Origin of the sequence: Methanolobus mangrovi, from assembly GCF_031312535.1 — an archaeon.
Lineage (GTDB): Archaea > Halobacteriota > Methanosarcinia > Methanosarcinales > Methanosarcinaceae > Methanolobus > Methanolobus mangrovi.
Map to the genome: position 1 here is coordinate 2535004 of NZ_CP133594.1, position 56731 is coordinate 2591734.

Consider the following 56731-nt stretch of genomic DNA (forward strand, 5'->3'; position numbering starts at 1 on the left):
TTAGCGGTGTAAATGGTAATAAAAAGAAAAGCCAGCAGAACTATCAGGTAGTTCTACATTAATTCAAATTGTTCATGTATGAGTCGGGATAGATCTCGGCTTATGTCCACTGACTTCATCAATGTATCTGCCTTCGATACACTGCAACCAGTTACTTCAAACCTTTTCTCTTCGATCGGGTCACGCTCATCGAGTATGATGTGGTCGAGAAAATCAGAATAGTAGGAGGCAACGCCATAGGATGAAACTTCTATTCCTCTTGCAGCCATAAGTTTACCAGCCGGTCCGCTCACAGGTTCGTTTCCAATTATAGGACTTACTGCAATGACATTTTTATCACAGAGTATGTCACGCATTCCCGGAAGTTCAATGATAGGGCCGATACTTGTTATGGGGTTACTTGGGCCGATAAGCACTTCATCCTCATTCTCAAGTGCAGCCAGAACAGCAGGAGATATAGATGCTTTTTCTATGCCTTCCTGACATACTCCAAGAACCTCCGGTTCGCCATGTTTTCCAACCCAGAAATCCTGGAAATGCATTTTTCCTTCTGGTGTGCTTATCATGGAGGATACCGGGTCATCGGACATGGGCAGAACATTTGCTTTCACTCCGAATGACTTGCAAAGTTGAGTGATGGCTTCTGTAAGTGTCATTCCACTACGGAGGAGGTCAGATCGCATGATATGGGTTGCGCGGTCAAGGTCTCCCAGCATCATAACCTCATTGTGTCCAAGAGCTTTCATGGCTTCATGGGTTCTGTAAGTGTCACCTTTGATCCCCCACCAGCGGGAGCTGTCTATCTTGCCCGAGAACAGGTATAGTACAGTGTCAATGTCGGGGGTGATCAGGTTTCCTGATATCCATACATCCTCTGCCGTATTGACCACGACAGTGATCTCTTCTTCCGGTATAACTTCACGAAGGCCGTTCAATAGTTTGGGAGTGCCTGTGCCACCTGAGAAAATTATCATATTATTGCTCTCTTCCTGTTTATCGGAACGTCATTATAAGATGACGCATATTTAAAATATATGAAAGTCATCCGTGATCCGATTCATGGTTATATTGAGCTTGACACTCTCACGTTATCACTTATAGATTCACCGCAGATACAACGGCTGAGACGAATAAGCCAGCTTGGGCTGTCAAATCTCGTGTATCCCGGAGCAAACCATACTCGTTTTGAACATTCCCTTGGCGTGATGCATCTTGCCAGCATGCTGACAGAAAAGATCGATTCTGTGACAGATGAGGAAAAAGAGGAGCTTAGGGTTGCGGCTCTTCTTCACGATGTGGGACATGGTCCTTTTTCGCACGTTACTGAAAATATTACCAAATACTATACGAGGCAACGGCATGAGGACGTCAGGGATATACTGAAAAAAGGTGAACTCGGGGAGATCTTAAAAGAACATGGTTTGAATCCTGCAACCATCGAGGACCACATTCAGGGAAAGACCGATCTCGGTAAGATACTCAACAGTGAGATAGATGTGGACAGGATGGACTATCTGGTGCGGGATTCGCATTATACGGGTGTTGCCTTCGGTCTTGTGGACCATGTCAGACTCATCAATGAGATGAAGTTCTATGAAAACAAACTCGTTGTCACCGCAGGCGGTGTCAAGGCCGCGGAATCACTTCTTGTATCAAGGTTCCTGATGCATCCTTCAGTATATTACCATCACGTTTCAAGGATAGCTGAAACCATGTTCACAAGGGCAGTGGATGATCTAATCCAGAAGAAGTCATTAAATGCTTTTGACCTGCGAAAAATGGATGATTCCAGACTTTTTGAAATGATACGTAATGATGATGGTTATGCAGGGGAACTGGCAGAGAGGCTGGATAACAGAAAACTCTACAAGAGGGCATTGTATGTAGGCTTTGATGAAGTTGGTGAAGGCGTTTTGAAACATCGGAAAAACATAGAACGGGTGGAAGCCGAGATTGCGGAAGATGTTGGCATTGAACCGGAAAGCGTTCTCATAGATATTCCAAAGGATCCGGAAATAGCTGAAATGAAGGCACTGGTGAAGGTAAATGGCAGAATGTTACGCCTGGATGAAGTTTCACATGTGGTTGCAACACTTGAGCAGGCTCACCGTGATAACTGGAAGATGGGAGTTTACACTCCGAAGGAGTACAGGGAAGAAGTATCCAAAGCTGCAAGGACCTTCTTTGATGTAAAAAGAACAACAAAACAATTCCGTCTGAGTGAAATAGAAGGGTAATAGGGGTAGTATGCAGGAGATAAGGAAGATAGCGGGCAGAATAAGTCTCATTCTGGATTGGAAAAAGGCAGGAAATGACTATGTCATTACTCTTACAGGCGGGGAAGCGCATGTGGGGGCGGTAGGTGTGGGATTCTATGATAAATCCTCGGGCAGGGCCTCCTCTTCGGTGATCACAAGTCCTGGGCACAGGGAAACGGATATCGCGTTACTTGGGGCAAAGGTCTTCAGTGAGGCCAGCAAGTCTGCAGCGGTTTTTATGGTAGGCATTCATCTGGATAATATTACAAAAAAAGAAATAGAAGAAATTGTATCTGTTTCAGAGGAAATGATCGATGAATTATCGGTCATTATTCAGGAGGGTTTTTAATGGAAATAGTTATAGGCATCAGCGGGGCTTCAGGCTCTGCATACGGTATCAGGCTACTGGAAATACTTTCAGGGACCGACATTATGACCCACCTGGTCATAACAAAGGCTGCGAGGCAGATAATAGGTATAGAAACTGACTATGAGATCAGTTATGTCGAAGGACTTGCAGACGCAGTATATGATGAAAGTGATTTTACAGCTCCAATTGCGAGTGGTTCTCACAGGTTCGATGGAATGATCGTTGCACCGTGCAGTATGAAGACGCTTGGTGAGATCGCCGGTGGCATGTCTGATAACCTGCTTGGCAGGGTTGCAGATGTCTGCCTGAAAGAGAGGCGAAAACTCATTCTGATGCCACGTGAAACACCACTGAACCAGATACACCTTGAGAATATGCTCAGGCTTGAAAGGGCTGGTGGAATAATTCTTCCCGCATCTCCTGGATTTTATTCAAGGCCGCAGACCATTGATGATCTGGTAAATTCAATGGCAGGGCGCGCACTTGACCTGATAGGCATTGACAACGAAGTATACGAACGCTGGGGATGATATGGGCCTTTCCGGGATGAAACTCTGCCTGAACACTGTATTCACTCTGTGGCTTCGGGAGATGTTGCGTTACAAGCGCTCACGCTCAAGGATAATAGGTTCCCTGGCTACTCCTCTTTTTTTCCTTGTTATCATGGGTTCTGCCCTGGGGAGCTCGATGACCCTGCGAAGCGGCAGGTATATCGATTATATGGCTCCCGGTATAATCGGCATGTCAATACTCTTTGCATCCCTCATGGGCGGTATCTCTATCATATGGGATCGGGAGTTCGGTTTTCTAAAAGAAATACTTGTAGCACCTGTCAGTCGTTTCTACACAGCCCTTGGAAAAGCTGCAGGTGGCGTGACAACTGCAATGGTGCAGGGAATATCCCTGATGGTCATCAGTGGGTTTATCGGAATAGAATACGTGTCTATCTGGAGGGAACTCCTTTGCATCCCGATAATGTTTATAATGGGACTCGGGTTCATAGGACTTGGCATAACACTTGCATCAAGAATAGAATCTCATGAAGGTTTTCAGATGATGATGACTTTCATCACATTTCCCACTATCATGACCAGCACAGCATTTTATCCAATGGATAATCTTCCCGGATGGCTGAGCATACCGGTTCATCTCAATCCTTTGACCTACGGGGTGGAAGCCCTCAGGTGGATGTTGCTTGACGCTTCTGATGTGCCGATCGAGCTATCAATGGCTGTGATAACGGCGTTTGCACTATTTACAATGGGAATTGGAAGCTGGGCTTTTGACAGGTCAGGGGATCAATGAGTAAAAAAGACCTTATTTTCATGATTTGTTCTGCATTTTTGTCCATGGTATCCTTATTCTCACGAAACCTATTTATACAATATATGCCATGTAAGGGCTACCCTTCTAAGCTGATTGGGATAGTAGGGTAGCTTGGTCCATCCTCGAGCGTTTGGGACGCTTGGACTGCGGTTCAAATCCGCGCTATCCCACCAGAACTTTTTTTTAATTGTTTATCAACTGTTTATTTTTAATATTCTATGTATTTCACATGGATTAGTTTTATAACATATCCGTAGTGAATAATGTCCCCATGGCAAACGTTAAGGTTAAACTTTTTGCAAACCTGAGGGAGATTGCGCAGGCATCCTCATTAACATTGGCAGGGGATACTGTAAAGGACGTTCTGCTTTCTCTGACGGAACAATATCCTCCTTTGAACGAACTCATATTTGAAGCCGGAGAAGACGTGAAACTTTGCGGTTACATCAATGTGTTCCTGAACGGGAATAATATCAAACATATGGAAGGACTGGCTACAATTCTCAATAACGATGATGAACTGGGAGTATTCCCGCCCGTATCAGGCGGCTGAGTTATCCTGGAGGGATCGGAATGATATTCAGAGAACGCACAGATGTGGGAAAAGCAAAGGAAATGTTCCTTGCACAGATAAAAGGCATGGAGAAAACCGAGCTTCTTCCGGCAACATCGTCTATTAGCAGGGTGCTTTCATCAAGTATACTCGCGCCCCGTAACGTACCACATTACCGCCGATCGGCTATGGATGGTTTTGCAGTCCGGTCTGTTGACCTGCTGGGTGCTTCACCCACGAATCCTGTGATGCTTCAAATATCCGATGATGTAATGGAAGGCACATGTGCTCCGGTAAATACGGGCGATTATGTTCCTGATGAAGCAGATGCTGTGCTAATGATGGAGGATACAATATCCATCGGAGATATGGTAGAGATCCGGGCACAGGTTCACCCTGGCAAGAATGTTGGTGAAATTGGCGAGGACGTAAGGAAAAATGAGATCATATTCAACAAGAGCCATCTTCTCAGGCCATGTGATATTGCTGTGCTTGCCTCTCTTGGGATAAATGATGTAAAGGTATATGCAAAACCTGTTGTTGCTATTATTCCCACAGGCAATGATCTCCTGCCGCTTCCCGGGGAAGGTATTCCTGCACCAGGGAAAACACTGGACATCAACAGCCTCATGATAGCTAAATATGTAGAGAAATGGGGTGGAATTGCACGATACTGTGATATTGTACCTGAGAATAAACAACTCATAGAAGATGCTATCTGCGCCAACCTCGACACTGACATGATAGTGGTATCCGGCGGAACCTCTGTCGGGGATAAGGATTATGTGCCGGAAGTTGTTGAAAAGCTGGGGAAGAAACTTGTTCATGGTGTAGGGCTTAGTCCCGGAAAACCTACGGCTCTTGGGGTTGCAGATGATGTGCCGATACTTTGTATGCCCGGGTATCCGGCAGCAGGTCTTGTGGCACTTTTTGCATTTGGAAAACCTGCACTTCGAAAAGCCGGCAATATTCCTGATGTACCTGAGACAAAAGTAAAAGCCCGTATGAGTGGGAAGATAATGTCAAGGGAAGGCTATCTCAGTTATGCAAGGGTAATACTTGAAGGGAATATCGCTCACCCACTCATGACTGCAGGTGCCGGGATATTGAGTTCCATTGCAAAGTCCGACGGATTTGTTATAATCCCAGAGAATGTTGAGGGATGCGAAGAAGGAAGCGAAGTGGAAGTTGTGTTGATTGAATGATAATTCTTCCATAGAACGGGCTCTTGAACTCCTGACAATAGGTGCAGGAGGATTCTTTGGGGCAATTTCACGATTTCTGATAGCAGGTCAATTAGGGCCTGCGTCAGGCACTTTATTTGTCAATGTTCTTGGAAGCATACTGCTTGGTTTTCTGATGTATAATTCCGAGTATTTGGGTTATGTGTCTCCAAGAACCCGAATGTTCTTCGGCATTGGATTTTTAGGTTCACTGACTACATTTTCCACATTTACGGTTCAGACATTCCAGATGCCCTTGATCGAAGCTGCATTCAATGTCATTGCAAATGTTCTCCTTACACTGGCGGGAGTATTCGCGGGAAGGGGATTTGTAGTGTACATTGTAAAAAGGAGGGAAGGGAGCAGTGGTCTCTGAAATTCTCCTTGTTGGTACAGGTGGATTCATCGGTGCAATACTCAGGTATCTTGTATCCGGTGCAATTCCTCGGATAAATGAAATCCCGTCCGGAACTCTCACTGTGAATGCAATAGGCAGTTTTGTGCTGGCAGCAATGACCTTTTCATCTGTAGAAGGGTCTCTGCGATTCTTTGTCAGCATTGGAATGCTGGGTTCTTTTACAACCTTCTCCACTTTTGCATACGAAAGTTTCAGGTTGCTGGGGGAAGGGGAAAGTAAGTATTTCCTGTTGAATATAGTTCTTAACTTAACAGTATGCTTAGTTGCAACGTCTCTTACATATCAAATAATTATTCAATAGGCTTATTCGGTTATCTGCAACCTCACTCATTTGTTCAGATTATATTAAAGTTCAGCATCAATGCCAGCAGTATAAGGATAATGCCTGTTACAAGGCGTATCTCGACACGTCTTTTTTCCCTGTACTCATTGACTTTTTCCGGATCAAGGCCAAAAGCCAGGAGAGCTCCAAGGATCAATATTGGAAGGATAACGCCTAGATTATAAAGTGCCATATACAGCGTTCCTTCTAGAATATTGTTTCCTGATATAAGCATCTCAAGGATCATCAGGTAGACTGCGCCCACGCAGGGTGCTTTGACCAGTGAAAAAATGCTGCCGCCGATAAATGATATTGCCAGGATGTTCCTGCCTTCTGCCTTTCCCATGAGGTCTATAAAGGAACGGGGTGTTTTGAAAGATGATTTTGAGTGTTTTTTGATATAATATGCATCATAAAGGTGCCACAGGCCAAGAAAAGCTACCAGTAGGACCATCAGGGTTGTTATCGTTTCCCTGATTCCGGGGAAGTAACTGATGGTGTTCAGTATGCCAAACCCAACGATCATGTAAGTGACAAATATGCCGGAGCAAAAACCTGTAACAAGAACAAGCATGTCTTTGCGTGAACCGCCTGATGAAACTATGACAGATGCCAGGAAAGCCATTACTGCAATGAGGCATGGATTGAATCCTGCAAGCAGTCCTGCGATAAATATAACGTAGGGTGTTTGTGTATCTGTGTTCCAGCTTTCAGGGGAGTTTGAAATGCCTATGTCTGATTCGGTTTTATCCGGAATAGGGGGTGCTGTTTCAATGGATTCGGAAAGCATTGTTTCAAGTAATTCAGTATCTCCTTTATAATCCTCATAATTTATGACTGTGCTCTTGTTAATGACGACTGCCGGAACTGTGTTTACTCCATATTGCTTTGCCAGACTGAAAGAAGCCGCGATTTCATATTCTGAGTAGTTTATATCAGGATTTTGGGTAACTATTTTTTCAATCACAGGCGAGGCCTGTGCGCACTTAAGGCATCCGCTCTCATAGAAGTATTCTACCGATACATTTCCAGCCTGAGCTATTCCTGTTGTAAGCACCAGCAACAATATCAAAATGCCAGCTGTTCTGCTCAAGGGCAGTTTAGTGGCAGGATGTTGATGCACAGGTCTTTTTCTCATATTGGCTTTCCAAGACGGATTTAGTGCTGACTTCCAGAAGCTCGCCGGTGCTGGATGATACATAGCCTTCTATTACATAGAGGTCCTTTATGCCTGAGCATGCGCAGCTACGTTCCATGATCTCAATCTTCCATATCTCTTCATCATCAGAAGCAGTACTATTCGGGGCACTCTCAACAAGTGATGTACTCGTGACCCTCCACTCTTCCACCTTGAAATGGGATGAATAGTATGCTGCCACATCAGAGTTGTTCTGAACAATTTCTATGGCTTGTGACTCATTTATGGTCTGGCTGCCAACTTCAGGCCCAAGTAGCATGTATGCACCCACAATACCTGCGCATGCTACAACAGCCAAGGCTATAATTACAATGGCTTTGCTTTTTTCCATATGTAATATGGTAATCACATTTAAGCTATAAATGTTACTAAATAGAAGGGGTGCTAAATACGTGATAATGGCTTTGCTATTTATGTTCAGGAAACAAAGACATTATTATTGAATTACAACTTATAATGCGGGTATCAGGGGAAAACAGTCATGAGGACATTGCTTTTGAGGATATATCTTAGTGAGAATGATAAGTACAAAGGGAAAACTGCACACCATGCTGTTATAGAATTCCTGAAGGAACAGGGGATAGCTGGTGCTACGGTTCATCATTGTATCGAAGGATATGGCATCCATCACAAAATACATACTGCAAGTGTGCTCAGGCTTGGAACGGATCTTCCGGTTATCGTGCAGGCAGTGGACAGGGAAGAAAAAATAAGAGACCTTATTCCGAAACTAAAGGAAATACTACCTACGGAACTTATGATCGTCCAGGAGGCAGAGGTAGTTTCGGGAGAAGGCTTTAAAGAAAATATTTAAGCTTGCTGATTACTTGTAGATCACTACTGTGCTTCCCCTTACATCTATAAGGGTTGCTTTGGTTGCCTCTGCAAGTTTTTCTGCAGATTGTTTTATGTCTTCGCCTTCAGCGCTGGTCTTCAGCATCTTTATCTTAAGCAGACGGTTTGCTTTCAGCTGTTTTTTAATTTCTTCCAGGACAGATTCTGTTATTCCGTTCTTTCCGATGTTGATGATTGGCTTTATCTTTGTAGCCTCGGTCCTTAATTGATATATTTTATCTTTTTCCATTATGATACACCTGATAAGTAGTTCAATATAAATGATTCAATCATAAGATAGTATAAAAAGAATGTCCATTCAAGAGATAAAGTGGGTGATATACCGGAAATATCTTGAGAATTCGGGCATATTGGGGAAAATTTCTATGTTTTCCTGAGAGATACTTTCGTTCCTTCAATGCTGTACTCGAACCATGGAGTAGGCTTTGATGTCATACCCACTACTCTTATGGCGTAGGCATCTCCTACTGCTTTGATCTCGATCATGCCATCGAAAAGTTGCTTCAGGGTGGCTATGGTCTGCACATCGTGCATTTGGTCTTCTACAACATAAAGTCCAAAACCATTAGCTGCTTTTACACGCCCTGTAAATACATGAAGGAATCTGAAAACAGTCTGTATGTTCGAATACATAAGAATGGTAGACAGCGAATTGATACACAAATGTATTTTCTTCTTCTGTTTTTTGACTAGCATCTCTTCAAAGAACTGGCTGATCTTGACTCCAATTCCTGTAAGGTCTACTGGACTAGATGCTCTTTTTATCTTTTCGGTATCTGCAGCACCGAGGCCAAGCGTTCTGGTTACGCAGTCGACAATTCCGATGTCAGTATTTTGGATGTCCATCCCATTATCTTCAAACCAGGCAAGTATACGTTCTCCTGGCTCGCGTGTGGAAACAATTATAGCTGAATTCTCTGAATTCTGGCTGTTAAAAACAATTGCGTTCAAAAGCTCATCTTTTCGGCTCATAGGCGGACCTATCATCATCAGATTGGTTCCTTCCCGGATGTTGCCAAGCAATTCATCCAGTTCCTTGATACCTAAAGAGTAGCCGGACATGTTTCCCTCTTCATTGGGATTGTATATAGGATTTGCCCTTTAATGCACTTGCTGCTTTTTATTAAAGGTGCTGTGGTAATATGTGAGCTATATAATATATAAATTTTAACATATATAAGTGTGCCTTTTGCACATTCTAATAAAATAATGCAGAATATATAAATCTTTTTTGGTTATTGATGTGCATGCTTTACAACGTGTCCTGTTTCAGGAAGGATTATTTCACTTAATGCAAGCTCAACTGCCGCCGGAGAGCCCGGAAGACAAAAGAGCACTTTGCTTTTTACTATTCCTGCAGCTGCTCGTGTAAGGATTACTGAGCTTCCTATCTGTTCTATACTTTTGTATCTGAAAAGTTCTCCAAAACCTGGCATTTCTTTTTCAAATAGGGGTACTAGAGATTCAATGGTAATGTCTTTTGAAGAAAGTCCAGTGCCACCACTTGTTATTATAATGTCTGCTTTTGAGTCAAGAGCGCGATTAACAGAATCTATGATCATGTCTGAATTATCGGAAATAAGCTCATATTTAGATACGTTATGACCTTTGGAAAGAACAAGATCAACCATCATTTTTCCTGAAAGGTCCTCTGCATCATCCGGGGATTGGACGTTGCCATATTTTTCGTACCTTGAAGTTGAGATGGTGATAAGGGAAAATGAGTATGATTTCTCAACATCTGTCTTATGTTCTCTTGTTGTTGGGCTGCTCATACGAAGTATTTATACATTAATAGGTATAAGAATCACGCGATATAAGCATGAAAATACTTGCAATCGATGTTGGAACCGGTACTCAGGATATACTCCTTTACGATGCGGAAAGGGAGGTGGAGAACAGCCTTGTAATGGTGATGCCATCACCCACTGTAATTATTGCTGACAGGATCAAAAGGGCAACCAAAGAAGGACTTGATATACTTCTTAAAGGGGATGTCATGGGTGGCGGACCTTCTGTAAGGGCCATCAAAGCTCACATTGAAATGGGATATAAAGTATATGCTACTGAAAATGCCGCTCTCACAATAAAGGATGATCTTGAACGGGTACGATCAATGGGTATCAATATTGTAGAAGATGGCAAAGACATTCCATCTGGTCTGGAATATATTACTTTAAAGGACATTGACCTGGATGCAATTGAGGCTGCACTTCGAAGTTTTGGAGTAGGTATGCCGGATAAAATTGCTGTTGCTGTGCAGGACCATGGTAACTCTCCCGATATCAGCAATCGTATTTGCAGATTCCAAATATTTGAGAAATTAATTGATGAAGGCGGTGATTTCAGCAAATTTGCTTATGAGGGTAACGCACTTCCGGGGGAATTTACCCGCATGGCATCGGTGTCACGCACAACTGGGAAAATGGATACTATTATTATGGATACCGGACCTGCGGCGATATTCGGTGCACTTCTTGATCCTCGTGCCATTCAACCTGCTATTGTTGTGAATATAGGGAATGGACACACCCTTGCAGCAATAGTGGATAATGACAGGATTGTAGCTCTTTTTGAACATCACACTTCTGCTCTTGATGGAATAAAACTACAGGGATATATCAATGAATTTGCATGTGGTAAACTTGGTTTTGATGATATTTTCAATGATGGTGGGCATGGTTGCTATATAAAAGAAAGCCATGGGCCTGATGCGATCATGTCTGTAATGATCACCGGTCCAAGACGTAACATTTTACAGAACCTGAAGCCCGAAGACAGGGATATCGCTATCTGGGAGAAACTTCATTTTGCAGCACCTTTTGGAAATATGATGCTTTCCGGTTGTTACGGATTGCTGATGCCTCAGTTGAAGCAGTACGTGTGAATCGGTGATAAGGCTTATAAACCCCAAGGTAGTATGAGGACAGCCATCGAGATTAATCTATTTTGTTGATAGGCAACATCAACAAATACAAATATATACATATCAATTAAGGTACAAATCCAGATGCGAAAACCAGTGGTACTATTTATAGTATCACGCTTTATTGCAATAATCAACTCAAGGAGATTTTAATTCATGGTAAGAAAACCAGCAAGTATGTACAGGAACGTAAGACAGCGTTCATTCACCAGAAGGAAGTATATGGGTGGTGTCCCGGGTAGTCAGGTCATTCACTACGACATGGGTAACAAGAGTGCCGATTTTCCGGTAAAGGTCACACTCATAGCTAAAGAGAGATGCCAACTCACACACAAGTCACTTGAAGCTGCACGTATCACTTCAAACCGTGCAATGACAAATGCTGCAGGACGTGCAGGGTTCCACATCAAACTGAGAGTTTACCCACACGAGGTCCTCAGGGAGAACAAGCAGGCTACCGGAGCAGGTGCAGACCGTGTGTCAAGTGGTATGCGTGGGGCATATGGAAAGAATGTTGGAACAGCAGCAAGAGTTTCAGCTGGTCAGAAGATATTTACTATCTCTGTAAACAAAGAGCACTTTGTAATGGCAAAGGATGCACTTAGGAAAGCAGGCCAGAAACTGCCAACCCCAGTCAGGATCGTAGTCGATCAAGGGCTGGAACTTGTTCAATAAATAACTAGAAAATAACGAGGGATCAAAGATGGAAGATTACGAAGCGCTTCTGGATCGTGCAATAGCAAACTTACCCGACATGGAGACTACGGATGCTCGTTTCGTAATCCCTGAACCTAAAATTATGGTAGAAGGTAAGACCACGATCCTTGATAATTTCAACAACATTGCAGATGTCCTGAACAGGGATCCTGACCACGTGATGAAATACCTTACACGTGAAATGGGTACTGCAGGTAAGATCGATGGTATGAGGGCGATATTCCAGGGTAGGTTCTCAAAGGACCAGATCAAAGCTAACATCGAAGCATATGTTGAAGAATTCGTCATGTGTTCAGAATGTGGAAGGCCTGATACCCAGCTTATGAAAATGGACCGTATCATGGTGTTGAAATGTGCCGCTTGTGGTGCACACAGACCTGTGAAGAAAAGACGTGCCAGTGCACCTGTCAAACAGGACGCCATTGAAGAAGGCAAAGAATACGATGTTCGTATCGATGCTGTTGGTTCCAAGGGTGACGGGATTGCTAAGATGGATAGGTTCACTATCTTCGTACCAGGTGCTGCAAAGGGTGAGACTCTCAAGATAAGAATCAAGAGAATCAGTGGAACCCTTGCGTTCGCCGAAAAAGTATGATGCCTGCTTAAACGGGTATCAATCATCTTTTTTTCTGCAAGAAATACCTATATATTAATAGTGTCATAAATACGGTGAATTACTTGCAAGTAATTACCCGAGGGAACATATGGCACGAGTACCAACCGGAATATCAGGATTTGATGAACTTATAGAAGGTGGGTTCATTGAAAATGACGTGATTCTCCTGACAGGGGGACCTGGTGCAGGTAAGTCTACTTTTGGTTCACAATATCTGTATGCAGGAATCATGAATTACAATGAACCGGGAGTTTACGTCACGTTTGAAGAGACTCCGGCACGCATCATGAGAAATATGTGGAGACATGGATGGGATATGGAACGTCTCATAAAGGAAAATAAACTCCGCATAATAAGGGTCGATCCCATTGCATATGATCGTTACATAATGAGATCAATGGAAACCGGTCAGCAAGGAGATCACGAAAATGCAACACTGGAAACCGTGCTGAAGCAGATATATGCAAGCGTCACGGAAATTGACGCAAAACGTCTTTTTATCGATTCGCTGACATCACTGAAGATATCGCCTGATCCTGTGCATGTAAGACATATCGTCCTTGAGTTCATCAAGAACATTGAGAGTTTTGATTGTACCACCCTTATAACGAGCGAGATAAATAAGGATCCTGAGAATTTCAGTGTTGAGGAATACCTTGCCGAAGGAGTTATCTGCCTTAAGGTCTTCAGAATTGATGGAGAAAGAATCAGATCCCTTGAGATATTGAAAATGCGCGGTGTCAAGCATGATGAAGTGCTTCGCCCGTATGTAATATCAGATAAAGGCATTATTGTTTATTCCGATCATTCCGTTATAGGCAAGGAAGCTGATGTATTCTCCCTTCAAAGATGTTCGATCTTAGGGGAAGAAGATTAAATGAAAGCCGACTCAAAAAATTCAGATAACAAAGATATTGTATTGGTTTCAATACCCGGACTTTCAATCAAAATGGACAAAAAAGCTGATTTTGTCCAGCTTAAGGCATCTGGGCCTTTGCGCAAAGCGTGTGGCCCGTTTTTGAAAAAGATCAATGAAAGACTGAAAGTAGAAAAACCTGCTTTTGTTGATGACGATAAGGTAATAGCTTCCACATGGCTGCCACCAATCCCCAGTAAAGCTTTTAATCGGTTGTTGCTGGCTGAGACCCAGATAGCACTTGGAAGGTATATTCCCGAAACCGTTTCTTTTGAGATTACACGCAATTGCAAATGTAATTGTGAGCATTGCGTGGTCAGCGGTGGGGAAGGTGACCTGGATATCGAAACTATAAAAAGGGCTATAGATGATGTGCTTGACATGGGTGCAATGGTCATTGTATTCACCGAAGGGGACCCAATGCTGCGTGAGGATATCTACGAACTCATCGATTATGTGGACAAGGAACGTGCCATTGTAAATATGTATACGCCCGGTACTGAGATGACACCTGAGAATGCAAGGCGCCTCAAGGAAGCAGGGCTTCATAACATGCTGGTCAGCATATATTCCACGGAACCTTCAAAACATGATTCAGTACGCCGCCTTGAAGGTGCGTTTGAAATGGCCACAAATGCTATGATGATGGGTCTTGATGCAGGATTACTTGTAACTATGGCAACACATGTCTCGCCAAAGAATATAGATGAACTTCCTGCAATGTATGAACTGGCAAGGGATATTGGAGTTCATGAATTCTCCCTGTGGGAATCTGTTCCTAAGAAAAAGGAAGATCCGATCATCAGCGATGCTGACAGAGAAAAAGTGCTTGAGATGTATCATCGTATCAATTCCACTAAAGGCGGGCCACGTATCTTTGCCAACTCGTATTTCGAGGGAGAAATGCTTGGCTGTATGGCAGGTCAGAGGTGGCTGCATGTCTGTGTTGACGGGTTGGTAAAGCCATGTCCTTACATTCCGTTCAGTTACGGTAACATACAGGACAGTTCAATTAAGGATGTCTGGAGTAAGATACGCAAGGACAAACAATTCAGGGGGCAGCGTGGCACATGCCTGATGCAGGAAAAAGAGTGTCTGGAACTGGTGGACAAGATACCTGAAGGTGCATCGAAGCCTTATGATATTGATAAACTGAACTTATAACTCAGTTCATCAATCTATTTTTTTAAATTAATTTCTTTCATTGCAAGGAATTTCTTGAAATATCCGTGCATATGGTAGTAGGATACAAATAGATATGTCGCAGAAAAACTGAGTATGAACGACATACCGGGTTTAATAGGGGTATCCATTGTACGTATAAAATATAATGCCAAAAATAGAGCTATTCCTATGTATAGTGAATATATCAATGCTGCCTTTTTAGCACCATATTTCAGAGCCAGTTTTCCCCACAGTTTATTACCAATGAATAGTTCTTTTATTTTTAGCTCTTTTGAATAGTCATTTTTATTAAAGCTATCAAGTATTCTTTTTTGCTGATATTGTTTTATGGCAGGCCATTTATAGCCAGCAAGCAATACAGAAAGGAAGAAACATAGCACACCTAATGGGGGATAGAAATACATTACCAGTAGAGAAATAATCATTAATAAGGAAACAAATACTGGAATATAGCTTTCCTTTTTCTTATGGGCCTTATATAGGTTATATAATCCAATTACTAAGAAGAAAATTGCAGCAGGCAATAGTAATATTTCATCCATTCAGACACACGCCCATAATGTAAAACACTCACAAAATACAAATATTTTTTGTTGATGCAATATATTTTATATATGTTTCCTGATAAGTCAAGTATACAAATGGAAGAAAAACTGCCCGAAAACAAAAAAACAGATCATCTGGGGAAATTGGATGAAATTATCAAAAATCCAAAGTATTCAATTGCTTTTATTTTGGGCATTCCACTGATAATTGCACTTGGAATGGTATTATTTGACCGCAATTTCTTCCCTTTCTTTCTCTTTTGCCCTCCTTTAGTAGTTGCATGTTATGCATACTATACTGGAAATAAGTCCTCTTCCGCATTGACAGGCCTTTTATTTTTTCCACTTATATTCTTTTATTTAGACGTACTGGAAACAATTTCCCAGCCACAATTTGAAAGACTTAGCAAATATCTTGACTGGTCATATCTATTTAGGGATTTTGAATATTTTTGGAAAATCTGGATTGCTTCTTCAATAGCCAGTTTTTTAGTTGCAAATAGGAAACCAATTTATCTAGTTATCGCAGTGATTACTTTCATATCAATGTTTTTGGAATTTATCAGATTCATTGACTGAGCTATTATTCTGATAAGAACCTTTACATATCACAAGGTATTTTTACTAACAATTTTAAGTGCCTGACACTAAGCGAAAAAGATATCCGAGAATCGGACAGACTAAGAGGACATATATGAACATGAAGATCGACCCCTGGAGCGCATTGAACATTGATGATTATTCCAAGTTATTCGACGAATTTGGAATACTGCCATTTGATGAAATGGTCCGGGAGATAGAGAATCCTCACAAGTTCATGAACCGTAAGATCATTTTCGGACATCGCAGTTATGATCTGATAACTGACGCAATGAAGCACAATAAACCATTCTCTGTAATGAGCGGATTCATGCCTTCCGGAAAGATACACCTTGGTCACAAAATGGTGATGGAAGAAATTATCTGGCACCAGCAACAGGGCGGAGATGCTTTTGTCGGTATCGCGGACCGCGAGGCACATTCAGTCAGGGGAATGTCCTGGGATAAATGTAAGGACATCGGCATAAACGAATATATTATCAGTCTTATTGCTCTTGGTTTTGAACCTGATGGGCATATATATTTCCAGTCGAAATCAGAACAGGTTAAAGACCTTGCATTCGAGCTAGGTTCAAAGGCAAATTTCTCGGAACTGAGTGCTATCTATGGGTTCACAGGCGAGACGAACGTTGCACACATGCTAAGTGCTGTTACCCAGAGCGCGGACATACTTCATCCTCAACTTGAAGAATACGGCGGACCAAAACCAACTGTCATCCCCGTCGGTGCAGATCAGGACCCACACATTCGTCTGACAAGGGGCTTGGGGCACAAAATGAACATGTTCAAGATCGAAGGCCGTGAAGATAAGAATGGAAATAAATATTTCAGCATCCGTAGCAAGGCCGCTCCTGAAGAAGCTCTTAAAGAGCTGAATGAGCGTATTCCCGGAAAGACAAAACTTTTCGAGGGGCATGTTGATATCTTTAATGCAGATGATTTCGAACTTCTTTTGAAGACTGTCAGGGAAGTAGAGCTTGAATTCGGAGGATATGCATTTGTACCTCCATCCTCAACATATCATCGTTTTATGTCCGGATTGCAGGGAGGGAAGATGTCAAGCAGTGTTCCTGATAGTTACCTTTCACTCACAGAAGATCCAAAAGGTGCGGCAAAGAAGGTCAAGAGAGCAAAGACCGGTGGCCGGATGACCCTTGAGGAACAGAAGAAACTTGGCGGTGAGCCTGATAAGTGCTCAGTCTACGAAATGTTCCTTTTCCACCTTGTAGATGACGATGAAGAACTTGCACAGATATACACGGAATGTCGCGAAGGAAGCCGTGTTTGTGGAAACTGCAAAGCACTTGCGGCTGAAAGGACAGAAAAGTTCCTTAAAGAGCATCAGGAACTGCGTGAAGTTGCAAAAGACAGACTTGATGAATACGGATTATCAATTTAACAGGTGTAATTATGAGTTCCCAGTACAACCTTACATCCAATGAGAAAAATGTATTGATCGCATTGGAATATCTAAAAGATGCAAGCCCCGATGAGCTGGCTGAAAAGGCAGAAATGAAAATGGAAACTGCAATGCAGGCTGCTTTTCTGCTTGAAGAGAAAGGGCTTGCCCAGGTAGAGGAAAGTGTTACCGAGATATTCGAACTTACCGGGGAAGGAAAGAAATATGCTGAAGAAGGCCTTCCTGAAAGGCAGATAATCAACACTATATCCGAACCTGTATCCATGGATGATCTTAAAGAGAAGTTCAATCCTGCTATTGTTGGTATTGCAACCGGATGGCTGCGCCGCAAAGGCTGGGCAGGAATAGAAAATGGAATGATCGTTCCGACAGGTAATGCTCAGACAAGTGCTGATGAGCATGCTTTGGCTGCATTTGCCGGTGAAGAGAAGACCTTTGGTGAGTTGGGGGCAGACAAGAATGTCATCAACGATCTCATCAAGCGCAAGCTTGTGTCAAAGATCGAGAACAAACAAAGGACCATCAAGCTCACAGCTGAAGGAAAGAAATTAACTGATGCAGGAATTGTTGTTGAGGAAGAACTTGCACAGATCACGTCCGAACTCCTGAAAAGCGGCGAGTGGATGAACAAGAAGTTCAGGCCATATAACATTCATACAGCTCCAAAGCCAATATACGGAGCGAAGATACACCCATACCAGCGCCTGATCGATCAGATGAGGCGTATTTTCCTTGACATGGGATTCACTGAGATAAAAGGTGAGGCAATACAGAGTTCTTTCTGGAACTTCGACTCACTTTTCCAGCCACAGGATCACCCAGCAAGAGAAATGCAGGATACATTCCATCTTTCCAGTACCTCAGAACTTCCTGAGGAGTACAAGGACAATGTATGTGCTATGCATGAACATGGTGGGGATACTGAATCAACTGGTTGGGGAAGCAAATGGAGCGAGGAAATCGCCTGCAAGAACGTTTTGAGGACTCATACGACAGCATTGACCATCAAGTACCTTGCAGACAACCCGGAACCACCCATTAAAGCATTCTCAATAGACAGGGCATATCGCAGGGAAACCATCGACCCGACACACACACCGGAATTCGAACAGCTTGAGGGTGTTGTAATGGACAAGGACATGTCATTCTCAAACTTACTGGGATGCCTTTCTGAGTTCTATCACAGAATGGGATTTGAGGATGTAAGATTCAGACCTGGTTATTTCCCATACACTGAACCAAGTGTTGAACCTGAGGTGTATGTAGATGGCCTTGGATGGGTTGAACTCGGAGGTGCAGGTGTTTTCAGGAAAGAGGTCACTCATCCTCTGGGAATCAAATACCCTGTTCTTGCATGGGGACTTGGAGTAAGCCGTCTTGCAATGCTTAAGCTAGGACTTAAGGACCTGCGTCAGTTATATCACTCCGATATCGACTGGCTCCGCAAGAGTGAGGTATGTCAGCTCTGAGCTGGCATCCTGTATTTATTTTGACTCCTAACCCTTTTTATCTTTTTGTGATTATCTTTGCCAGCAGGGATTTTTCAATATCCACGGCATTTACAGGACATAGTTCACGGCAACAATAACACAATATGCATTTTTCCCTGTTTACCTCAAGATGGTCATCGACTTCTTCGATTGCATGAGCCGAACAGTTCATGGCACATGCACCACAAAGAACACATCTGGAAGTATCGATTTTCGGTCTCATTTCAAAGTATCTGCCAAACATACGAGTGATGGCAGGTGGAAAACTGGATGTGATACCTCCAGATGAAGGTTTATACTTTATTTTCACTTCATCCAGTGAAGTGCCAATTATCACTGGGTCTTTTGAGCCAAACCCCCTTTCAATTGCAGCACTTGTAGTCGGAATTCGCATTGGGTCAAAACCAATGAGTTCCGAAGCAACCACGTCAAGTGAAACACAATCGTATGATGCCAGTATCGCACCTGTCTTTACAGGTGTGCCATGTGAAGGCCCATTGCCTTCCATGCCCACCACAGCATCCATGACTGCAAGATGGGGCTTTGCAACCGAATATAGATCGATGACCGCTTCGCCAAATATTCTTCTGTCAGCCAGCAGGTGCATTTCCTTTCGGGTTCTGAGGGGCAATGCTCCAAACATGTTCTTGACAGCACCTGTGTAGTAGGTTAGTTCATGAGTTTTCATTTTCGGAAGCGATATGATAACATCTGCATCCATAACAGCTCTGGAAATGTGTAACTTAGGAAAATGCATCGCTTCCGGAACATCAATTACCACATAGCCTGCTGTCTGAAAATTAATGAGTTTAACATCATGGTTCTTCGCTACTTCTTCTATCCCGGATGCTTTGAATGCATCAGCAGTTGCTCCTGGATGGGTCATGCCTGAACCATCACCTATGATTGGGATTCCGCCTGCATCTTTTACAAGTTCACACATTGCGGCAACAATAGATGGATGAGTTGTAACGGCATCTTCCGGTTTGCGGGCAGCGAGAACATTGGGTTTGAGGAGTACGTAATCTCCTTCTGAGATTATGGGTTCAAGGCCACCGATGAGTGAGGTGGCCTCGGTAAGATATTCTTTGCATTTAGAATAATCATCACATTGTACAATTGAAACATTGTCTCCCATGCCTGTTATGTAAGGACTATAGGTTAAAATATGTATGGAATATTTTCTTTATGGGGATGTTAGTTTGATATGTATATAATTGAATGAGTGAATACTTCATAATGATAATAATAATGACCTGTAAAAGATGTTCGGAAAGTATATCTATAAAGAAAAAGATAAAACTAGATGTCTATTGAAATGACTTAAACATCTATAATAGAAGGTGGTAAACATAATGAAAAGAGTATTAATTACAATGCTCATCGTGGTGGCACTGTTACCATTGATGACGATAGGGGCTGCTGATGGAGTAATACCTTGGGATGGAAATGGTGCACCAGATGGTGGTACTGTGCTCTGTGATAGCACTGCTTACCCAACTTCTGATGCAGTAGGGTTTGATATCGAAGCAGAAGGAATTATGCAATGGAATTTGGCAAACTCAGATGGCCTAACTGAAGAAAATGTAACGCTCATGGTCAATGGTGTTGAGTTTGATGCATTTTCGAAGACTGGATCTGTGATTAAATTCTTCACTCCTTATTACGAAGGACTCACGCCGACTCCAGACATTAATGTGACTTACATAGGGCCTGCTCCCACCACAACTCCAGTGCTAACTATTTCCCACTACTGTGAGGATGGCGGCATTATTATTCTGGAAGTTCCAGAATTCCCACTTATTGCAGTTCCAATAGCCGCAATAGTTGGTCTGGCATTCTTCTTCCAGCGCAGAAAGGAGTAATCTTACTCCTTTAAATTTTATTTTTTAAAACAACCTTATTCCATTGCTTCTTCTACGCTTTTTCTGATAATGTATCCTGCTTCATGCAGAATAGTGTCACCAATCTGTGCATCCTTTTCCATACTCGCCGTGCATGGATATGAGTGATGGGCGCTTGAAATTGTTTCTTTGTAGTCTTTGATGTCTGACCATTTCAGTTTCTTTGCGACAAACCATGTTGCACCACATGGTGCATCCCTGAGGACCTCCACGTGAGTAAAAAGTCCGTTCACAGGGTCGGTCTCGATCTTTAGTAGTGGACGTCCAAATCCCATACCTACGAAATCATCTATTAATGGCTTTCCTGTAATGTCGAGTGAACAGAATGGTTTGGGACATTCGCATTCCACTCCCTGTGATTCCAGTTTATTTTTCACTTGCTCGGTCAGGCCTGCTGGCACCAAGCGGGAATCGTCTACTGGTATTATGGCGGCCTTTGCACCGGTCATTGCTGCAATGTCAGGAACCGCTGTTAACAGGTCAGGATGTAGGTCAATGGCAATAATAAGGTCAGAAAGGGGCAGATTATCAGGTATATATTCCATGGGTTCTTCGACGAAATCCGGGAGGTCTGTGCGTAATTCAAAAAGACCAACTATCATGGGTGCAAAGCTCGCCCTTGGCTCTCGGCAGTGGTCGCACAGTTCACCACACGACACACAAAAACTATCCGAATTAACGAGGTTGCCAACAACTTTCTTCCCAAATTCTCCTGAATAAAAAATGCTCAGACGCATGCAACAGAGTATATATATGATACTAAATAAAGTTCCCTACTTATTTTCCTGAGCTTTTAGTATGAACTATGCCCATGATATGTGCAGGTATACAACCAATTGCGGTACATGTTTCAAGAGAAATTCCCTGGGAAGTGATGTCAAGGTGATGCTTTGCAAGGCCAAATAGGTCTTTGGGGAGCCCTTTGCGTCCAAGTCCCACAAGTATCAGGAAAGACTTGTTATGTATTATCTCATCTGCAATGGCTTCTGGTGTGATAGAGAATTTCTTTTCCGGTTTTGAAGTTGTCACAACTACCGAACCTAACTGTGACTGGAATCCTTTTTTCGGCAGGTCAAAAACGAATAAATGTTTTTTTTCATGTAACATCTTCAGATATTTACCGGATTCTCCGATAGTTGTTTTATCCGCCACGTATTCTACCAGTTCATCTGCAGTCATCTTAAAAGGAAAATCAAAAAGAGCAAGTGAAAATCCAAATGCATAACATATAGGTGCAGCTCTTGCTATTGCCCTGTAATGAGCATCCAGAACTTTGATCTTATCATACGTATTAACTATACCTAATGTCAGCACCGATATCACCTTTTCTTAATTTCAAGACGCAACACAGATTGTTTACAGTTATTAAACCTGTTGCATCCAGCACAATCCTCCCACAGTTCTTTCTTTTCAGAATCCTCAAGTTTGATAAAACCTAGCTTTTCAAAAAAAGAAGGTGAGGTGGTTCTTGTAAACAGGAATTCCTGTCCTTCTATATCTGTTATCAGATAATCAAGCAACATACGGCCAATTCCTTTTCCGCGATAATTCGGATGAACTGCTATGGAGTGAACCTCTGGTATTTTTTCTACCATCAGGCAAGCTGCTCCAATAACTTTGTCATCAATGGTCGCAATTACAAAATCCTCTACGGCAATGCCTTCGATGTCCAGGAAATAGGTGGACATCAGCACTTCAATATGTACTTCGTCTTCGAGTTCTGCTCTTCGGATTGTGACTTCAGGATTCATAATATTTCATCCATGCTTCCGCTTCTGAATCCTTCCATATCCAGAGTAATGTAACTAAAACCGATTTTCTTCAGGTATGATGCAATATCTTCCCGTATTTGTAACAATGCATTCATGTCTTCAGGAAGAATTTCAATGCGGGCAATTCCTCTGTGGTCTCGCACTCTTAGTTCCTGGAATCCTAGTTTGATAAGAAAATCCTCAGCCATTTCCGCTCTTTTGATGGCTTCCTCAGTCAGAGCGTCACCATATGGAATACGGGATGCCAGACATGGGGAAGGGGTTTTATCTGCAACAGAAAGTCCAAGTTCTCTTGCGATCTGCCTAATTTCATCCTTATTTACGTCAAATTCAATATAGGGCGAATATACACTATCTCCTGCTTCGTCGATTGCCTTTTTTCCCGGCCTGTAAGAGTTGAGGTCTGAAGCATTGCTTCCTTCTATAATGACATTAAAATCCAGTTCTTCCCTTACAGAATTTAAAACACCAATTATCTCTTTTTTACAGTGGTAACATCGATCAGGGCTGTTTTCAGCTATGAGGGGAAAATCAAGTTCATTTACGTAGAGGATCCTGTGCGCAATACCAATCTCTTCTGCAACTCTTTTTGTACATTCCAGTTCCCTTTTCGGAAATGAATGGTTTTTGATTGTTACAGCAACTGCCTTTTTTCCAAGTACTTCGTGGGATATGGATGCAAGAACAGAACTGTCCACGCCACCTGAAAAGGCAATTATGACACTTTCCTTCTCAGAGATATCTTTTTTTAATAATTCCAGTTTTTCATTAAGCATTTGCTGAGAATATGTGACATATAATATAATAGCATATTCTCACAAAACGTAAAATAGGATTCAGACGTATAACTTATAATACTTTTAACAATGGTGATAATGGATGGCATTTTTCGGAACTAATGGTGTAAGGGGAATAGCGAACGAATACATAACTCCTCAACTGGCGATTGATGTTGCAAGAAGTTTGGGAACCTATATGGGATCAAGCGGAGTTGTTGCTATAGGCAGGGACACAAGAGCTTCAGGTGAGATGCTCAAATCCGCTGCAATAGCAGGTGCACTCTCAGCAGGTCTTACAGTGATCGATGTAGGTATCTGTCCTACTCCATCTGTTCAATATTATGTGAAAGAACATGCAGACGCAGGAATTGTTATAACTGCATCTCACAACCCCCGGGAATACAATGGAATAAAACTGATTGCAGGTGACGGGACTGAACTATCAAGGGAAGCAGAAAAAGAAATAGAAAAGTTATACTATTCAAAAGAGTTCAGCGCCGCACCCTGGCAAAAAACCGGGGACTTACGTCATGATGGCAATGCCAACGAGTATTACATGCGGGGTATTATCAATTCTGTAGACCACGAATTGATACGCGGGAAGAAGTTTAAGGTCGTAGTAGACACCGGATGCGGTGCCGGGTCAGTTACGCTCCCCTTCCTCCTTCAGAAACTTGGATGTGAGGTTCTGACCCTCAATGGCCAGGTAGATGGAACATTCCCATGGAGAAATCCGGAACCAACGCCTGATGTACTTACGGAGCTTGCGGACATCGTTAAGAGTTCAGGTGCAAGCATGGGAGTTGCACAGGATGGGGATGCGGACCGTGCAGTATTCTTTGATGAGAACGGCAATTTCATCGAGGAAGAGGTCTTGCTTGCAATGATGGCAAAATATGTGCTTGAAAGGAAAACGGGAACTATTGTAACTCCTGTCAGTTCCTCTTCACGCATGCTTGATGTTGCCAAGGAAGCAGGCGTTGAACTCATCTGGACTGCTGTTGGTTCTATCAACGTTGCACGTAAGATGATGGATACAGGCGCTGTCTTTGGTGGTGAGGGTAATGGAGGACTTATTTTCCCTGAACATCAGTATTGCCGTGATGGTGCCATGGCATGTGCAAAGTTCCTGGAGATCATCGCAAACGGGCAGAAGTTGTCTGAACTTGCTCAAAGTGTGCCCGCATACTTCAATTCAAAGACCAAGGTTAGGGCAGAAGACCTTCAAAGTACCATGGAACAGGTCAAAAAGGAAGTGCTCTCAAAGGACAATGAAGTTGACACAACAGACGGCGTAAAAATATGGTATGATGATGGGTGGGTACTCATCAGGCCGTCTGGAACTGAGCCGATAATCCGCATATTTGCAGAATCAAAGACAAAGGAAAGGGCAGATGCTTTGATGAATGAAGGTGTTGAACTGGTAAACAGTTCTAAATGATCAGGCCTTTCCTCTTGATTCACCAAGAACTATTCCTGTTGCAATAAGATGAGCCACTCTCAGTGGCTCAGGGATATTGCTCCTCGTTGATGAAATATTCACAATTCTGGCAGCTAATTCCTGCTTAATCCCGCAGCACTGGATAAATACGGGGTTGCATGCATCCTTTGTAATCACTTTGCTGATGTTGCCAGCTTTTTTGATAATTTTCATTCTCTTCTCTTTTTCAGGAAGATGGGAAAGGGCCGTTTCTATTTTTTCAAAATCCGGAAGGTTTCTCATCAGTACAATTACCGGTATATTCGTTTCTTCATTAAGCTGAATGATATCTACAGGATTAAAACCTCCGTAGGTAACGCCGTCAAGCATTATCACCCGGATTTGCAGAAAATGTTTACTCTGACGCACCATTTCAATTATACGGGTTGTGGCATCCAAGCCATCACGGCTGATGTCTGAGCGAAGTACGCCGTCAAGCCACATACCGCCACGGAAAAAAGCTCCGACTATTGTAATAGTATCACTTATGAGTGCAGAATCGTCTATTCCTAATATGCGAATCTCGTCTTTTATATGAAAATATCCTTTCACAAAAAAGTATTATGAAAAAAGGTAATGAAGTAACTTGCCAGCAGGAAAGCTTAAATGAACATTCCTTCCGGAAGAACTTCTGTTTTAGTTTCTTTCTTTGCCATTACTTTCTGCACGGATTCAAGGAAATCATCCATACCGATAGTCTCTTTATTGAACCGGACGGCAAGCATACCTGCCTCCATGACAATAGCATTGAGATCTGCACCGCTTGCATTCTCGGTAAGTTTGGCCAGCTTCTTAAAGTCAATGGTGTCTGCAACTGACATGAAGCGGGTGTGTATCTTAAAGATATTCTCACGGGCTCCTTCATCCGGCATAGGTACATTTACAATCCTGTCAAACCTTCCTGGTCTGAGTATCGCAGGGTCAAGCACATCGATTCTGTTGGTGGCTGCTATTATCCTTACATCGCCTCTGTTGTCAAATCCATCCATTTCTGCAAGCAACTGCATGAGGGTTCTCTGCACTTCACGGTCTGCACCGTTTGTATCATTCAGACGCCTTGAAGCTATGGCATCCAGTTCATCTATAAAGATAATACTTGGGGATTTCTTCCTCGCCATTTCAAAAAGTTCCCTGACAAGTTTTGCACCATCGCCAATATACTTCTGTATCAGCTCGGAACCTACTACTCTTATGTATGTGGCTTCGGTTCTGTGTGCAACAGCTTTTGCCAGTAAGGTCTTTCCTGTTCCTGGTTCGCCGAAGAGAAGAACGCCCTTTGGTGGGGTGATGCCTATACGTGTGAAAGATTCCGGTTTTGTCAAAGGCAATTCGACGGATTCTATCAGTTCTTGTATCTGTGAGTCAAGTCCTCCGATATCTTCATAGTCGACATCCTGTGATTCCAGTACTTCCATTGCTGAAACTGCAGGATCTTCACTTGTGGGGATTACTTCCACGATGGCAAGTGTTTGCTGATTCAGTGCAACCTTTACACCCGGTAAAAGTGAATCTTCATTCAGGTACTGTGATACGTTTACCATGAACTGCGGTCCGGTGGAACTCCTTACAAGGACCTTTTCCTCGCTTATAACATCCATTATGGTTGCAACTACAAGGGGTACGGTTTTCAGACGGTCTACTTCTGCCTGTAATCTGCGGACCTCGCGTTCGTATTTGAGTTTCTGGCTCTCAACAAAACGTTTTTCAGACTCTACCTGGTCGCATTGTTCTTTCAGGAGGTTATTCCTGGATTCTAGCTGTCTCATACGGTCAAGCAGATACTTGGAAAAATCTTCCTCATTATCTGAACCTACATAGTCATAGTCTGCCTTGTTCACTGAGGTAAAATCGTACCTTCTGTGCTCAAAGTCACTGTCAGTAGTCTCGCTCATGTGTCTCCGAATACTATTTAAGTGCAAAGGGTATATAGCCCTTTCGTAAAGAAGAGATTAGACCCTTTATGAGTTGAGATCTATGCAGTGTGAAATATGTGGCGCTGAAATAAGAGGCGATTCTTTTAAAGTTAGTATTGATGGAAGTGAACTTACCGTATGTGGAAGGTGTTCACAATATGGGAAAGCAACCGGCAAGCGTGCCCCCGTGTCAAGGAAAGTTGCACCTGTTAGCCGTGCTCCTATGACCTCCGGAACTCGCAGACCTCCTAAAAAAGCTCCTGAAATGGTAGTTGATGAACTTGTTGACGACTATGCTCAGGTTATCAGGGAAGCCAGGGAAGGCAAGAAATGGTCACATGACCAGTTGGCTTCAAAGATCAAGGAAAAAGCAATGTTGATCAAAAAGATCGAACGTGGTGAAATTGTTCCTGAAGATGACATTCGTCAGAAGATCGAAAAAGCCCTTGATATCAAGCTTACTGAAAGGAGTGGCGATAGTGACTGGAGTGGTGACCGTCTGAACCGTGGTACTACACTTGGCGATATTGTAACAATCAAACGAAAATAAGGATAATTTAAGTGATAAAATGAGTCTGGAAGGCAAAAAACTAGGATTTATAGGGACCGGGAAAATGGGCAGCGCATTGATTAAGGGGATATGCGGTTCAGGACTATTTTCTCCTTCCAATGTATATGCAAGTGATCTTTATGAACCATCTCTGGATGAATTGAAGCAGAATGCAGGTATCAATGTGTCCACAGATAATAAAGTCACAGTCATTAACTCCGATGTAGTTGTCCTTGCAGTCAAGCCACAGATCCTCCGAAAAGTGATAGAATCTATAAAGGAAGATGTCACTGAAGACAAGTTGGTCATTTCTATTGCTGCCGGTGTCAAACTGGAAGATATCGAAAAGGAATTCAACGACGGTACTCGTGTTGTAAGGGTTATGCCAAATATAGCTGCAACTGTTGCAGAGGCTGCTTCTGCTATCACGCAGGGTCAAAATGCATCAAAAGAAGATGCTGAGGATGCACTTGCAATATTCCGTTCCGTTGGAAGCGCAATTCAGGTATCTGAAAATCTGATGGATGCAGTGACCGGTCTATCTGGCAGTGGTCCTGCTTACATATTCCCTGTAATCGAGGCAATGGCGGATGGTGCTGTATACGAAGGACTGGACAGGAACAGTGCACTTATCCTTGCAGCCCAGACTGTAATTGGTGCTGCAAAAATGGTACTTGAGACTGGGATGCATCCCGGCGAGCTTAAGGATATGGTGACTTCACCAGCAGGAACCACAATTCGTGGTGTCCGTATTCTGGAAGAATATGGTGTAAGGGCAGCTTTCATGAATGCAGTGATCGAATCCTCAAACCGTTCAAAAGAATTGGCCAAATGATCCTTGATTAAAAAAATCTTGTATATTTCTCTGAATAGAAAACTTTATTACATTAAGAAGTTTTAACTATAATTAAACTAGGAAATCCAAGCATATTGGGTGCGGGAACCTAAAAACGTAGTTCAAGAGATATACCTATGAAAAAATTATACAAGGGGATTTTTTGGTATGGGGATTGATGTTAAATCTTTTGCTGTCATCAGGGGCGATAATGCTGATAAAGTCAATGTTGCATTGCATGACCTTGAGCATTATGGTAGGATGAAGTTTTTATCAAAGCCAAAAAGGATTGAGCCACTTTATGCTGATAATCTGTTGGTTAGTGTTGCAGGTGTGCCCTTAAGGGCCAAATGCAATTCTGCAGCATTGGTGGAGCTTGATAATAATGCAGGAGCTGCCATCAGTAAGTTAAGGAAAATACATCCTCCTGCTCATGTGGTGATAGTAAGTCCCAGGCATGAAGTCTATGAAGAACTCATGGATAAGTCTGAACTATATCCTGAATTCGAGCGCAATTTCGAACCTCAACACCACTGAAAATAATGGCTTTACCTGAAAGTATCATTTACATCTGTAGCTTTGGTTATATCTCTTAGTTTTCTAACGTAGCTTGGAAGGCTTTCAACATCTTTTATCTCTTTCTGGACCAGGGATACAATAAGGTCACGTAGTCTTGTTTCAGGGTTTGACCCCAAAGACTGCAGGTTCTCTATAAGTTTTGAAGCCAGCAGATTTCCCCTGCGATCCCAATCAGTAAGAATGACCGCCTTTTGATCACTCTTTGCTATGTCCTCACAGAAATTAATAAGGGAATGATGGGTGGCAAGACGGAAGTCTCCATTCAGTCCTAAAGACTTTAAGGCCATAATATCTCTTTTCCCCTCAACAACAATGATTGAACCCTGGTTGGCGAGTTCCTGTAATTGCGCCAACAATTCCTCGATCATCTCCAGTCTTTTTTCATAAACGATTAGGGGGGCCTTTAATGTCCTTTTAGAATGTGGTTGTCTTCTTTCCATAAAAATGTCCCCTAAATATTTTTTAAAACTCTGCTTGAAGGTTACGCTTCATCAGATTAAAGACTGTCCTTTGAATTTAGATCTGAACATCCATATATAAAAAGCGTAAATAAAATAGTTATTTACAAGTAAATACCCTGCCGCAATGAAAAGCAAACTTTCGGGATCGGAGGGGGTTTACGGCAGGGAGATAACATTCACTTGTAATAACGAACGAATTCTTCAAATTGTTCATAGTAACTGGCTCTTTCAACCATAGTTTCGAAATATTCATCCATGTATTTCACCTCAGATACTAGATTGTCATCTGAATATATTAAGCAAAGGCAAGCATGGTGAAAGTATTTGGTTTAATAGTAAAGAGGATAGTTAATCCGCATGCTCCGGCAATCTATCCTTGAGTATTCTAACGACTGTATCATATTCTACATTCTCTAAAAGAAGGGATTTTTTAGAATTATGCATGCCATTTACGATAGAAACGTCCGTGGATCTCAATTGAAATAGTTCTGCAAGGCTGGATATAAGTTGTTCATTGGCTTTTCCTTTCTGGGCACTCTGGGATAAACGCACTTCAACACGCTTCCTCCAGAGATTGTAGCCACTTGGAATGCAAAGTTTCTTCGATCCTGGGGTTACTTCGATATCAATGATGACTCCTGCATCAACCTTTTTCAAAGCATCCTCAAAAGACATTCATAACACCATCAAATAAGATATATCTAAAACAGGTAATGAGGATAGGATAATGCTGTCGTCTGACGCACTAACTCCGGGATATCATCCTATGGAATTTCCGCTGTCCACCCCAGTTTCCCTCGTGACAGGCTTTATCGCACTATCCAGTGTAGCGTATTGAGGTTGTCTGTACAATCACTGATAGGCTCTGCCATGCTCTCATGCAAGGACCTAACAATACGCACTTTCAATACAACATGTGATACATATAAAGGTAGCGTCTTAAATATCCACAAACACTTAGCAACGCTTATACTCTCTACATTTTTCCACAAAACTCTTCACAGGGAAAGAAGCAGGATGTGCATGTGTATAACTTGCAAGTGCATTATGTTCAGTGAGGCCATCCTTGCCGTCAATTATTCCCTTTCCTCTCTTCATTTCGTATGCAAGCTTTGCATCATTGTCGCAGTAAGTTACGGAATAATGGAACTCATGTCCTCGTATTGTTCCCTTGATAAAGTCTCCGTTTGCCTGTCCTTCTGTGTATCCCAATGCCTGGAGTTTCTTTGTCAGCACAGTCTGCGCAGGGAGGACATCCGCCATTTTGTAAACTGTTCCTTCTATATCGTATGAGGTGGAAAGGTATTGTAATCCTCCGCATTCTCCATAGATGGGCATTCCTTCTGCAGAGAGGTCTTTCAGGGATTTTGTAGTCTTTGAACTTTCAAGTTCTGACATGTATAATTCCGGATAGCCTCCTCCAAAGTACAGGCCATCGACTTCAGGAAGCTCTCCTTTTATCGGGCTGAAGAAAACAGGTTCTGCACCAGCACTTCTGAAAGCATCGAACATGTCCTGATAATAGAAACAGAATGCACTGTCATATGCAATACCAATTCTGATATCCGTTTCTCTTTCCTCTTCCACGGTGCTCTTCTCGGATTCAGGGGCCGTTTGTGCAATTGAGAGTATGGCATCAAGGTCGATATTCTCTTCGATGAAAGCGGCCAGATTCTCCGTATCAAAGTCCTGTTCATGTGCCATATAGAGTCCAAGATGGCGTGATGGGACTGTTATATCCTTATTACGTGGCAGGGTTCCTACAACAGGGATGTCCGGTATGGAGTCAATGATCATTTGGGCATGTCTTGGGCTTCCAACCTTGTTCAGTATGACTCCAGCAATCTTCACGTCTTTGTCGAATTCTGAGAATCCCTTAACTATAGCTGCAGCACTTCTTGACATCCCGTGTACGTTTACAATAAGTATGACTGGTATGTCCAGAGTCTTTGCAACATGCGCGGAACTTGCGATCTCAGTTGAGCCCATTCCGTCAAAAAGTCCCATTACTCCTTCAACAACATTGATGTCTGCATTTTCAGAGTACCTGGAAAATGTATTTTTTACGCCGTCTACCTGCATCATGAATGTATCCAGGTTTCTTGAAGGCTTCCCGCAGATGGCTGTATGGTATGTAGGATCGATGTAGTCAGGTCCAACCTTAAAGGGTTGTACTTCCATTTCTCTTCTCTTCAGGGCTGCCATAATGCCCATGGAAACCGTTGTTTTTCCAACACCGCTGTTAGTACCTGCAAGTAACACCGCTTTTGTCATGGAGTTAATTGTGTACAGTTTGTATATATGTGTTATTCCCTCGGGCGAGCATTCAAAATAGTTAAATAAATAACGTCTATCTAAGTACTATGTCTTCCGCAGGAACAGGGGAAGTTCTCACAGACTCATACGGACGTACTGTCAGGAGTCTGAGAATGTCCATAACCGACCGTTGCAATCTGAATTGCATCTACTGTCACAACGAGGGCCATGTTGGCCATAGTCGTGAGATGCCAGTGGACACCATCGTCAATATTGTTGAGGTGGCTTCACAGTTCGGGATAAACCGGTTGAAACTCTCCGGAGGGGAACCTCTTCTAAGGAAGGATCTTGAAGAAGCACTTACCCGCCTGCCGGATATGAGGGATATATCTCTGACTACCAACGCCGTTTTGTTAAGGGACAGGGCATCCTCTCTTAAAGATGCAGGTCTTGACAGGGTGAACATAAGCCTTGATACCCTCGATCCTGAAAAATATCGCACGATCGCCAAGTGTTCAACGGGCATGTTTGACCGGGTGCTTGATGGTATCCATGCGGCAGTTGATGCAGGTCTTACTCCTGTTAAACTGAATATGGTTCTTCTGAAGGATCTCAACGATGATGAGATCAAGGATATGCTGGACTTTACTCGTGGTTACGGTGGCGACGTGATGTTGCAACTGATCGAACTCATGGATTTCAGGGACCTTCCTCAATATAGGATCAATGCCAATGAGGTGGAAAAGTCTTTGTTGTCTGTTTCCTCGGATGTGCAGGTCCGTGAATTGCACAAGAGGAAAAAATATATCATCAATGGTGCAGAAGTCGAGTTTGTCAGGCCGGTGGATAACACTGAATTCTGTGCAAACTGTAACAGGCTAAGAGTTTCAGCAGACGGCAAGCTAAAACCATGTCTGCTGGTAAACAATAATCTGGTGGATGTCTTAAACGCCACCAAAGATGAACTGCCTGACCTTTTCAGGTTGGCAGTGAGCAAACGCGTTCCTTTTTGCAGGGACTGACAGGAGTTTTAAAAATGGAAGTTGAATTAACAGTAGACGGAAAAAACATTGAGATCAATCACTTTGTTCAGGCCATACTTGGCAGCACGGTAGTTGGTGCAGCCACAACCCTGCATGGTGTGGACAGGGATTGTAAAGAGATTCTCATAAAAGTAAAGCAATAATCTCAATTCTTCTTTTTATTTGTTTTGACACCTGCTTTACAGCAGGTGCTCAATTTCTGAAAAGTCTATCGGGGCAGTCGCATCGAGTGAGATCGGTGTTACTGATACGTTTCCATTCTGCATTATGGCATGGACATCGGTCCCTTTTTCATCGTCCACAAGCAGCTCTCCTGCTATCCAGTAATATGGTCTGCCTCTGGGGTCGCGTCTCTCTTCAACATCGGTCTTGAAGAATTTCCTTGCAAGTCGTGTTATTTCTATTTCAGGTTCATTTTCGACGTGATGTGGTATATTAACATTGAGTAGGTCCACTTTCTCAGGAAGTCCATGCTCAAGGACTTTCTTTGCTATCCTGTTGACAACTTTTATAGCCACATCGTAGTCATGCTTGAATTCCCTGTTGTCATCGAACTTATCGCCCTCTTCCATGACCTGAATGGATGCAGCAATTGCCGGTACGCCATAACTTGCACCTTCTAGGGCAGCACCTATGGTTCCTGAAGTGGTGATCGTATCTGTACTAATATTCTCTCCTATGTTGAATCCTGAAAGAATTAGATCCGGCATTTGTTTCATGACCGTGAATATTCCAAGTATGACTGAATCGGTGGGTGTGCCGGCAACGGCATTGACATCAATTCCGTGAATCGTGGTCTGTGTTATCCGGAGTGGTTCAAAAATAGATATTGAGCGACCAACGCCACTCTGTTGCATCATGGGGGCAGAAACCGTTACATCTCCCAGGTCAGCAACACTTTTGTAGGCAGCATGTATGCCTGTAGAATAAACACCGTCATCATTTGTGACTAATATATTTTTCGACATGCTTACATCATTGTAAGCTCATGCCTTAAAATTAATGGGTAAAAAAGTAAGGGATAACTATGGGATAAATGCGCATTCAAACATTTGCATATATCCTGTCTTTCCTGTGCGTGGATGTTGAGAAACCTTCCTGCTCAGACATGTCAGCAAGTGTTTTTACTTCCTCAAGGACCTCTATGTTCGCACTCATTTCCTCGAGATCGGATATCATTTTTGTTATGTTGTCGTTCTGTTCAGTGCTCAGGCATGGGCTGTCCTTTACTATTTCAAGCAGTATGGATGCATCATCGATGACCTGTGCCAATATGGTTCTGTCCATGTATTCCTTTGCAAGTTCGGAATCGTTGCCTTTAAGGGTCTCGTTGAACTCATTTAGTTGTTCATCGAATAATCCAATGTCATAATGTGCACTTCTGAATATCTTTTTAATGTAGTCCTCTCTGTATACATGTTTTGAGTTTTTGAGTACCTTCAGAAGTTTTTTATAATCCATCGTTTTCACCCTATGAATGTAGGCAGGTGCCTGTTCCCTCGTTCCCGTTCTTATACTTTAACTACAGGCCCCACGATCCTAATCAATTGTAATTTTTTGCTGATCAAAGAGTAGTTTCACTTTCAAGACAGTGTTTGAGAGTTTCGACCGGGGCTATCTTGTTCATGATATATGTCTGTGTAAACTGTCCGCCATTCACATCATAATCGGTTTGCATATCGATTCCATATTCCTCGTCCATCTCATCGATAATTGAATCGCAAAGGTATACTTGCAGGCTTCCGGCTCCATCCATAAAAACGGATGGTCTTACTCCTGCATTATTATATTCTTCCACAATCCCTCTGAATACTAATGACATATATCGCATTGATTCCATCGGTCATCACCAATATACTCTGGTTATGACCATGCACTTAAAGGTGATGTTGGATTAATTCTCATGATGTGCATGAAATATTTGTTTTGTGTCCACAAAAATAATAATTTGTCATTATTTTTTAGCTGAATACGCGGCAGTAGGCTTCATGCATGATGTATATATATATATAAGCACATAAATATTGTGACTAATAATTAAATATTACAATGTTACTGGTTTGATAAGAAACGTTTTTAATCATTGGGGCGATACTTGGGAGAATAAATTAGACTAGACTATGTATTAACTTTGAATAAATTTACTAAAACAATCATTCAGTTGGAATAGTTATGCTTGAAGATGAGTATCAGCTTGATTTTTTTTCTGAGAACGGATTTGTTCGTAAACAGTGCTCTAAATGTGGAAGTCATTTCTGGACTCGTGATCTTGAAAGAGCGACATGTGGGGATGCTCCATGTGATCCGTACTCTTTTATTGGAAACCCTGTTTTTAAGAAAAAGTTCGACCTTGCAGAAATGAGAGAATATTATCTTAATTTCTTCGAGGAGAGGGGTCATACAAGACTCGAAAGGTATCCTGTAGTTGCAAGATGGAGAGATGACATTTATCTGACAATTGCTTCAATTGCTGATTTTCAGCCATTTGTGACTTCTGGGGAGGTTCCGCCACCTGCGAATCCATTGACGATCTCCCAGCCATGTATACGCCTGTCTGACCTTGATGCTGTAGGCCGAAGCGGTCGCCATTTGACCACTTTTGAAATGATGGCCCATCATGCTTTCAATAATCCTGGTGATGAAATATACTGGAAGGACCGCACTATGGAATTGTGTGATGAATTCCTTAATTCACTTGGAGCAGACCCCATGGCTGTTACTTACAAAGAGGAACCATGGGCTGGTGGCGGTAATGCCGGACCATGTGTTGAAGTTCTCATTGGCGGCCTTGAAGTTGGAACCCTTGTGTTCATGAACATGCAGCAATCAGAAGACGGCGACATTGTGATCAAAGGTGAAAACTATCGCAAGATGGACAACTACATTGTGGACACAGGTTATGGTCTTGAAAGATTGGTGTGGGCATCAAAAGGTTCGCCTACAATATATGATGCAGTTTTCCCTGGCATTGTAAATGAAATAATGGATCTTGCAGGTGTTAAACACGAACTTGACGATTCCGAATACGCCAACATCCTCTCTCAGAACGCCCGTCTGGCAGGTCTTATGGATGTGAGCGAAAAAGCCAATCTTTTTGAGCTAAGGAAACAGGTTGCTTCCAGCATTGGAACAACAGTCGAGAAACTGTCCTCTATTATGGAACCTGTTGAGGGTGTCTATGCGATAACCGATCACACCCGCTGCCTTACATTCATGCTTGCAGACGGTATCATTCCTTCCAACGTGAAGGCTGGTTATCTTGCAAGACTGGTGCTTCGCCGTACCCTGAGGATGATGAAGGATATGGGAATAACCATACCCTTATCCGAGATCGTAAAAATGCACATCATGAATCTTCCTGAGTATCCGGAATTCCAGGAAAAGTTCAATGTAATAGATGACATACTTGCTCATGAGGAACAGAAGTTTGCTGATACGCTGGAACGTGGAAAGCGTATGATCCAGAAATCCGCTAAACATTACAAGGATGCAGGGGAAAAGATTCCTCTTGAAACTCTGGTAGAGATGTACGACAGCCACGGAATTCCTCCTGAGATATCAAAACAGGCAGCTTCTGAAGTCGGTGTGGATGTGGATCTTCCTGATAACTTCTATTCTCTTGTTGCTGAAGGGCATAGCAAAGCAGAACCAAAAGTAGTGAAAGTATTCCCTTACTCGGACAGGGTTGAAAAACTGCCAAAGACAAAGAAGTTGTTCTATGATGAGCCTACGAGAATGAACTTTGAGGCTGTAGTACTGGATATCTTTGACAATCATATTGTGCTTGACAGTACTCTCTTCTACCCTGAGGGCGGCGGACAGCCAGCAGACCACGGTACCATCGTCGTTGAGGATGTTGTCCTTAATGTTATAGATGTACAGGCTGTGAATGGCGTGGTCGTACATATCATAGAGGATATGGAGGATGAACTCCATCTTCGAAAGGGTGACATGGTTCTGGGTAAAGTAAACGAAGAACGTCGTATGTCCCATGCATGCCATCACACCGCAACTCACATTGTAAACGATGCGGCACGTAAGGTCCTTGGCGACCATGTATGGCAGGCAGGTGCCCAGAAATTTGTGGACAAAGCCCGTCTCGATATATCTCACTACAAGCGCATCTCCCAGGAAGAACTGAATCGTATAGAACTCATTGCCAATCGTACTGTGATGGATAACCAGCGCGTGACTGCCGAATGGATGGAAAGGGTAGACGCCGAGAAGAAATATGGTTTTGGTCTTTATCAGGGAGGCGTACCTCCTGGAAATATTATCCGTGTGCTGAAAGTAGCAGATGATATAGAGGCATGTGGAGGTACTCACTGTGTTAGTACTGGACTTGTCGGTCCTATCAAGATGCTGAAAACAGAACGCATTCAGGACGGTGTAGAACGTATTGAGTATTCCGCGGGTCTTGCAGCAGTCAGGGCAATGCAGGAAATGGAATCCTATCTCAGCCAGTCAGCAGATGCATTGCGTGTCAGGCCGGAACATCTTCCATCTACCATTGATCGTTTCTTCAATGAATGGAAAGAGTTCAAAAAAGAGAACCAGAGGCTGAAAGACGAGCTTGCGCACGTTCATGTCAGTCAGATGGCAAATGAAGCTGCCATCATAGGTGGCCTTCGCCTTGTTGCAAAGGTTATTCCAAATGCTGATATCGACGAACTTGTGAAAATCGCAGGTGAGCTGACCACTAATAAAGACACGGTAGTTCTTCTGGCAAGTGATTTTGAAGGTGTCAAGATCGTAGGCGCTGCAGGTGATGATGCATTGAAGGCCGGAGCGGATGCTGGCAAGATCGTCAGGGTAATGTCTGCAGTTGTTGGTGGCGGCGGCGGCGGTAAGCCTGGTATGGCCCGTGGCGGCGGTATTGATGTTAGCAAGATAGATGAGGCCCTTGAAAGCGGTCGCAACCTGCTTGAAGAACAGATAAGCAACTAATATAGCAATTAATACGAGGATTTGAAATGATACCTGGTGAGGTCAAGGAGTTCTTCTCATCCCAGTTTGGCAAGTCTCTTCTTGTCAAAGGGAAACCGGGGACGGGAAAGACGACATTTGTCTTTGGTATACTCGATGAAGTGTGTTCAGAAGGCAATTGTGTCTATATCTCGCCACGTATCGATAAATCTTCAGAGTATGGGAAATATCCCTGGATAGAGGGCGATTTCAACAACAATGAGGATTTCCTCCGGATGCTTGCATCCCGAATAAAAGTGATATGGGAGTCCAGTGAATCCAAGCCAATAATCGTTGTGGATTCCATTGATTCACTTAGTATCGCTACAACGCGATCTGCAAACTGGGAAGATAACAAGTTCGAGCTTGAGCGTTTGCTCTTTGATTTTTCCAGAAAGGTAAATGCAGATCTCATTATGATTACCGAGCAAACGGGTGTAACTTCTCTTGACTATCTGGTAGATGGTGTTGTTTCCCTTGAGATCAGGGATATATCAGATAATGATATCAGAAAGGTTAATTTGCTCAAGATACGCGGAGTGGAGCTATCACAGTCAAGATATCCTTTTACTCTCGATGGTGGTAAGTTCAATAGCTTCAAACCATTCACAGTATCATACCCGGAACAAACCCAGGTTCCACAACCATTGCCTGATCCTATTGAAAGTAAGATCTCAACAGGTATCCGTGATTTTGATGCGATACTTGGAGGCGGTTACCAGAAAGGAAGCTTTAATCTATTCGAGATCACAAGTGGTGTAGGTGATTCATTTTACAGTTTACTTTTACCGACATTCATTAATCACCTGAACATGGGCCGCGGCCTTCTCAGTATGCCTACTGAAGGTACAAGTGTTGAAACCGAAAAGCGTATGATATTTCCTTTTACAGGTGACAATCACTTCCATGGACAGTTCGTTGGATTTGAGATACGTGACCTGAAAGGTAGGATACCTACCTACATTGAACCATTTTCAGGAAATGTTTACAAAGATATGGATGTGTTCCACAAGGCCAAGAATGAGATGATGCGGCAATATGGCTCTCCGATCCTTGATTATATGGGTCTTGACAGTATGGAATACAATTATGGGTGGGAGAACATTGGTTCAATCATCGGGCAGATGGCATCTATTACAAAGACGACTGAGAATGTTGTTCTTGCCGTTACGAAACATGGGCAGAGAATAACAGAAACTGTTGCTCATATGGCTACAACCCACTGGAAATTTGAAAACGTTGACAAAACTCTTGTTATGTATGGTGTCGTACCTAAAACCGGTATTTTTGCAGTTCAGATGGAATTTGTTCATGGTTATCCGCAGGTTCGTCTTACTCCTATGAAATAACTATTTTAGTGCAGCAAGTTCATTATCTTCCCAAACATTAATAAGAAAATAAAACTAATAATATTTACTAAACAAAATTAAAAGGTACTTGTCAATGAATGTTCAAACGCAGGAAATCCTTACAGCCATCAGGAAAGAACTGTCCAATAAGAACGCATTATTCTTTGCTCCGGTTGACAGTTTCATAGAGCGTCTGGTATACTTTTATGTGTCTTATATACTAAAAGAAGATTCTGACCGGGCAGTAGTGTGGTTGTGTCTGAACGCTTCCAGGGATAAGATACTTACTCGTTTTGAAGATTTTGGGTTTGATATAGGGACTGAAGGCAAAATGTTCTTCATTGATATCGATGCACCCGGTAAACAGCATTATGAAGATACCTTGTATTGCAATTCAGTTGCCGACTATACAAAGATGGCTTCGCATATATCTAACATCTTTCAAAGTAATCCGCATTCTCTGCTCATCATAGATAATATGAATGTGCTGGCAAGTGACACAATACAGGTAGTCGAAAATTTCATCAAGTTCATTGAAAAGAAGGTAGCTGAGTCTGATGGGAGTATTCTGTCGATGCTTTCCAGGAACATCCTGCCTTCTGAAATAGAAGTCCTTATAACTTCTTTCTTTGAAGTTGTTATAGAGATTACCAATGTAGGGGAGATACACACTGAGATTGGTCTGAAGGATTTTGATTTCCGTTACTCTGTTGAGGATGGTTCGATCGAATTCGAACCGATACAGAAGAAGATTAAGCGGGATCGACTAAAAATCCTGATTGTTGATGATGAGCCGGATATTCCTGAATTGTTGAAGCTCTCTCTTATTAGCGAACCTTATGATTTCATTGTGGCACACAATGGCGAAGAAGCAATAGAACTTACCTTAAAAGAACTCCCTGACCTTATTCTTCTTGATATCATGATGCCTGATATGGATGGTTATGAGGTTGTAGAGCATCTTAAAAAGAGTAAGGCAGCAAGCGACATTCCTGTAATAATGATTTCTGCCAAGACTGCTATTGAGGACAAGGTAAAGGGAATGGAACTTGGTATTGATGATTATATTTCCAAACCATTTGACAAGCGAGAAGTCAAGGCGAGGATTAAGATGGTGATGAGGCGTTTGGGTTGGGTCGAAGAGGAATAATTATATAGTTCTGTAATATATTCTCTACAGAATATTATTTTATATCTTTTTCAGGAGCTGTAAATTATGTGTCCCAAAGTTATGGTTGTAGATGATGAGCCAGATACCATTGACCTCATAAAATTGATCTTGGAGGCTGAAGACATCGAAGTTGTCGGAGCAAAAAGTGGTTTAGAATGTCTTGAGTTCATTGCTACTGAAAGACCTGACGCCATTTTGCTTGACATCATGATGCCTGATATGAATGGATGGGAAACTTTTCACAAAATAAAGGAAAAAGAGCCATGTTTGCCTGTGGCTATGCTTACTGTGAAAAGCCAGGAATTTGACAAGATGCTTGGTCTGCATGTTTTAAAAGCAGATGATTATATCACCAAACCTTTTAGCAGGAAAGAACTTATTAAAAGAACAAAGGAATTGCTTGAAATGCAATTTCAATGATACAGCACTTCGCACAAAATTGCATCATTTCCTTTTAGGAAAAGATGTGCCTTCCTTTCACCATCAAGTTCTTTTTCCAGTTCATTGCGTGTTTCCCAGTATCTTTCAGGTTCTATTGATGCCCTGATAATAACTGTTCCAAAAGAATTCTGTTTCAGGTATGAGTTTATCTCTGTGGTATCAAACTCCATGACCTGTAGGACCTTATAACTGTTCTTGAACAATTTGCATTCCAATGGCTGATAAGAGCTTACTAAGACTCTTTTTTCATCGATCTCAAATATGTTGATGTTATTTGCTGGCTCATTGAAGTGTAATGCCAGTTGCTCAAGAAGACCTGCTTTTGTGACACATTCCTCTGGCTCATATGCATATATTCCGGGTTTATCCGTTCTACTCGCATTTATTTTCTCGTCACTTTTTCTTATGATGGCGCTGCCTGGTAATGCAATCGCAGAAACATCAGCTTTTTTCAGCTTACCAAAATAGAGATTCAGGCGATTTAGTTTGCCTTCAAGGGACATATATTCCTTTTCACAATCAAAAGGTATCTTTTCCGGAGATATCTGAGGCGGGGCTTCGAATGCAAAGTTAGAACATTTTTCAGCATATGCTTGCATAACTTTAGGTATGGGTGGGCTCAGATTATCGATGTTTCTTTCTTTTTCAGTAGGGGCTCTTGCAGGGTCTGAGAATACCACATCAAGTTTTGGCAATTGTGCTATTACCTCTGGTGAAAGCGCATCTCCGGTGATGAACTCTATGTTGCTGACACCCATTATCTGTGCATTCTTTTTAGCGTAGGCTATTTTCTTTGGGTCTATCTCTATTGCATAAACATGGTCACACCATTTTGCAAAATATATTGCCTGTCCGCCGATACCGCAACTGATGTCGGCTATCACCTTACATTGTAATCTCTTTGCCCTGTACTCTGCAACCGGTTCAGGAGTTGCAAATCGAATTCCGTCCTTATCGGATTTCATTTCAGTTTTGAATTGTTTCTTGCGTGCCAAATGGATCAATTACGTAAAGTCGCATAAATGATTTAAAATCATCTGAATGCATTATTATTTTCAATACTAATCAGATTCTGATTTTATTCAAAATTTATATATATTATTGGTGGTATATTGCCTCTTATATACACATCTTCCTCATTATATTAATTATCACCAGTGAAATCATGGCCGGATTTAGCGATAAGATAAAAAAGATAACTTCTGTTCTTTCCAAGAAGGATAAAAAAAAAGGGGCTGATTCTCCATTCGATTCAGTTGCTCCTTCATTCCTACAGGGTATTCCTGATCTTGGTTCACTTCCTGATTTATCCGCTGGATTGCCTCCGGTACCGCCGGGTAGCCCTCCAGCTGGTCCGCCTGGTTTTCAAAATGCTCCGGGTGCTCCTTCATTTCCTCCGGGTATGGCTCCTCCAGGCGTCTCTCCGGGAGGTATATCTCAACAATCTTCTGCAAACAATGAGATGCTGGAAGAGAACCGGAAAAAGATAAAAGATGTTGAAGGCAAAATTTCAAAGGCCGATGTAGCTCTCAACCTGGTTCAGAAGGAAAATGAAGAGATCAAAAAGACAGTCGATAAAATAGACCAGAGTGTTCTAGAATTATTATCCCTGTATGAGATCGTTTCCAATCAGGTTAACCCTTTCGTTGGTGATGATGTTGCTTCTCGTGCCACAATAGAGAGATTTGATAAAACTGATAAGAGGATCACAGAATTGGGTGACATGCTGGTCCTCATGAAGAACGAATATGACAGCACAGTTCAGAAATTGAGCCTGCCACAGGGTATTTCATCAGAGGCAGAGTCAAGGATGCATAATATCGAGTCCAAAATGGATGCATTTGCAGATGCAATGATGATGATGCATGAAAGCATCGAACAATTGTCTTCCAAAACAGAGCAATTGTTTTCCAGAACCAGTGCTCTTGACCAGAATGTCATTGACCTGGCCGAAACAACCACAAATATATCTTCACGTCTTGATATTTTTGAGAAACAATCAGCGGTCATCAATAGTGTAAATGCTGCTGAAAATACTGATGAAAATGAAGAGTCAAATGACAGTGAACTTGTTGTGCTGCCAAAAAAATCTTCCATTCCAATGGTGCGGCTGGAGTCCATAAAAGGTGATCCAACCAGTGTTGTTGTCCTGCTTAACTGGATCGAGTTTTTGATGGAGCGTGTGGGAAGGAACAATCTTATGGATGCTCTTGATTATTATATGGACATCGGGTGGATAAGTGAGGATGTTATGTCTGAGATAATGGCTTATGCCCGGGGAATAGATTATTATGTGGAAAAGCCCACATGGCGTCTTCTTCCAGAGGATCACACTAAATCTCTGCTTTTTATAGAAAGGCTGTCAGGCCGCAAGATCGACAGGAATATGCTCAGTTCCATAGACAGGGAAATGGCAAAGGTGAAGCACGGTCTGGAGGAACTCTATGGGATTTGAGTTATCAGTAGTCACAGTTATTTTCTTCATATCTGCAGTACTTTTAGGAACCTTCTCGTACACAATGTTGAGTACTTCTAATGAGGTTGTAGTGGATGCTTCAGTAGAACAGCATAAGATGCAAAGTATTCGGCTTCAGACAGACATAGAGGTGGATGACTCCATTCCACAGACTTCCGGATCCAATTACAATCTTACTCTAATTCTATCTAATACTGGTAGTGAGACAATTCGCTTTGATGAATTGAATGTGCTGGTGGACGGAACTCTGAAATCATACTCTTATAGTGACGTTGCTGCTACGTGGACTCCTGCAGAGACAAGGAACCTGACAGTAACAGGTCTTTACGGTCTTGGAATACATCGTGTTAAGGTCGTAACTTCAAATGGTGTCTCAGCTTATGATTCATATTTGGTTTGACTGGAATGGTAGGTTAATATGCCAATAATTATATATTAATAGACAGTTATATTTCTATTCGGACTGGCAGAAAAAATGAAGAGCATGCTAACTACAGACAGAAAGAACCTGCTGAAGGACACAAGTGCTGACACCGCTATCACGCACATGATATTCTTCATAGCAGCGATAATACTAGCTATCAGCGTAGTTGCTCTTATATCGGCTGATGTCCAGTCTATGGTTGCTTCATCGGGTTCAAGTAGTAAATTACTTTCAGAGCAGATGAAAACTGATATCACAATAGTGAATGACCCTGAGATAATTCCTTACGATGGCGCCAGTAAAAAATACACATTTTATGCAAAGAACACCGGTAAAACAGAATTAGTGCCGGAATACGTGACCGTTCTTGTGGATGGTATCATGATAAGACCTGATGACATTGATATTGATCTGATGGATGGTGATGTCATATGGAGGCCTGGCGATATCCTTTCCCTTAATGTCACTACCAATCCCTCACCTCTTGACTCCGGTGATCACAGGATACTTGTTGCAGCTGAAAATGGTAAATCAGGTGCTATGAGCTTTAAAACGTAATTCAGAGGTAAAAATGGCAAAAATTAATGTATTTGAGATTCCAAGGGATGATCTTAACGCAAAATTAGGAGGTGGCTTTCCTGCCGGTTCACTGGTAGTGATCGAGGGTGGTAGCGGTGGTGGAAAGAGCTCCATCAGCCAGAGACTTTCTTTTGGTTTGAACGAGAATGACGTAAGTGTTACTTTAGTTTCCACTCAGATGACAACAAAAGGCTTTATCAACCAAATGTACTCTCTGGATTACCCGATAGCTCCTTTCCTTTTGAATGGTCTTCTATTGTACATTCCGGTAATTCCACTGGTGCAGGCTGCAAAATCACGTTCCGATTTCATTGAACGATTAATGGCGGCAGAAGAGCTTTTCGAGAAGAATGTTATAATCATTGATACTCTTTCCTCCCTGATAAAATACAGTGTGAATATAGAGAAAAGTCTAGAACTGATTTCATTTTTCAAAAAGCTCAATGGTATGGGGAAAGTGATCATACTGACAATAGAGTCTAACCAGCTGAGTGAGGAGATTGCCTCTATGTTCCGTTCTTCCTGTGATGTTTACATTACTCTTAAATCAAAGCCACTGGGAAGTGAAGTCAAGAGAACTATTCTCGTAAACAAGTTTACGGGAGCCAAAGGCCCTGTAGGTCAAATGATAGGTTTCAGGATCGAACCAAGGGTTGGTCTTGTTGTCGAGATCGCTTCAGTATCATAAGATCAAAAGAGTGGTTAGATGGATCCGGAATTTCAAAAAGCTGTACAAAGAAACCCTCATCTTGGAATATATGTAAAGAAATTTATGCAGGAAACCGGAGCAGATGAACCCACTTTTATGGTGAGCCTTTCAAAAGATATTGACAAAGAAAATGTTAACATCATTCTTCCAGTGGGAGATCCTGTATTCGTTCATCTTTACGGGAGCTCCGAAATTGGTGAGGTCAAATATTATGGAATAGAACCTTTACTCAACAACACTGAAAGAAAAAAATATGAAGCTGTTCTGGATATTATTCTTGAAAGATCATCCTATGAGCCTGTTCCTGAGTCTGAGGCTGATCTCAAGGAACTTATTACTAAGCTACTCAACGAAGCAATTGATATTGGTTCAGGTGGGAACGTCGAAGAAAAAGGAACCGGCAAGTTCAATATACTCCAAAAGCTGATGCCCATACAAAAAAAGGTTCCGATGACCCAGAGTGAGTACAACAAGATTCTCTATCACCTGGAAAGGGACATTATTGGTTCCGGGCCAATCGAACCCATTATCAGGGACCCTTATCTTGAAGATATCCACAGTATTGGCATTGATAATGTGTTCATCGTTCACAAAATATTCGATATGGTGAAGACTGACCTCACGTTCGGGGATGAGCAGGGACTGGATAACTGGCTGAGGAGCATGAGTGAGCGTATCGGTCGTCCTGTAAGTGATGCCCGCCCTATCGCGGATGGTGCTCTTCCAGATGGTTCCCGTATCAATATTATTTACAGTCTGGATGTCAGTAAGCGTGGAAGCAGTTTTACCATGCGTAAGTTCAGTGAGGTGCCTGTGAGCATTATCCAGCTCATTACCTGGGGTGCACTGAGTGCGGAAATGGCAGCTTATATGTGGATGTGTCTTGAGAATGGTATGAGTATTTTCTTTAGTGGTGAGACTGCAAGCGGGAAAACAACGATGCTTAATGCATGTCTTGCTTTTGTAAATCCTAGATCTAAAGTATTCTCCGCCGAGGATACGGCTGAAGTCCAGCCACCGCAGCCTGTATGGCAGCAGCTGATAACTCGTGAGGAAGGTCCTATTGACTCAAGGGTAGATACTTTCGCCCTACTTAAGGCTGCACTTCGTTCAAGACCAAACTACATCATAGTTGGTGAAATTCGAGGAGCTGAAGGTAACGTAGCTTTCCAGGGTATGCAGACAGGACACCCTGTACTTGCAACATTCCACGCATCTGCAGTTTCAAAGATGATACAGCGTCTCACAGCAGACCCTATCAACGTACCTGTCACGTTCATTGATAATCTGAACATTGCAATGATCCTGTCAGCTGTCTATCGTAAAGGTAAATTCCTGCGACGTGCCCTTGCAATTGAGGAGATTGAAGGTTATTACGAGGAGATTGGTGGTGTTGCCACAAGGGCTGTTTTCCAGTGGGAACCTGATACTGACAAGCATAAGTTCCGTGGTCTGAACAATAGTTACATCCTGGAAGACAAAATAGCTACAAAACTTGGTTATGAGGACAAGAGGATGATATATCAGGATCTTTTCCTCAGGGCAAGAATACTTGATGAAATGAAATCACGAGGTATCGAAGACTATTACGATGTTCTTGAGATCATAGTCAACTTCTATAAACATGGTGTTGAAGGCCTTCCATTTACAATCTAGGTGAGCTTCATGAGTTATGAAAAGGCATTCAAGAATATTGGCATGGAACCTAAGGCTTATGCCAAGAAGTTTGCCTTACCTATAATATCATTCGGTTTTATTTTTTCAATAATTCTTATGGTAGCGTTTCCTGCACTTTTCACGGGTACTACCAAGTATATACCAGCATTAATTCCGGTTATATGTATTATCTTTGCCTTATCATATCCTTTGACAATTCTTGCTGCCAAGGCATCACGTATAGACAATAATATGCACTACTATATCACTCAGATGGGTTCAATTGCAACAGCGGAAACCCCAAGGATAGATATAGTACGTATCGTTTCAGAAAATGAGGATTACCAGGAACTTGCCGAGGAAACAAAGAAGATCTACGATCTTGTAACCGTATGGCATCTTAGTCTTGCTGATGCATGTCGCTTTATTTCTAAAAGAACTCCTTCTATTATATTCGAGGACTTCCTTGACAGATTCGCACATGCACTTCAGTCGGGAGAAGATGTTAAAACCTTCCTTTTTGCAGAGCAGAGTGTGGTAATGAATGAGTATGAATCAATGTATTTCGGTGCCCTTTATGTTGTTGAGATCATTAAGGAACTATTCGTGTCCCTTGTGATGTCCCTGATATTCATGGCATCATTTGCTGTCATCATGCCGGTCATTACAGGTATGAATGCAGAACTTCTCATGAGTATAGTCGTGCTCGTCTTCCTTGTAACAGATCTTGTAATGGTAATGTTCACAAAAAGCAAAATACCAAAAGATCCTGCATGGAGTCGTTCTTCCAATATGACTGAGAACAAGTTAAAGTTATATCGTTCAGTACCAATTTCCATAGCTGGCTGCATAATTGTGTTTATCGCAGTTTCACTTTATGGGAAGATAGAAACTTCAATTGCTGTGGCTATGGTTTTAACTCCTCTCGTTTATACAGGCCATGTATCAAGGTCAATAGAGAAGAGTATTCGTAGGAAAGATGAGAACTTCCCTGCATTCATCCGTTCTCTTGGAAGTTCTGCCGGTGCAAGGGGTGGTGTCATTGATGATGCACTGAAAGCCCTGAGAGCGCATGACTTCGGTCCTCTGACAAAAGATGTGAACAACCTTTACAAGATGCTTGTCACCAGAATCGACAAATTTGGCTCATGGGAATATTTCTCAGCTAACACCGGAAGTAATCTGATACAGCGTTTTTCTGTAATGTTTGTGCAGGCAACTAATCTGGGTGGCCAGCCAGAGATCATCGGGGATATAATAGCAACGAACTTCCACAAGATAGTAACTCTCAGGAAAAAGAGATCACAGTCTGCCGGAAGTCTTGTCGGTGTCCTGTATGGCCTTACAGGCGGTATTGGTTTTACCATGTATATCTCACTTGGTGTGGTGGGACTTATGCAGGATATGTTCTCGGCTGTGGAAATGCCTCCGGGGATGTCCATGGGAATGGTGCTGTATACGGATGTCGGCAGCATTGAGACACTTTCAAACATGGTTATGTTGATAATGGTTGGTCATTCCCTGATGTCCGCTCTTCTTATCAGGATAGTGGATGGAGGGCATATGTTGAGTGCCACCACTGACTTTGTGATAATGGTATGGATATCCGGGGTAAGTGCAGTCGTCACTATGTCAGGTGTATCTTCGTTACTGAATCTAAGCTAAAAAAATTTAAATATCAAAAGAATGGAAAGCAACTAGGACTTTTCATTCCATTTTTGTTCTTATGTATTTTGCAATAGTGTTGCCAACTTCTGATGTGGTATGTTTGCCACCAAGATCCGGCGTGCAAATACCCATATTAAGTGCGACATCTATGGCTTCTTCAACAATGGCTGCTTCTGCAAGATCGCCATGCCATTCAAGGAGCATTTTCAGACTCAGTATTGCAGCGACAGGATTTGCCCTATTATTACCAGCAATGTCAGGAGCACTTCCATGCACCGGTTCGAAGAATGCATATTTCTCTCCGATATTGGCGCTGGGCAGAAGGCCAAGTCCACCAACCAGGGCACCTGACATATCACTCAGGATATCTCCAAAGAGATTGGTTGTAACTATGACATCATAATTCCATGGAGATGTAATGAGGTTGTAGGCAAATGAGTCTACAAGTTCATCCCGGTGCAGCACCCCTGTATCTATTGCAGACTGCCGGGAAACATCAAGAAATAGCTTGTCTGACTTCATAACATTGGATTTATGGACTATCGTCAGTTTGTTCATTCTGCTCTTTGCAAGTTTGCAAGCGTAATCAGCAATTCTTTTTGATCCTTTTCTTGTGACCACTCGTTTGGTGGTGGAAATATCAGTCCCTATTTCCTCGATACCCGAATACAGCCCTTCTGTATTTTCTCTCACAATGATGAAATTGAAATCATTACGCTCATGAATTCCCTTTACAGAGGGCAAAGGACGTATGGGGCGTATATTTGCGTACATGTCCAGTTCTTTGCGAATGGTCAGGAGCACGCTCTTATAATTAGGGTCAGGTGGCGTTGTTACTGCGCCGAAGAATACACAATCACATTCTTTCAATGTATCTATATCTTCGTCGGTTATTGCAGAACCTGTCCTCTCCCATTTTCCATAACCAAGTTCCACCGGTATTTTTTCAACATCAAGGCCCAGTGAGTCAAGGACCTCTATTGCCGCGGGAATAACTTCTTTACCGATTCCATCGCCTTCGACAACTGCCAATTTCATGATTGTTCCTCTTTGTTTTTTCTTATGTCAGCAATAAGTTCCCATACAGCTTTAGCCACTTCGAATTCAGATGCACCCCAGTGGACCATTGCTCCGCGAATACCATTAATGGTCACGATGCCGGATTTTTCGGAGCGACAACACCTTGTTATGAAAGGCTTCGATGGTTTGAATACATCGGATTTAAAGGGACATATATTAATAAATGAATACTCAAGTCCCGGGAATCGTGATTCAAACAGGGTCCTTGATATCTCACATCCGACCAGCAGTGCACCATCTTCTTCAATTACATCGCAATCAAGGCATTTTCCTTCCAGGCCGGAAGAAGAACATGGGAATACGGTATTTTCACCTTCAAATTTTCGAAGGTTTGTGAGATTTTCTGAGAACTTGATCGTAAGTTCTCCGAATATTCCGCTTTGTTCCAATCTTCGTACAACACTTGCAAGCCAGGAAGGCTCAGGTGGCACTACATCCACGATTTCAATATCCATAATTGCTGAAAGGTCAGGTTTGTGCACAAAGGTCAGGTGCTTGTCGATGCCTGTGAATATGACCGTGGTGATATTTCCCTTGCAGATATCTGATGCAATCTCTATTAGTAGTGCCCTGTCTTTGATATTCAGTTCTTTTCCATAACGAACTATCTCATCACCTGAAGCTAGCATATTCAGTGCAGTAACCTCTCTTAGCAGTTCACCACCCTGATGTGTCACTTCATAAAGGGAGTAACTACTCTCTGAATCGCAATTTTCTACAATAAGGTATTTCGTAAGGAAGTAGATGCGCCTGTCCTTGCCATCGGGAATCTCCCTGCTATGGCCGATATGTTTGTATTCATCAGGAAATATCATTTTCATATGATTACTGTGAGTTCTTCTTTGCTTTACGCTGGGCTACGAGTCCACCTTTAGTCAGCATTTCAAGAAGGAAATCAGGTAGCTTGTTTCCATGGAACACTTTACCGTTAACTTTTACAGTTCCCTGAAGCAAGTCAATTTCCACTTCATCGCCTTCACTGCACTGTACGTCTGCTTCCATGAGTGGCAGTCCGACATTGATGGCATTCCTGAAGAATATCCTCCCAAATGATTTTGCTACTATGCATGCAACACCTGCATACTTTAGTGCCAATACTGCCTGTTCCCTGGAAGAGCCACATCCAAAGTTATCATCTGCAACGATGACATCTCCCTTTTTAACCTTTTTAGAGAACTCAGGGTCTATTCCTTCCATAGCATGATCAGCAAGGGCCTGCATATCTGTTGTGCGCAGGTATTTTCCGGGAATTATTACATCGGTATCGATATCACTGCCGAATATCCATGCTTTTCCCTTGATTATATTGTCCAATATATCACCTTAGAGCTAGCTTCTGCATGATGTTATTTGTAAGTATCGGGAAAGTAAAAAAAGTAAAGATAGAATGGGGATGAAGATTTTACACTTCAATTGTATTCCCATTCAATACATCCAGTTCACTCACACTGACCTGTTCAATGACATCTCCGTAGCTTATCACATAAGGTCCCGTTGGCATGGTGTCAAATTGTGTTTCGCCTTCAATTGGTCCTTCTGTCGAATAAGGCACGGTGAAAGAATATGTTCCATCAGATGTGGTGGATTGCGTATAAGTGAATGTCCTCATCTGATTTGTCCGTATAGTGTTGCTGATGGTCACAGTTTCATTTTCAGGTGCTGTTCCTGTGATGGAGGCACCTTCAACGTATTCAAATATCTTCACATATCCTGTGTTCTCTTCAGCCAGATTTCCGCTGTAAAGGACATTATATACATTCTTATATCCGGGTTCCTGTGTGCTTCCTATGGGTGACTCATGCACCAGACGGTATTGTTTAAGTCCATTACCATCGAATATGTGAAGCCTTGCTTCCATTGAATTGTAGTATCGTGGACCTGGCACAGTCATGGTTCCTGAATCTGTTTGCACCTGTATGTAATAGTCAGCTGTGTCCAGTGTCCAGGCGGTCATAGCATAGAATTTCCCAGTAGCCATTTCAACGTCTGAAACGATGTAACGTGCACCTGCCTTTTCAGGATCAGGGTGTATGGCCTCAAGCACTTCTGTTGCTGCTTCCTCAGAAGGAGTCGTGAAGAAAGTGGATGCACCAGGTAGGTTTTCTTCTTCGATACTATTCCTGCGACCTCCTACACCTTGCTGGAAGGGGTTGGCGTTTGGAATGCGATGTCCTATTACTTCTATCCAGTGTCCGTAATCCCACCAGGACATGACACCGTATGCAGTTTCAGGGTACTGGTAGGTTTCACTTTCGGCAGGAATCTCATAGCTTTCATAATAATCAAGCCCCGGGTCAGGTGTGTTGTATCTGAGCCATTGGGTTGCTTCTATCCAGTAGCCGTTAGGTCCTCCGGTACCCTGTGATTGCTGCATCGCAAGGCTGTAGCTTGGGTATATGAGGATAAGTACGATGAATGCGGCTGAAAGTATGTGCATTAGTTTTATGTTCTTAGCATTGAATGTCTTTGATTTAATGTTCTCAATCAGTTTTTCCCATCCTGCCATTTCAAGCACTTTAACACCTACCCATGCACTTAGGATAGCAGCATTTACAGAATAATAGTATGCAAAACGGTTCTGCTGAAGCATGGCCCAGATGATCATGAGTGTCCAGACTATCAGGAATGTGTTCTCAGGTGCGTTCTTCTGGGTAAATGCCTTGTAGATGAGTATAGCCAGTGCGACGAATGAGATGTATCCCAAAGCCCCGAAATTGTACCAGAGGGGTTGCAGGGAGAATTGCCCACCAAGGGAGAGGAGGGGGGAGGCTTCAGCGATGGTAAGGCCACCACCGGTGCGCATAAAGTAACTGGTCAAGCTGGCGATGAGTGCATAGGTAGATGGTGAGAATGTCTTTGAGAGGATAATCACTATGATTGACAATATTGCTATCAAAAGTGGGTAATAATATCCTTCAACTTTCCTTTTGTTAAGTTCTATGGATATTAGGGTAAGGATTGGGAAGGCTAAAATTCCACCGAAGAGACCCTTTATCAAGAGTCCTTTGGAAGAGAGGTTAGGTACCATTAGTACCATCAGCAATGCAATACCAAAAATTATCACGCCGCTGACTGCAAGATAATCAGTAGGGCGTTTGTGCATATGATTGATTATATGTTGCACTGTGATGTAGATGCCAAGAATGAAACAGAAGAATACGGCACCATACCATGCGAGTGAGTAAGCTCCCAGTGCTAATCCTGCCATTATGATGTATGGCAAGGAAGATTTCAGGGAGTCAAAGTTCCTGTTCTTTAGGTCTTCGAAGGTAATCGGCTTTTTGTAGGCGATCTTCAGTGCCATTATCATGAACATTGCCACAACAGTGGTTAGCAGAGTTTCAGCGATGTGGTGGTCATTGAATCCGATTATTGACCTTGAGAGGAACTGACCGGGTGCTAATGCTATAAGGAGTGCTGCCAGTAATCCTATCCTACGATTGAATAACCATTTAGCAGCAAAGTATGTGGGGATGACTACGATTGCCCCCAGGAAAGCAGGATAATATGCACAAACTTTGTAGATTAGGTCTTGACTGGGGTTCCCGAATCCTATAATCCAGATTATTGTCGAGAGTACCATATCAAATAATGGTGCAAAGATTTGGGTTGTACCATTTGGATATTGTGTGTGAGCATCGAACCACAGAATATTAGGGTAATTATGTAAAATGGACTCAACATTGCGCAGGTGGTACCATGGATCGTTTCCACCAAAACGTACGAAGGTGTCTGATATAAACACGCCTGCTCTAGGTATAGTTCTAATATATAGTGCTATAAGGAATGATATAAGAATACCTACACAGTAAGGTAGGAACTTAATTATTTTTGTCTTTTCATTTTCACCGGTCATATGCTTCACTCACATTTTATGCATATTGAATTCTTACTATTTTGAGGAACTAAACAACAGAACTTACAGAATTTGGGTTAGCTGTTTTTTATTGTGTAGCCCATAAAGAGAATTTTATTTTAAATTTGTAATGTATACCTCTTTATCCAATATATAACTATTATCAAATGAACATTAATTAATTTTAATTGTTTCTCTTCTGGAATCGGTTTTATGCATTTAAAATAGAATGTTGATTGGAAAAGTTGCAATAAATGAGTAAGTTTCAGTTCTTGCTGCTATATGTATAGAAATTGAGGCTTATCTATAGATATATTAATTGTTGTAACAAGCTACATCAATCATTTTTGTGTTTCAGAAGAACATTTTTTTTGTGGGAAATGCCTGTTACAAAAAGTTTTCCAGAATTAACCAGAGATCTGGTATTCTTGCTTCCAAGTATACTATTTAACGATGGATAAAATATTGCCCATGCATAGGATATGAGCCAGGGGATTGTAATAATTTTAAGTTGATGTTCTCGTCTTGCTTTTGCAGTTTCCTTTACCAACTTTATGCAGTTGTTAGTAATTCCTCCAGTTTGCATCCCAGCTATGATCAAATCTTTTGTGAAAAGGGCATTCCCGCCTTTCTTAAATGCTCTGACAAGCAACTCATAATCCCCAACAATCTGGAACGATTCATTAAACTTTCCGTATGTATCAAAAAGGCTACGATGATGAAACATTCCTTGGTGTGTAAAAGTGCAAACCCCATCTACAATTATCCCATTCCATGTATAGTCCCAAGGGCTGCCATCAACACAACATATTTCGTCATTTTCATTTACCCTTGCAACCTTTCCATACACTAGTCGTATATTTTCAGATTTGGCTTTAATAAGGTATGGCTCAAGCTCTTCAAATACGGTGTCTTTCCAGAGATAGTCATCAGATCCCAAAAAGTATATCCATTCTCCATTTACATGGTCCAGTGCTTTATTCCATGCATTATATATGCCGTTATCTGGTTCGGATATCCAGTAAACAATCTTATCATCGTTGGCATTTAATATATCTACTGATTTATCTGTGGAACCACCATCAATAATTATGAGTTCTTTATTCTGGGAAGTCTGATTGTATACACTGTCGATGCAGCGCTGCAGGGTTTTAGCACCATTATAAACAGCAACTACGACTGAGATGAAGGGTTTTTGGGTCATTTATTTGTTATTGAGTATATTCTGGTAGTATTCGTTTTGTTATTTCTGATTTGTGTACCACTCATATGCTTGTTCAATTCCATTTCGGAGTGAGATTTTAGCTTTCCATCCAAGTCTGTCCAGCCTGCTTACATCCAGCAACTTTTGTGGAGTACCATCTGGTTTTGAAGCATCGTAAACGATATCTCCTTCATATCCTACGATCTCAGCTATGAGCTCAGCCAGTTCCTTTATTGTAATATCTTTTCCAAATCCAATATTTACGAATTCTCCGATATCCCTGTAGTCATAATTTTCCATCAAATGAACACAGGCATCAGCCATGTCATCCACATGTAGGAATTCACGTTTAGGTTCTCCACTACCCCAAACCAAAATTTCAGTTTTATCTTCGATTTTTGCTTCATGGAATTTACGGATTAGTGCAGGCATTACATGTGAGGTTTCAAGGTCAAAATTGTCATTTGGACCATAGAGATTAGTTGGCATCACCGAAATGAAGTTGGTACCATACTGTTGATTATAATGCTTACACAACCTTATACCTGCAATCTTTGCAATTGCATACGCTTCATTGGTGGATTCCAGTTCTCCAGTTAGTAAGTATTCTTCTTTCATAGGTTGGGGTGCAAATTTTGGATATATGCAGGATGATCCAAGGAACAGAAGTTTTTTGACACCAAAGGTTTGTGCAGCATGAATCACATTTGCTTCTATCATGAGGTTCTGGTAGATGAACTCTGCAGGGTATGTGTTATTTGCGAGGATTCCGCCGACTTTAGCAGCTGCAAGGAATACATAATCGGGTTTTTCGATTTTGAAGAAGTTGTTGACCGCTTGCTGATCTGTTAGGTCAAGTTCTTTGTGGGTGTGGCATATAATGTTTTGATAGCCTTTTGATTCCAGCTTTCTTTTTATGGCCGAACCGACCATGCCGCTGTGACCTGCAATGTAAATCCTACTTTCCATGTCCATTAGTAATCCTCATATATTTAATTACAGTTTTGAATATAAGTCTGCATATCTTTTAGCAATTGACGTTAGTTCAAAGTTTTCTTCAACATATTTTCTGGAGTTTTCGCTTAATTTTTTCTTCCTTTGATCTTGCTCAACACTCCACTCTATACCTTTTGCTAAGTCCTCCACATCGAATGGTTTCGCCAAGTATCCATTTTTCATATGACTGATCATATCTGGCATTCCTCCAATATCAAAAGCTACTGAAGGGGTACCGCATGCTAGGGCTTCCATTATAGTATTAGGTAAATTATCCTGTACCGATGGAGCTACAAATGCATCAGCAGCGGAGTATATTGAGTTCAACATATTATCTGGCAGTCTGCCCATAAAATTGATAGGGATGTCAAGTTGACTTTCATCGGTAGCATTTCCAAATACAATAGCTTCAAAATTCAAATCGTTGGAAAGGAGACTAATTGCCGACTTTAAATACTGAAAGCCTTTTCTCTTGTCTTGTGTAGAGTTTAGTGCCCCAAATAATATTAAATTTTTGTCAAGAGGTAAATTTAAGGTCTTTCTTGCTTCTTCTTTTGGTATGGTTTTGAATTTTTGAAGGTCAAGTCCATTTGGAATTACTTCTATTTTCTTATTTTCCAGTAAAGAACTCGAACCTGCACATTTAGCGAGCCAATTGCTAGGTGTCACAACGGTGAAATCTATTTCTTCCCAATATTTTTTCTTGCGATTAAATACCCATCGACTGAGGTCTTTTTCAGTGGTGGAATTTAGTTGTGGACATTTCCCACATTCATACTTATATCTATCACATGTACCATTGTAGTGACAACCACCTGTAAATGTCCACATGTCATGAAATGTCCACGCTAGAGGTTGTTTAATTTTTGCAATTTCCTGAATAGGAATAAAACCCTGACAAATCCAATGCAAATGTACAATATCTGGATTTACTTGGTTAACTTTTCTGTGTATATTATTAGGTACCCATTGTGGACTCCAATCAATTTGCTGGAAATTACGGTAGTCATAAGGAATTAAAGGTAATCTGTCTATCAGGTAACGTGTAACAGATATGAAATTCCATTTTGATGCTCTTGGACCTTTAATCGTTGCTTCTTGTCCTATTACAGAGTTATCATTACTTGTTTTTTTTTGTACTAACATTTTTGAGTTAATGCCTATTTGCTGAAGTCCATTATGTAACCTGTTAGCTGCTCTGGCTGCACCGCCATGAATGTCTGATGTGTTAATGAGAAGAGGCTTCATAGCTTTCACGAGTTTAATATGTTGTCTGTACAGGGATTTTTACATAATATATAAGTATTGGTTAAAATAACCTTCATTCGCAGGAAAAGTGTATATTATATTCCTATTCAATTTACTGTCGATATTTGCTTTTGATAATGGTATTAAATAATACATTAGGATTTAAAGGGTTAATTTTAAAATAAATATAATCTATGTTATATGGGAATACAAAATGGCGTCAGTACTAAGAAAAATATCTCTAAAAATACAAGAATTATTGAAATTTCGTAATTACAAGACCAACTTGGATAATTGTCACATCGAACGTTTGGGTTCGGAATATGGAGGATGGGCATTCTGTCCTGAAAACGTTGGTGAACAAAGTGTAGTTTATTCTTTTGGTATCGGGGAAGATAT

63 protein-coding genes and 1 tRNA gene (1 of these 64 cut by a window edge) are annotated in these 56731 nt (G+C 42.0%); 36 read left to right on the top strand and 28 right to left on the bottom strand.

The features are described 5' to 3' along the window. Positions 1 to 53 precede the first annotated feature (53 nt). On the bottom strand, positions 54 to 974 hold the full coding sequence (cofD, locus tag RE476_RS12415; protein WP_309307950.1) for a 2-phospho-L-lactate transferase: 921 nt from the start codon (positions 972 to 974) through the stop codon (positions 54 to 56). 60 nt (positions 975 to 1034) lie between these two features. On the opposite strand from cofD, the gene RE476_RS12420 reads away from it, so the two are divergent. The 9 genes from RE476_RS12420 (at position 1035) to crcB (RE476_RS12460) (ending at position 6449) form a co-directional block, all read left to right on the top strand. After that, on the top strand, positions 1035 to 2237 hold the full coding sequence (locus RE476_RS12420) for an HD domain-containing protein (protein ID WP_309307951.1): 1203 nt from the start codon (positions 1035 to 1037) through the stop codon (positions 2235 to 2237). A gap of 10 nt (positions 2238 to 2247) precedes the next feature. After that, entirely contained in the window at positions 2248 to 2607 is a 360-nt protein-coding gene (lpdD, locus tag RE476_RS12425) for a prenylated flavin chaperone LpdD (RefSeq protein ID WP_309307952.1), read from the top strand. Further along, complete coding sequence (locus RE476_RS12430; RefSeq protein WP_309307953.1) at positions 2607 to 3158, top strand: UbiX family flavin prenyltransferase; 552 nt, start codon at positions 2607 to 2609, stop codon at positions 3156 to 3158. The genes lpdD and RE476_RS12430 overlap by 1 nt, the downstream gene beginning before the upstream one ends. Then, positions 3127 to 3933 (top strand): ABC transporter permease, encoded by an 807-nt coding sequence (locus RE476_RS12435; RefSeq protein ID WP_309307954.1) that lies wholly within the window; start codon positions 3127 to 3129, stop codon positions 3931 to 3933. Before RE476_RS12430 ends, RE476_RS12435 begins: the two co-directional genes overlap by 32 nt. A 116-nt stretch (positions 3934 to 4049) precedes the next feature. After that, positions 4050 to 4127 (top strand) — tRNA-Pro (locus tag RE476_RS12440). 98 nt (positions 4128 to 4225) lie between these two features. Continuing rightward, positions 4226 to 4507 carry a ubiquitin-like small modifier protein 1 gene (locus tag RE476_RS12445; RefSeq protein WP_309307955.1) on the top strand — a complete coding sequence of 94 codons (282 nt, stop codon included), beginning with the start codon at positions 4226 to 4228 and terminating at the stop codon, positions 4505 to 4507. Between the two features lie 20 nt (positions 4508 to 4527). Beyond that, positions 4528 to 5712 (top strand): molybdopterin molybdotransferase MoeA, encoded by a 1185-nt coding sequence (locus tag RE476_RS12450; protein WP_309307956.1) that lies wholly within the window; start codon positions 4528 to 4530, stop codon positions 5710 to 5712. Continuing rightward, complete coding sequence (gene crcB / locus RE476_RS12455) at positions 5705 to 6106, top strand: fluoride efflux transporter CrcB (RefSeq protein ID WP_309307957.1); 402 nt, start codon at positions 5705 to 5707, stop codon at positions 6104 to 6106. The genes RE476_RS12450 and crcB (RE476_RS12455) overlap by 8 nt, the downstream gene beginning before the upstream one ends. Next, complete coding sequence (crcB, locus tag RE476_RS12460) at positions 6096 to 6449, top strand: fluoride efflux transporter CrcB (RefSeq protein ID WP_309307958.1); 354 nt, start codon at positions 6096 to 6098, stop codon at positions 6447 to 6449. Before crcB (RE476_RS12455) ends, crcB (RE476_RS12460) begins: the two co-directional genes overlap by 11 nt. Positions 6450 to 6483: 34 nt before the next feature. On the opposite strand, the gene RE476_RS12465 is transcribed toward crcB (RE476_RS12460), so the two are convergent. Together RE476_RS12465 and RE476_RS12470 are read right to left on the bottom strand one after the other, a co-directional pair. Next, positions 6484 to 7608 (bottom strand): cytochrome c biogenesis protein CcdA, encoded by a 1125-nt coding sequence (locus tag RE476_RS12465; RefSeq protein ID WP_309307959.1) that lies wholly within the window; start codon positions 7606 to 7608, stop codon positions 6484 to 6486. Further along, positions 7571 to 7999: a flagellar basal body-associated FliL family protein gene (locus tag RE476_RS12470; protein WP_309307960.1), complete on the bottom strand. Its 429-nt coding sequence runs from the start codon at positions 7997 to 7999 to the stop codon at positions 7571 to 7573. Before RE476_RS12470 ends, RE476_RS12465 begins: the two co-directional genes overlap by 38 nt. A gap of 150 nt (positions 8000 to 8149) precedes the next feature. On the opposite strand from RE476_RS12470, the gene RE476_RS12475 reads away from it, so the two are divergent. Then, positions 8150 to 8482, top strand: coding sequence for a DUF190 domain-containing protein (locus RE476_RS12475; RefSeq protein WP_309307961.1), 333 nt, complete (start codon positions 8150 to 8152; stop codon positions 8480 to 8482). 9 nt (positions 8483 to 8491) lie between these two features. Here the strand turns inward: RE476_RS12475 and RE476_RS12480 are convergent, their stop codons facing one another. The 3 genes from RE476_RS12480 to RE476_RS12490 all read right to left on the bottom strand — a co-directional run bounded on the left by RE476_RS12480 (position 8492) and on the right by RE476_RS12490 (position 10298). Further along, positions 8492 to 8752, bottom strand: coding sequence for a YhbY family RNA-binding protein (locus RE476_RS12480; RefSeq protein WP_309307962.1), 261 nt, complete (start codon positions 8750 to 8752; stop codon positions 8492 to 8494). Between the two features lie 134 nt (positions 8753 to 8886). Beyond that, on the bottom strand, positions 8887 to 9585 hold the full coding sequence (locus tag RE476_RS12485; protein ID WP_309307963.1) for an RAD55 family ATPase: 699 nt from the start codon (positions 9583 to 9585) through the stop codon (positions 8887 to 8889). Positions 9586 to 9758: 173 nt separating this feature from the next. Continuing rightward, positions 9759 to 10298 (bottom strand): MogA/MoaB family molybdenum cofactor biosynthesis protein, encoded by a 540-nt coding sequence (locus RE476_RS12490; protein WP_309307965.1) that lies wholly within the window; start codon positions 10296 to 10298, stop codon positions 9759 to 9761. Between the two features lie 47 nt (positions 10299 to 10345). Here RE476_RS12490 and RE476_RS12495 point away from each other — a divergent pair, with 47 nt between their 5' ends. From RE476_RS12495 to RE476_RS12515, 5 genes are all read left to right on the top strand, one after another. Further along, entirely contained in the window at positions 10346 to 11410 is a 1065-nt protein-coding gene (locus tag RE476_RS12495; protein ID WP_309307966.1) for a DUF1786 domain-containing protein, read from the top strand. Between the two features lie 195 nt (positions 11411 to 11605). Beyond that, positions 11606 to 12124 carry a 50S ribosomal protein L16 gene (locus RE476_RS12500; protein WP_309307967.1) on the top strand — a complete coding sequence of 173 codons (519 nt, stop codon included), beginning with the start codon at positions 11606 to 11608 and terminating at the stop codon, positions 12122 to 12124. Between the two features lie 28 nt (positions 12125 to 12152). Beyond that, the gene (locus tag RE476_RS12505; protein ID WP_309307968.1) at positions 12153 to 12761 is read left to right on the top strand and encodes a translation initiation factor IF-2 subunit beta; all 609 of its coding nucleotides are present in this window, start codon (positions 12153 to 12155) and stop codon (positions 12759 to 12761) included. A 109-nt stretch (positions 12762 to 12870) separates the two neighbouring features. After that, a complete protein-coding gene (locus RE476_RS12510; RefSeq protein ID WP_309307969.1) occupies positions 12871 to 13659 on the top strand; it encodes an RAD55 family ATPase in 789 nt (262 codons plus the stop codon). Beyond that, positions 13660 to 14862, top strand: a complete 1203-nt coding sequence (locus RE476_RS12515; protein ID WP_309307970.1) for a radical SAM protein — start codon at positions 13660 to 13662, stop codon at positions 14860 to 14862. Positions 14863 to 14876: 14 nt separating this feature from the next. Here the strand turns inward: RE476_RS12515 and RE476_RS12520 are convergent, their stop codons facing one another. Further along, positions 14877 to 15425, bottom strand: a complete 549-nt coding sequence (locus tag RE476_RS12520; protein ID WP_309307971.1) for a hypothetical protein — start codon at positions 15423 to 15425, stop codon at positions 14877 to 14879. A gap of 99 nt (positions 15426 to 15524) precedes the next feature. Between RE476_RS12520 and RE476_RS12525 the strand changes: the two genes are divergently transcribed. From RE476_RS12525 to pheS, 3 genes are all read left to right on the top strand, one after another. After that, a complete protein-coding gene (locus RE476_RS12525) occupies positions 15525 to 16007 on the top strand; it encodes a hypothetical protein (RefSeq protein WP_309307972.1) in 483 nt (160 codons plus the stop codon). 115 nt (positions 16008 to 16122) lie between these two features. After that, positions 16123 to 17427 (top strand): tryptophan--tRNA ligase, encoded by a 1305-nt coding sequence (locus tag RE476_RS12530; protein WP_309307973.1) that lies wholly within the window; start codon positions 16123 to 16125, stop codon positions 17425 to 17427. Between the two features lie 11 nt (positions 17428 to 17438). Beyond that, positions 17439 to 18917, top strand: coding sequence for a phenylalanine--tRNA ligase subunit alpha (gene pheS / locus RE476_RS12535; RefSeq protein ID WP_309307974.1), 1479 nt, complete (start codon positions 17439 to 17441; stop codon positions 18915 to 18917). A gap of 37 nt (positions 18918 to 18954) precedes the next feature. Here pheS and RE476_RS12540 read toward each other — a convergent pair whose 3' ends face one another. Beyond that, positions 18955 to 20076 carry a DUF362 domain-containing protein gene (locus RE476_RS12540; protein WP_309307975.1) on the bottom strand — a complete coding sequence of 374 codons (1122 nt, stop codon included), beginning with the start codon at positions 20074 to 20076 and terminating at the stop codon, positions 18955 to 18957. A 217-nt stretch (positions 20077 to 20293) separates the two neighbouring features. On the opposite strand from RE476_RS12540, the gene RE476_RS12545 reads away from it, so the two are divergent. Beyond that, the gene (locus RE476_RS12545) at positions 20294 to 20803 is read left to right on the top strand and encodes a PEF-CTERM sorting domain-containing protein (RefSeq protein ID WP_309307976.1); all 510 of its coding nucleotides are present in this window, start codon (positions 20294 to 20296) and stop codon (positions 20801 to 20803) included. 35 nt (positions 20804 to 20838) lie between these two features. On the opposite strand, the gene RE476_RS12550 is transcribed toward RE476_RS12545, so the two are convergent. Genes RE476_RS12550 through larE form a run of 4 tightly spaced genes read right to left on the bottom strand, consistent with a single transcriptional unit; the run spans position 20839 to position 23390 of the window. Continuing rightward, positions 20839 to 21579, bottom strand: a complete 741-nt coding sequence (locus RE476_RS12550; protein ID WP_309307977.1) for a DUF166 domain-containing protein — start codon at positions 21577 to 21579, stop codon at positions 20839 to 20841. Positions 21580 to 21619: 40 nt separating this feature from the next. Beyond that, on the bottom strand, positions 21620 to 22156 hold the full coding sequence (locus RE476_RS12555) for a DUF531 domain-containing protein (RefSeq protein WP_309307978.1): 537 nt from the start codon (positions 22154 to 22156) through the stop codon (positions 21620 to 21622). 5 nt (positions 22157 to 22161) lie between these two features. Further along, positions 22162 to 22593 carry a GNAT family N-acetyltransferase gene (locus RE476_RS12560; protein WP_309307979.1) on the bottom strand — a complete coding sequence of 144 codons (432 nt, stop codon included), beginning with the start codon at positions 22591 to 22593 and terminating at the stop codon, positions 22162 to 22164. Then, positions 22590 to 23390 carry an ATP-dependent sacrificial sulfur transferase LarE gene (gene larE / locus RE476_RS12565; RefSeq protein ID WP_309307980.1) on the bottom strand — a complete coding sequence of 267 codons (801 nt, stop codon included), beginning with the start codon at positions 23388 to 23390 and terminating at the stop codon, positions 22590 to 22592. Before larE ends, RE476_RS12560 begins: the two co-directional genes overlap by 4 nt. A gap of 103 nt (positions 23391 to 23493) precedes the next feature. Here larE and glmM point away from each other — a divergent pair, with 103 nt between their 5' ends. Further along, positions 23494 to 24834: a phosphoglucosamine mutase gene (glmM, locus tag RE476_RS12570; protein ID WP_309307981.1), complete on the top strand. Its 1341-nt coding sequence runs from the start codon at positions 23494 to 23496 to the stop codon at positions 24832 to 24834. Here glmM and RE476_RS12575 read toward each other — a convergent pair whose 3' ends face one another. Next, positions 24835 to 25425 carry an endonuclease dU gene (locus RE476_RS12575; protein WP_309307982.1) on the bottom strand — a complete coding sequence of 197 codons (591 nt, stop codon included), beginning with the start codon at positions 25423 to 25425 and terminating at the stop codon, positions 24835 to 24837. A gap of 50 nt (positions 25426 to 25475) precedes the next feature. Further along, positions 25476 to 26765 (bottom strand): proteasome-activating nucleotidase, encoded by a 1290-nt coding sequence (locus RE476_RS12580; RefSeq protein WP_309307983.1) that lies wholly within the window; start codon positions 26763 to 26765, stop codon positions 25476 to 25478. Positions 26766 to 26847: 82 nt separating this feature from the next. On the opposite strand from RE476_RS12580, the gene RE476_RS12585 reads away from it, so the two are divergent. The 3 genes from RE476_RS12585 (at position 26848) to RE476_RS12595 (ending at position 28708) form a co-directional block, all read left to right on the top strand. Then, positions 26848 to 27336 carry a multiprotein bridging factor aMBF1 gene (locus RE476_RS12585; protein ID WP_309307984.1) on the top strand — a complete coding sequence of 163 codons (489 nt, stop codon included), beginning with the start codon at positions 26848 to 26850 and terminating at the stop codon, positions 27334 to 27336. A 19-nt stretch (positions 27337 to 27355) separates the two neighbouring features. After that, complete coding sequence (proC, locus tag RE476_RS12590; RefSeq protein WP_309307985.1) at positions 27356 to 28171, top strand: pyrroline-5-carboxylate reductase; 816 nt, start codon at positions 27356 to 27358, stop codon at positions 28169 to 28171. A gap of 168 nt (positions 28172 to 28339) precedes the next feature. Further along, positions 28340 to 28708, top strand: coding sequence for a DUF356 domain-containing protein (locus RE476_RS12595; RefSeq protein WP_309307986.1), 369 nt, complete (start codon positions 28340 to 28342; stop codon positions 28706 to 28708). 11 nt (positions 28709 to 28719) lie between these two features. Here RE476_RS12595 and RE476_RS12600 read toward each other — a convergent pair whose 3' ends face one another. The 3 genes from RE476_RS12600 to RE476_RS12610 form a co-directional block, all read right to left on the bottom strand. Further along, positions 28720 to 29190: a toprim domain-containing protein gene (locus tag RE476_RS12600; protein ID WP_309307987.1), complete on the bottom strand. Its 471-nt coding sequence runs from the start codon at positions 29188 to 29190 to the stop codon at positions 28720 to 28722. 369 nt (positions 29191 to 29559) lie between these two features. Further along, positions 29560 to 29886, bottom strand: a complete 327-nt coding sequence (locus RE476_RS12605; RefSeq protein WP_309307988.1) for a DUF167 domain-containing protein — start codon at positions 29884 to 29886, stop codon at positions 29560 to 29562. 282 nt (positions 29887 to 30168) lie between these two features. Beyond that, positions 30169 to 31485: a cobyrinate a,c-diamide synthase gene (locus tag RE476_RS12610; protein ID WP_309307989.1), complete on the bottom strand. Its 1317-nt coding sequence runs from the start codon at positions 31483 to 31485 to the stop codon at positions 30169 to 30171. 89 nt (positions 31486 to 31574) lie between these two features. Here RE476_RS12610 and moaA point away from each other — a divergent pair, with 89 nt between their 5' ends. Both moaA and RE476_RS12620 read left to right on the top strand, forming a co-directional pair. After that, positions 31575 to 32489 carry a GTP 3',8-cyclase MoaA gene (gene moaA, locus RE476_RS12615; protein WP_309307990.1) on the top strand — a complete coding sequence of 305 codons (915 nt, stop codon included), beginning with the start codon at positions 31575 to 31577 and terminating at the stop codon, positions 32487 to 32489. A gap of 14 nt (positions 32490 to 32503) precedes the next feature. Beyond that, positions 32504 to 32653 (top strand): hypothetical protein, encoded by a 150-nt coding sequence (locus tag RE476_RS12620; protein WP_309307991.1) that lies wholly within the window; start codon positions 32504 to 32506, stop codon positions 32651 to 32653. A 36-nt stretch (positions 32654 to 32689) separates the two neighbouring features. Here the strand turns inward: RE476_RS12620 and surE are convergent, their stop codons facing one another. The 3 genes from surE to RE476_RS12635 all read right to left on the bottom strand — a co-directional run bounded on the left by surE (position 32690) and on the right by RE476_RS12635 (position 34308). Continuing rightward, the gene (surE, locus tag RE476_RS12625) at positions 32690 to 33478 is read right to left on the bottom strand and encodes a 5'/3'-nucleotidase SurE (protein ID WP_309307992.1); all 789 of its coding nucleotides are present in this window, start codon (positions 33476 to 33478) and stop codon (positions 32690 to 32692) included. A gap of 76 nt (positions 33479 to 33554) precedes the next feature. Further along, a complete protein-coding gene (locus tag RE476_RS12630) occupies positions 33555 to 33971 on the bottom strand; it encodes a hypothetical protein (RefSeq protein WP_309307993.1) in 417 nt (138 codons plus the stop codon). Positions 33972 to 34074: 103 nt separating this feature from the next. Continuing rightward, positions 34075 to 34308, bottom strand: a complete 234-nt coding sequence (locus tag RE476_RS12635) for a hypothetical protein (RefSeq protein ID WP_309307994.1) — start codon at positions 34306 to 34308, stop codon at positions 34075 to 34077. Between the two features lie 374 nt (positions 34309 to 34682). Here RE476_RS12635 and alaS point away from each other — a divergent pair, with 374 nt between their 5' ends. The 4 genes from alaS (at position 34683) to RE476_RS12655 (ending at position 40415) form a co-directional block, all read left to right on the top strand. Beyond that, positions 34683 to 37457 (top strand): alanine--tRNA ligase, encoded by a 2775-nt coding sequence (gene alaS / locus RE476_RS12640; protein WP_309307995.1) that lies wholly within the window; start codon positions 34683 to 34685, stop codon positions 37455 to 37457. A gap of 26 nt (positions 37458 to 37483) precedes the next feature. Further along, positions 37484 to 38824 (top strand): gas vesicle protein GvpD P-loop domain-containing protein, encoded by a 1341-nt coding sequence (gvpD, locus tag RE476_RS12645; protein WP_309307996.1) that lies wholly within the window; start codon positions 37484 to 37486, stop codon positions 38822 to 38824. Between the two features lie 94 nt (positions 38825 to 38918). Beyond that, positions 38919 to 39974 (top strand): response regulator transcription factor, encoded by a 1056-nt coding sequence (locus RE476_RS12650; protein ID WP_309307997.1) that lies wholly within the window; start codon positions 38919 to 38921, stop codon positions 39972 to 39974. A 66-nt stretch (positions 39975 to 40040) separates the two neighbouring features. Continuing rightward, positions 40041 to 40415, top strand: coding sequence for a response regulator transcription factor (locus RE476_RS12655; RefSeq protein WP_309307998.1), 375 nt, complete (start codon positions 40041 to 40043; stop codon positions 40413 to 40415). On the opposite strand, the gene RE476_RS12660 is transcribed toward RE476_RS12655, so the two are convergent. Continuing rightward, a complete protein-coding gene (locus RE476_RS12660) occupies positions 40409 to 41431 on the bottom strand; it encodes a methyltransferase domain-containing protein (protein WP_309307999.1) in 1023 nt (340 codons plus the stop codon). The genes RE476_RS12655 and RE476_RS12660 overlap by 7 nt on opposite strands. 170 nt (positions 41432 to 41601) lie before the next feature. Here RE476_RS12660 and RE476_RS12665 point away from each other — a divergent pair, with 170 nt between their 5' ends. From RE476_RS12665 to flaJ, 6 genes are all read left to right on the top strand, one after another. After that, a complete protein-coding gene (locus RE476_RS12665) occupies positions 41602 to 42891 on the top strand; it encodes a FlaD/FlaE family flagellar protein (protein ID WP_309308000.1) in 1290 nt (429 codons plus the stop codon). Then, positions 42881 to 43312, top strand: a complete 432-nt coding sequence (locus tag RE476_RS12670) for a hypothetical protein (protein ID WP_309308001.1) — start codon at positions 42881 to 42883, stop codon at positions 43310 to 43312. Before RE476_RS12665 ends, RE476_RS12670 begins: the two co-directional genes overlap by 11 nt. A 75-nt stretch (positions 43313 to 43387) precedes the next feature. Then, the gene (locus RE476_RS12675) at positions 43388 to 43894 is read left to right on the top strand and encodes a flagellar protein G (RefSeq protein ID WP_309308002.1); all 507 of its coding nucleotides are present in this window, start codon (positions 43388 to 43390) and stop codon (positions 43892 to 43894) included. 13 nt (positions 43895 to 43907) lie between these two features. After that, positions 43908 to 44603: an ATPase domain-containing protein gene (locus RE476_RS12680; protein WP_309308003.1), complete on the top strand. Its 696-nt coding sequence runs from the start codon at positions 43908 to 43910 to the stop codon at positions 44601 to 44603. A gap of 18 nt (positions 44604 to 44621) precedes the next feature. Next, complete coding sequence (locus tag RE476_RS12685; protein ID WP_309308004.1) at positions 44622 to 46280, top strand: type II/IV secretion system ATPase subunit; 1659 nt, start codon at positions 44622 to 44624, stop codon at positions 46278 to 46280. Positions 46281 to 46289: 9 nt separating this feature from the next. After that, a complete protein-coding gene (gene flaJ / locus RE476_RS12690) occupies positions 46290 to 47945 on the top strand; it encodes an archaellar assembly protein FlaJ (protein ID WP_309308005.1) in 1656 nt (551 codons plus the stop codon). 42 nt (positions 47946 to 47987) lie between these two features. Here flaJ and RE476_RS12695 read toward each other — a convergent pair whose 3' ends face one another. The 7 genes from RE476_RS12695 to RE476_RS12725 form a co-directional block, all read right to left on the bottom strand. Continuing rightward, positions 47988 to 48986: an isocitrate/isopropylmalate family dehydrogenase gene (locus RE476_RS12695; protein ID WP_309308006.1), complete on the bottom strand. Its 999-nt coding sequence runs from the start codon at positions 48984 to 48986 to the stop codon at positions 47988 to 47990. Next, on the bottom strand, positions 48983 to 49843 hold the full coding sequence (locus RE476_RS12700) for a DUF7714 family protein (protein ID WP_309308007.1): 861 nt from the start codon (positions 49841 to 49843) through the stop codon (positions 48983 to 48985). Before RE476_RS12700 ends, RE476_RS12695 begins: the two co-directional genes overlap by 4 nt. 10 nt (positions 49844 to 49853) lie before the next feature. Further along, on the bottom strand, positions 49854 to 50345 hold the full coding sequence (locus tag RE476_RS12705) for a LeuD/DmdB family oxidoreductase small subunit (RefSeq protein WP_309309620.1): 492 nt from the start codon (positions 50343 to 50345) through the stop codon (positions 49854 to 49856). 85 nt (positions 50346 to 50430) lie between these two features. Continuing rightward, positions 50431 to 52884 (bottom strand): oligosaccharyl transferase, archaeosortase A system-associated, encoded by a 2454-nt coding sequence (locus RE476_RS12710; protein ID WP_309308008.1) that lies wholly within the window; start codon positions 52882 to 52884, stop codon positions 50431 to 50433. A 337-nt stretch (positions 52885 to 53221) separates the two neighbouring features. Continuing rightward, positions 53222 to 54088, bottom strand: a complete 867-nt coding sequence (locus RE476_RS12715; protein WP_309308009.1) for a glycosyltransferase family 2 protein — start codon at positions 54086 to 54088, stop codon at positions 53222 to 53224. 39 nt (positions 54089 to 54127) lie between these two features. After that, positions 54128 to 55063: a GDP-L-fucose synthase gene (gene fcl / locus RE476_RS12720; RefSeq protein ID WP_309308010.1), complete on the bottom strand. Its 936-nt coding sequence runs from the start codon at positions 55061 to 55063 to the stop codon at positions 54128 to 54130. A gap of 21 nt (positions 55064 to 55084) precedes the next feature. Further along, entirely contained in the window at positions 55085 to 56332 is a 1248-nt protein-coding gene (locus tag RE476_RS12725; RefSeq protein WP_309309621.1) for a glycosyltransferase family 4 protein, read from the bottom strand. Between the two features lie 286 nt (positions 56333 to 56618). On the opposite strand from RE476_RS12725, the gene RE476_RS12730 reads away from it, so the two are divergent. Then, positions 56619 to 56731, top strand: partial view of a hypothetical protein gene (locus tag RE476_RS12730; protein WP_309308011.1) — the 5' portion only. 28 nt of this gene lie beyond the right edge of the window; only the first 113 of its 141 coding nucleotides appear in the window; its start codon is at positions 56619 to 56621; the stop codon falls past the right edge of the window.

Bases quoted from the DNA above. Each gene is read 5' to 3' on its own strand.
- cofD (WP_309307950.1), bottom strand. From the start codon at position 974: ATGATAATTTTCTCAGGTGGCACAGGCACTCCCAAACTATTGAACGGC.
- RE476_RS12420 (WP_309307951.1), top strand. From the start codon at position 1,035: ATGAAAGTCATCCGTGATCCGATTCATGGTTATATTGAGCTTGACACT.
- lpdD (WP_309307952.1), top strand. From the start codon at position 2,248: ATGCAGGAGATAAGGAAGATAGCGGGCAGAATAAGTCTCATTCTGGAT.
- RE476_RS12430 (WP_309307953.1), top strand. From the start codon at position 2,607: ATGGAAATAGTTATAGGCATCAGCGGGGCTTCAGGCTCTGCATACGGT.
- RE476_RS12445 (WP_309307955.1), top strand. From the start codon at position 4,226: ATGGCAAACGTTAAGGTTAAACTTTTTGCAAACCTGAGGGAGATTGCG.
- RE476_RS12450 (WP_309307956.1), top strand. From the start codon at position 4,528: ATGATATTCAGAGAACGCACAGATGTGGGAAAAGCAAAGGAAATGTTC.
- RE476_RS12465 (WP_309307959.1), bottom strand. From the start codon at position 7,608: ATGAGAAAAAGACCTGTGCATCAACATCCTGCCACTAAACTGCCCTTG.
- RE476_RS12470 (WP_309307960.1), bottom strand. From the start codon at position 7,999: ATGGAAAAAAGCAAAGCCATTGTAATTATAGCCTTGGCTGTTGTAGCA.
- RE476_RS12475 (WP_309307961.1), top strand. From the start codon at position 8,150: ATGAGGACATTGCTTTTGAGGATATATCTTAGTGAGAATGATAAGTAC.
- RE476_RS12480 (WP_309307962.1), bottom strand. From the start codon at position 8,752: ATGGAAAAAGATAAAATATATCAATTAAGGACCGAGGCTACAAAGATA.
- RE476_RS12485 (WP_309307963.1), bottom strand. From the start codon at position 9,585: ATGTCCGGCTACTCTTTAGGTATCAAGGAACTGGATGAATTGCTTGGC.
- RE476_RS12490 (WP_309307965.1), bottom strand. From the start codon at position 10,298: ATGAGCAGCCCAACAACAAGAGAACATAAGACAGATGTTGAGAAATCA.
- RE476_RS12495 (WP_309307966.1), top strand. From the start codon at position 10,346: ATGAAAATACTTGCAATCGATGTTGGAACCGGTACTCAGGATATACTC.
- RE476_RS12500 (WP_309307967.1), top strand. From the start codon at position 11,606: ATGGTAAGAAAACCAGCAAGTATGTACAGGAACGTAAGACAGCGTTCA.
- RE476_RS12505 (WP_309307968.1), top strand. From the start codon at position 12,153: ATGGAAGATTACGAAGCGCTTCTGGATCGTGCAATAGCAAACTTACCC.
- RE476_RS12510 (WP_309307969.1), top strand. From the start codon at position 12,871: ATGGCACGAGTACCAACCGGAATATCAGGATTTGATGAACTTATAGAA.
- RE476_RS12515 (WP_309307970.1), top strand. From the start codon at position 13,660: ATGAAAGCCGACTCAAAAAATTCAGATAACAAAGATATTGTATTGGTT.
- RE476_RS12520 (WP_309307971.1), bottom strand. From the start codon at position 15,425: ATGGATGAAATATTACTATTGCCTGCTGCAATTTTCTTCTTAGTAATT.
- RE476_RS12525 (WP_309307972.1), top strand. From the start codon at position 15,525: ATGGAAGAAAAACTGCCCGAAAACAAAAAAACAGATCATCTGGGGAAA.
- RE476_RS12530 (WP_309307973.1), top strand. From the start codon at position 16,123: ATGAACATGAAGATCGACCCCTGGAGCGCATTGAACATTGATGATTAT.
- pheS (WP_309307974.1), top strand. From the start codon at position 17,439: ATGAGTTCCCAGTACAACCTTACATCCAATGAGAAAAATGTATTGATC.
- RE476_RS12540 (WP_309307975.1), bottom strand. From the start codon at position 20,076: ATGGGAGACAATGTTTCAATTGTACAATGTGATGATTATTCTAAATGC.
- RE476_RS12545 (WP_309307976.1), top strand. From the start codon at position 20,294: ATGAAAAGAGTATTAATTACAATGCTCATCGTGGTGGCACTGTTACCA.
- RE476_RS12550 (WP_309307977.1), bottom strand. From the start codon at position 21,579: ATGCGTCTGAGCATTTTTTATTCAGGAGAATTTGGGAAGAAAGTTGTT.
- RE476_RS12560 (WP_309307979.1), bottom strand. From the start codon at position 22,593: ATGAATCCTGAAGTCACAATCCGAAGAGCAGAACTCGAAGACGAAGTA.
- larE (WP_309307980.1), bottom strand. From the start codon at position 23,390: ATGCTTAATGAAAAACTGGAATTATTAAAAAAAGATATCTCTGAGAAG.
- glmM (WP_309307981.1), top strand. From the start codon at position 23,494: ATGGCATTTTTCGGAACTAATGGTGTAAGGGGAATAGCGAACGAATAC.
- RE476_RS12580 (WP_309307983.1), bottom strand. From the start codon at position 26,765: ATGAGCGAGACTACTGACAGTGACTTTGAGCACAGAAGGTACGATTTT.
- RE476_RS12585 (WP_309307984.1), top strand. From the start codon at position 26,848: ATGCAGTGTGAAATATGTGGCGCTGAAATAAGAGGCGATTCTTTTAAA.
- proC (WP_309307985.1), top strand. From the start codon at position 27,356: ATGAGTCTGGAAGGCAAAAAACTAGGATTTATAGGGACCGGGAAAATG.
- RE476_RS12595 (WP_309307986.1), top strand. From the start codon at position 28,340: ATGGGGATTGATGTTAAATCTTTTGCTGTCATCAGGGGCGATAATGCT.
- RE476_RS12600 (WP_309307987.1), bottom strand. From the start codon at position 29,190: ATGGAAAGAAGACAACCACATTCTAAAAGGACATTAAAGGCCCCCCTA.
- RE476_RS12605 (WP_309307988.1), bottom strand. From the start codon at position 29,886: ATGTCTTTTGAGGATGCTTTGAAAAAGGTTGATGCAGGAGTCATCATT.
- RE476_RS12610 (WP_309307989.1), bottom strand. From the start codon at position 31,485: ATGACAAAAGCGGTGTTACTTGCAGGTACTAACAGCGGTGTTGGAAAA.
- moaA (WP_309307990.1), top strand. From the start codon at position 31,575: ATGTCTTCCGCAGGAACAGGGGAAGTTCTCACAGACTCATACGGACGT.
- RE476_RS12620 (WP_309307991.1), top strand. From the start codon at position 32,504: ATGGAAGTTGAATTAACAGTAGACGGAAAAAACATTGAGATCAATCAC.
- surE (WP_309307992.1), bottom strand. From the start codon at position 33,478: ATGTCGAAAAATATATTAGTCACAAATGATGACGGTGTTTATTCTACA.
- RE476_RS12630 (WP_309307993.1), bottom strand. From the start codon at position 33,971: ATGGATTATAAAAAACTTCTGAAGGTACTCAAAAACTCAAAACATGTA.
- alaS (WP_309307995.1), top strand. From the start codon at position 34,683: ATGCTTGAAGATGAGTATCAGCTTGATTTTTTTTCTGAGAACGGATTT.
- gvpD (WP_309307996.1), top strand. From the start codon at position 37,484: ATGATACCTGGTGAGGTCAAGGAGTTCTTCTCATCCCAGTTTGGCAAG.
- RE476_RS12650 (WP_309307997.1), top strand. From the start codon at position 38,919: ATGAATGTTCAAACGCAGGAAATCCTTACAGCCATCAGGAAAGAACTG.
- RE476_RS12655 (WP_309307998.1), top strand. From the start codon at position 40,041: ATGTGTCCCAAAGTTATGGTTGTAGATGATGAGCCAGATACCATTGAC.
- RE476_RS12665 (WP_309308000.1), top strand. From the start codon at position 41,602: ATGGCCGGATTTAGCGATAAGATAAAAAAGATAACTTCTGTTCTTTCC.
- RE476_RS12670 (WP_309308001.1), top strand. From the start codon at position 42,881: ATGGGATTTGAGTTATCAGTAGTCACAGTTATTTTCTTCATATCTGCA.
- RE476_RS12675 (WP_309308002.1), top strand. From the start codon at position 43,388: ATGAAGAGCATGCTAACTACAGACAGAAAGAACCTGCTGAAGGACACA.
- RE476_RS12680 (WP_309308003.1), top strand. From the start codon at position 43,908: ATGGCAAAAATTAATGTATTTGAGATTCCAAGGGATGATCTTAACGCA.
- RE476_RS12685 (WP_309308004.1), top strand. From the start codon at position 44,622: ATGGATCCGGAATTTCAAAAAGCTGTACAAAGAAACCCTCATCTTGGA.
- flaJ (WP_309308005.1), top strand. From the start codon at position 46,290: ATGAGTTATGAAAAGGCATTCAAGAATATTGGCATGGAACCTAAGGCT.
- RE476_RS12695 (WP_309308006.1), bottom strand. From the start codon at position 48,986: ATGAAATTGGCAGTTGTCGAAGGCGATGGAATCGGTAAAGAAGTTATT.
- RE476_RS12700 (WP_309308007.1), bottom strand. From the start codon at position 49,843: ATGATATTTCCTGATGAATACAAACATATCGGCCATAGCAGGGAGATT.
- RE476_RS12710 (WP_309308008.1), bottom strand. From the start codon at position 52,884: ATGACCGGTGAAAATGAAAAGACAAAAATAATTAAGTTCCTACCTTAC.
- RE476_RS12715 (WP_309308009.1), bottom strand. From the start codon at position 54,088: ATGACCCAAAAACCCTTCATCTCAGTCGTAGTTGCTGTTTATAATGGT.
- fcl (WP_309308010.1), bottom strand. From the start codon at position 55,063: ATGGACATGGAAAGTAGGATTTACATTGCAGGTCACAGCGGCATGGTC.
- RE476_RS12725 (WP_309309621.1), bottom strand. From the start codon at position 56,332: ATGAAGCCTCTTCTCATTAACACATCAGACATTCATGGCGGTGCAGCC.